48 protein-coding genes and 1 pseudogene (2 of these 49 cut by a window edge) are annotated in these 57671 nt (G+C 70.2%); 25 read left to right on the top strand and 24 right to left on the bottom strand.

Annotated features, from left to right (window positions below; genetic code table 11):
* Together ACQPWU_RS43285 and ACQPWU_RS43280 are read left to right on the top strand one after the other, a co-directional pair.
* A protein-coding gene (locus ACQPWU_RS43285) for an amino acid adenylation domain-containing protein (protein WP_433431465.1) crosses the window boundary here: on the top strand, positions 1-2804 show its 3' portion. 6655 nt of this gene lie to the left of the window's left edge; the window shows 2804 of its 9459 coding nt (coding positions 6656-9459); its start codon lies beyond the left edge, outside the window; its stop codon occupies positions 2802-2804.
* A gap of 172 nt (positions 2805-2976) precedes the next feature.
* Complete coding sequence (locus tag ACQPWU_RS43280; protein ID WP_433431464.1) at positions 2977-3795, top strand: glycerophosphodiester phosphodiesterase; 819 nt, start codon at positions 2977-2979, stop codon at positions 3793-3795.
* Here ACQPWU_RS43280 and ACQPWU_RS43275 read toward each other — a convergent pair.
* Both ACQPWU_RS43275 and ACQPWU_RS43270 read right to left on the bottom strand, forming a co-directional pair.
* Positions 3781-4428 carry a response regulator gene (locus ACQPWU_RS43275; RefSeq protein ID WP_433431463.1) on the bottom strand — a complete coding sequence of 216 codons (648 nt, stop codon included), beginning with the start codon at positions 4426-4428 and terminating at the stop codon, positions 3781-3783. The genes ACQPWU_RS43280 and ACQPWU_RS43275 overlap by 15 nt on opposite strands.
* Positions 4425-5645 carry a sensor histidine kinase gene (locus tag ACQPWU_RS43270; protein WP_433431462.1) on the bottom strand — a complete coding sequence of 407 codons (1221 nt, stop codon included), beginning with the start codon at positions 5643-5645 and terminating at the stop codon, positions 4425-4427. Before ACQPWU_RS43270 ends, ACQPWU_RS43275 begins: the two co-directional genes overlap by 4 nt.
* Positions 5646-5805: 160 nt before the next feature.
* On the opposite strand from ACQPWU_RS43270, the gene ACQPWU_RS43265 reads away from it, so the two are divergent.
* Positions 5806-7959 (top strand): MMPL family transporter, encoded by a 2154-nt coding sequence (locus ACQPWU_RS43265; protein ID WP_433431461.1) that lies wholly within the window; start codon positions 5806-5808, stop codon positions 7957-7959.
* Between the two features lie 68 nt (positions 7960-8027).
* Positions 8028-9437, top strand: coding sequence for an MFS transporter (locus ACQPWU_RS43260; protein WP_433431460.1), 1410 nt, complete (start codon positions 8028-8030; stop codon positions 9435-9437).
* On the opposite strand, the gene ACQPWU_RS43255 is transcribed toward ACQPWU_RS43260, so the two are convergent.
* Positions 9385-9852 carry a PPOX class F420-dependent oxidoreductase gene (locus ACQPWU_RS43255; protein WP_433431459.1) on the bottom strand — a complete coding sequence of 156 codons (468 nt, stop codon included), beginning with the start codon at positions 9850-9852 and terminating at the stop codon, positions 9385-9387. The two genes, ACQPWU_RS43260 and ACQPWU_RS43255, sit on opposite strands and share 53 nt — an antisense overlap.
* A gap of 200 nt (positions 9853-10052) precedes the next feature.
* Between ACQPWU_RS43255 and ACQPWU_RS43250 the strand changes: the two genes are divergently transcribed.
* The 3 genes from ACQPWU_RS43250 to ACQPWU_RS43240 all read left to right on the top strand — a co-directional run bounded on the left by ACQPWU_RS43250 (position 10053) and on the right by ACQPWU_RS43240 (position 13257).
* Positions 10053-11264: an amidohydrolase gene (locus ACQPWU_RS43250; protein WP_433431458.1), complete on the top strand. Its 1212-nt coding sequence runs from the start codon at positions 10053-10055 to the stop codon at positions 11262-11264.
* Positions 11265-11344: 80 nt separating this feature from the next.
* Positions 11345-12397 (top strand): PrsW family intramembrane metalloprotease, encoded by a 1053-nt coding sequence (locus ACQPWU_RS43245; RefSeq protein WP_433431457.1) that lies wholly within the window; start codon positions 11345-11347, stop codon positions 12395-12397.
* Between the two features lie 239 nt (positions 12398-12636).
* Complete coding sequence (locus ACQPWU_RS43240; protein WP_433431456.1) at positions 12637-13257, top strand: pyridoxamine 5'-phosphate oxidase family protein; 621 nt, start codon at positions 12637-12639, stop codon at positions 13255-13257.
* 396 nt (positions 13258-13653) lie between these two features.
* On the opposite strand, the gene ACQPWU_RS43235 is transcribed toward ACQPWU_RS43240, so the two are convergent.
* A complete protein-coding gene (locus tag ACQPWU_RS43235) occupies positions 13654-14322 on the bottom strand; it encodes a GntR family transcriptional regulator (RefSeq protein WP_433431455.1) in 669 nt (222 codons plus the stop codon).
* Positions 14323-14446: 124 nt separating this feature from the next.
* Here ACQPWU_RS43235 and ACQPWU_RS43230 point away from each other — a divergent pair, with 124 nt between their 5' ends.
* The 5 genes from ACQPWU_RS43230 to ACQPWU_RS43210 are packed head-to-tail and all read left to right on the top strand — an operon-like array spanning position 14447 to position 20199.
* The gene (locus ACQPWU_RS43230; RefSeq protein WP_433431454.1) at positions 14447-15505 is read left to right on the top strand and encodes a sugar ABC transporter substrate-binding protein; all 1059 of its coding nucleotides are present in this window, start codon (positions 14447-14449) and stop codon (positions 15503-15505) included.
* A 26-nt stretch (positions 15506-15531) separates the two neighbouring features.
* Complete coding sequence (locus ACQPWU_RS43225; RefSeq protein ID WP_433431453.1) at positions 15532-16617, top strand: mandelate racemase/muconate lactonizing enzyme family protein; 1086 nt, start codon at positions 15532-15534, stop codon at positions 16615-16617.
* Positions 16618-16676: 59 nt separating this feature from the next.
* On the top strand, positions 16677-17675 hold the full coding sequence (locus ACQPWU_RS43220) for an ABC transporter permease (protein WP_433431452.1): 999 nt from the start codon (positions 16677-16679) through the stop codon (positions 17673-17675).
* Positions 17672-18670, top strand: a complete 999-nt coding sequence (locus ACQPWU_RS43215) for an ABC transporter permease (protein WP_433431451.1) — start codon at positions 17672-17674, stop codon at positions 18668-18670. The genes ACQPWU_RS43220 and ACQPWU_RS43215 overlap by 4 nt, the downstream gene beginning before the upstream one ends.
* Entirely contained in the window at positions 18667-20199 is a 1533-nt protein-coding gene (locus ACQPWU_RS43210; RefSeq protein WP_433431450.1) for a sugar ABC transporter ATP-binding protein, read from the top strand. The genes ACQPWU_RS43215 and ACQPWU_RS43210 overlap by 4 nt, the downstream gene beginning before the upstream one ends.
* A 36-nt stretch (positions 20200-20235) precedes the next feature.
* Here ACQPWU_RS43210 and ACQPWU_RS43205 read toward each other — a convergent pair whose 3' ends face one another.
* Both ACQPWU_RS43205 and ACQPWU_RS43200 read right to left on the bottom strand, forming a co-directional pair.
* Complete coding sequence (locus ACQPWU_RS43205; protein WP_433431449.1) at positions 20236-20403, bottom strand: hypothetical protein; 168 nt, start codon at positions 20401-20403, stop codon at positions 20236-20238.
* Between the two features lie 325 nt (positions 20404-20728).
* On the bottom strand, positions 20729-21172 hold the full coding sequence (locus ACQPWU_RS43200) for a carboxymuconolactone decarboxylase family protein (protein WP_433431448.1): 444 nt from the start codon (positions 21170-21172) through the stop codon (positions 20729-20731).
* Positions 21173-21342: 170 nt separating this feature from the next.
* Between ACQPWU_RS43200 and ACQPWU_RS43195 the strand changes: the two are divergent.
* A pseudogene (locus tag ACQPWU_RS43195) lies at positions 21343-21606 on the top strand (protein kinase domain-containing protein); the annotation flags it as partial.
* A gap of 73 nt (positions 21607-21679) precedes the next feature.
* On the opposite strand, the gene ACQPWU_RS43190 reads toward ACQPWU_RS43195, so the two are convergent.
* Complete coding sequence (locus ACQPWU_RS43190) at positions 21680-22129, bottom strand: hypothetical protein (protein WP_433431447.1); 450 nt, start codon at positions 22127-22129, stop codon at positions 21680-21682.
* Positions 22130-22210: 81 nt separating this feature from the next.
* On the opposite strand from ACQPWU_RS43190, the gene ACQPWU_RS43185 reads away from it, so the two are divergent.
* Together ACQPWU_RS43185 and ACQPWU_RS43180 are read left to right on the top strand one after the other, a co-directional pair.
* Positions 22211-23305, top strand: a complete 1095-nt coding sequence (locus ACQPWU_RS43185) for a hypothetical protein (protein ID WP_433431446.1) — start codon at positions 22211-22213, stop codon at positions 23303-23305.
* 102 nt (positions 23306-23407) lie between these two features.
* Positions 23408-23653 (top strand): hypothetical protein, encoded by a 246-nt coding sequence (locus tag ACQPWU_RS43180; RefSeq protein WP_433431445.1) that lies wholly within the window; start codon positions 23408-23410, stop codon positions 23651-23653.
* A 152-nt stretch (positions 23654-23805) separates the two neighbouring features.
* On the opposite strand, the gene ACQPWU_RS43175 is transcribed toward ACQPWU_RS43180, so the two are convergent.
* The 8 genes from ACQPWU_RS43175 to ACQPWU_RS43140 all read right to left on the bottom strand — a co-directional run bounded on the left by ACQPWU_RS43175 (position 23806) and on the right by ACQPWU_RS43140 (position 35978).
* Positions 23806-25017: a DNA glycosylase AlkZ-like family protein gene (locus ACQPWU_RS43175; protein ID WP_433431444.1), complete on the bottom strand. Its 1212-nt coding sequence runs from the start codon at positions 25015-25017 to the stop codon at positions 23806-23808.
* A gap of 41 nt (positions 25018-25058) precedes the next feature.
* Positions 25059-26753, bottom strand: a complete 1695-nt coding sequence (locus ACQPWU_RS43170; RefSeq protein WP_433431443.1) for an ABC transporter family substrate-binding protein — start codon at positions 26751-26753, stop codon at positions 25059-25061.
* Between the two features lie 29 nt (positions 26754-26782).
* Positions 26783-28795 carry a dipeptide ABC transporter ATP-binding protein gene (locus ACQPWU_RS43165; RefSeq protein ID WP_433431442.1) on the bottom strand — a complete coding sequence of 671 codons (2013 nt, stop codon included), beginning with the start codon at positions 28793-28795 and terminating at the stop codon, positions 26783-26785.
* Entirely contained in the window at positions 28792-29709 is a 918-nt protein-coding gene (locus tag ACQPWU_RS43160; protein WP_433431441.1) for an ABC transporter permease, read from the bottom strand. Before ACQPWU_RS43160 ends, ACQPWU_RS43165 begins: the two co-directional genes overlap by 4 nt.
* Entirely contained in the window at positions 29709-30692 is a 984-nt protein-coding gene (locus tag ACQPWU_RS43155) for an ABC transporter permease (protein WP_433431440.1), read from the bottom strand. Before ACQPWU_RS43155 ends, ACQPWU_RS43160 begins: the two co-directional genes overlap by 1 nt.
* A 167-nt stretch (positions 30693-30859) precedes the next feature.
* Positions 30860-33211 (bottom strand): AAA family ATPase, encoded by a 2352-nt coding sequence (locus ACQPWU_RS43150; protein ID WP_433431439.1) that lies wholly within the window; start codon positions 33209-33211, stop codon positions 30860-30862.
* Between the two features lie 64 nt (positions 33212-33275).
* Entirely contained in the window at positions 33276-34172 is an 897-nt protein-coding gene (locus ACQPWU_RS43145) for a haloalkane dehalogenase (RefSeq protein WP_433431438.1), read from the bottom strand.
* A 15-nt stretch (positions 34173-34187) separates the two neighbouring features.
* On the bottom strand, positions 34188-35978 hold the full coding sequence (locus ACQPWU_RS43140) for a hypothetical protein (protein ID WP_433431437.1): 1791 nt from the start codon (positions 35976-35978) through the stop codon (positions 34188-34190).
* A gap of 261 nt (positions 35979-36239) precedes the next feature.
* On the opposite strand from ACQPWU_RS43140, the gene ACQPWU_RS43135 reads away from it, so the two are divergent.
* The 4 genes from ACQPWU_RS43135 to ACQPWU_RS43120 all read left to right on the top strand — a co-directional run bounded on the left by ACQPWU_RS43135 (position 36240) and on the right by ACQPWU_RS43120 (position 41547).
* Positions 36240-37769 (top strand): MFS transporter, encoded by a 1530-nt coding sequence (locus ACQPWU_RS43135; RefSeq protein WP_433431436.1) that lies wholly within the window; start codon positions 36240-36242, stop codon positions 37767-37769.
* A gap of 35 nt (positions 37770-37804) precedes the next feature.
* Positions 37805-38467 carry a DoxX family protein gene (locus ACQPWU_RS43130; protein WP_433431435.1) on the top strand — a complete coding sequence of 221 codons (663 nt, stop codon included), beginning with the start codon at positions 37805-37807 and terminating at the stop codon, positions 38465-38467.
* An 84-nt stretch (positions 38468-38551) separates the two neighbouring features.
* Positions 38552-39574, top strand: a complete 1023-nt coding sequence (locus tag ACQPWU_RS43125) for a LacI family DNA-binding transcriptional regulator (RefSeq protein WP_433431434.1) — start codon at positions 38552-38554, stop codon at positions 39572-39574.
* Positions 39575-39705: 131 nt separating this feature from the next.
* On the top strand, positions 39706-41547 hold the full coding sequence (locus tag ACQPWU_RS43120; protein WP_433431433.1) for a ricin-type beta-trefoil lectin domain protein: 1842 nt from the start codon (positions 39706-39708) through the stop codon (positions 41545-41547).
* A gap of 4 nt (positions 41548-41551) precedes the next feature.
* Here ACQPWU_RS43120 and sthA read toward each other — a convergent pair whose 3' ends face one another.
* The gene (gene sthA / locus ACQPWU_RS43115) at positions 41552-42967 is read right to left on the bottom strand and encodes a Si-specific NAD(P)(+) transhydrogenase (RefSeq protein WP_433431432.1); all 1416 of its coding nucleotides are present in this window, start codon (positions 42965-42967) and stop codon (positions 41552-41554) included.
* 60 nt (positions 42968-43027) lie between these two features.
* Here sthA and ACQPWU_RS43110 point away from each other — a divergent pair, with 60 nt between their 5' ends.
* Complete coding sequence (locus ACQPWU_RS43110) at positions 43028-43858, top strand: PhzF family phenazine biosynthesis protein (RefSeq protein ID WP_433431431.1); 831 nt, start codon at positions 43028-43030, stop codon at positions 43856-43858.
* Here the strand turns inward: ACQPWU_RS43110 and ACQPWU_RS43105 are convergent.
* From ACQPWU_RS43105 to ACQPWU_RS43085, 5 genes are all read right to left on the bottom strand, one after another.
* Complete coding sequence (locus ACQPWU_RS43105) at positions 43836-44678, bottom strand: biotin-dependent carboxyltransferase family protein (RefSeq protein WP_433431430.1); 843 nt, start codon at positions 44676-44678, stop codon at positions 43836-43838. The two genes, ACQPWU_RS43110 and ACQPWU_RS43105, sit on opposite strands and share 23 nt — an antisense overlap.
* Entirely contained in the window at positions 44675-45391 is a 717-nt protein-coding gene (locus ACQPWU_RS43100) for a 5-oxoprolinase subunit B family protein (RefSeq protein ID WP_433431429.1), read from the bottom strand. Before ACQPWU_RS43100 ends, ACQPWU_RS43105 begins: the two co-directional genes overlap by 4 nt.
* A complete protein-coding gene (locus tag ACQPWU_RS43095; protein WP_433431428.1) occupies positions 45388-46143 on the bottom strand; it encodes a LamB/YcsF family protein in 756 nt (251 codons plus the stop codon). Before ACQPWU_RS43095 ends, ACQPWU_RS43100 begins: the two co-directional genes overlap by 4 nt.
* 100 nt (positions 46144-46243) lie before the next feature.
* On the bottom strand, positions 46244-47734 hold the full coding sequence (locus ACQPWU_RS43090) for a hypothetical protein (RefSeq protein ID WP_433445429.1): 1491 nt from the start codon (positions 47732-47734) through the stop codon (positions 46244-46246).
* Positions 47735-47909: 175 nt separating this feature from the next.
* Complete coding sequence (locus tag ACQPWU_RS43085) at positions 47910-48134, bottom strand: hypothetical protein (RefSeq protein WP_185078019.1); 225 nt, start codon at positions 48132-48134, stop codon at positions 47910-47912.
* A 154-nt stretch (positions 48135-48288) separates the two neighbouring features.
* On the opposite strand from ACQPWU_RS43085, the gene ACQPWU_RS43080 reads away from it, so the two are divergent.
* The 3 genes from ACQPWU_RS43080 (at position 48289) to ACQPWU_RS43070 (ending at position 53088) form a co-directional block, all read left to right on the top strand.
* Positions 48289-48852: an HhH-GPD-type base excision DNA repair protein gene (locus tag ACQPWU_RS43080; RefSeq protein WP_360709880.1), complete on the top strand. Its 564-nt coding sequence runs from the start codon at positions 48289-48291 to the stop codon at positions 48850-48852.
* Positions 48853-49098: 246 nt separating this feature from the next.
* Positions 49099-51192, top strand: a complete 2094-nt coding sequence (locus ACQPWU_RS43075) for a SpoIIE family protein phosphatase (RefSeq protein ID WP_433431427.1) — start codon at positions 49099-49101, stop codon at positions 51190-51192.
* A gap of 240 nt (positions 51193-51432) precedes the next feature.
* Entirely contained in the window at positions 51433-53088 is a 1656-nt protein-coding gene (locus ACQPWU_RS43070; protein WP_360697218.1) for an RNA polymerase sigma factor, read from the top strand.
* A gap of 526 nt (positions 53089-53614) precedes the next feature.
* Here the strand turns inward: ACQPWU_RS43070 and ACQPWU_RS43065 are convergent.
* Entirely contained in the window at positions 53615-54361 is a 747-nt protein-coding gene (locus tag ACQPWU_RS43065) for a YaaA family protein (RefSeq protein ID WP_433431426.1), read from the bottom strand.
* A gap of 475 nt (positions 54362-54836) precedes the next feature.
* Positions 54837-55172 (bottom strand): rhodanese-like domain-containing protein, encoded by a 336-nt coding sequence (locus tag ACQPWU_RS43060; protein WP_433431425.1) that lies wholly within the window; start codon positions 55170-55172, stop codon positions 54837-54839.
* A gap of 340 nt (positions 55173-55512) precedes the next feature.
* Here ACQPWU_RS43060 and ACQPWU_RS43055 point away from each other — a divergent pair, with 340 nt between their 5' ends.
* On the top strand, positions 55513-56271 hold the full coding sequence (locus ACQPWU_RS43055) for a GNAT family N-acetyltransferase (protein WP_433431424.1): 759 nt from the start codon (positions 55513-55515) through the stop codon (positions 56269-56271).
* Between the two features lie 324 nt (positions 56272-56595).
* Here ACQPWU_RS43055 and ACQPWU_RS43050 read toward each other — a convergent pair whose 3' ends face one another.
* Entirely contained in the window at positions 56596-56826 is a 231-nt protein-coding gene (locus ACQPWU_RS43050; protein ID WP_360697233.1) for a DUF7455 domain-containing protein, read from the bottom strand.
* Between the two features lie 247 nt (positions 56827-57073).
* Here ACQPWU_RS43050 and ACQPWU_RS43045 point away from each other — a divergent pair, with 247 nt between their 5' ends.
* Positions 57074-57671, top strand: the start of a protein-coding gene (locus ACQPWU_RS43045; RefSeq protein ID WP_433431423.1) for a DNA gyrase/topoisomerase IV subunit B. It continues 1469 nt past the right edge of the window; 598 of the gene's 2067 nt are visible here — the first part of the coding sequence; the start codon lies at positions 57074-57076; its stop codon lies beyond the right edge, outside the window.

Here is a 57671-nt window from a genome sequence, read left to right as displayed (position 1 = left end):
TTCCCACCGGCGTGGTCGGCGAGCTCTACATAGGCGGTGCGGGCCTGGCCCGCGACTACCTCGGGCAGCCCGAGCTGACGGCGGAACGCTTCATCACCTGGCGGGACGGCGCCAGGCTGTACCGGACCGGTGACCTGGCGCGGCGCCGGGCCGACGGCTCGATCGAGTTCCTCGGCCGGGCCGACGGGCAGGTGAAGGTCCGCGGTTACCGGATCGAACTGGGCGAGATCGAGTCGCTCCTGCTGGCGCATCCCGCGGTCCGCGAGGCGGCCGTGGTGGTGCGCGGCTCGGAGGAGGACAAGAGCATCGCGGCCTACCTGACCGCCCCCGGCGAGCACGACTGGCGCGAGTACCTGCGGCGCAAGCTGCCCGACTACATGATCCCCTCGGCGTTCGTGCTGCTGGACAAGCTGCCACTCACCCCCAACGGCAAGGTGGACCGCAAGGCGCTGCCCGAGCCGGTGAGTCAGGTGCACGCTGAGGGCACCGCGCCGCGGACACCGGCCGAGGCCAAGCTGGTCGACCTCTGGTCGGCGATCCTGGGCGTGAAGGGGGTCGGCATCGACGACGACTTCTTCGCGCTGGGCGGCGACTCCTTCAAGGCCGTGCGTGCGGTACGGGACTCGGGGATCCAGGCAACCGTGCTGGACCTCTTCAAGAACCCCACGATCCGCGCATTCGCCACACTCGACGGCTCATCCCGAAATATCGGCCTATTGCATGAGCTGACCCCTCCGCGCTCAGCGGCCTCGCTGACCCTGGTCTGCGTGCCGTTCGCGGGCGGCGGCGCGATCACCTACCAGCCGCTGGCCGCGGCCGTGCCCGAGCACATCTCCATGCTCGCGCTGGAGCCGCCGGGCCACGACACCGGCAACCCCGGCGAGCCCGTGCTGCCCTTCCACGAGCTCGTCGAGGGCTGCGTCAAGGAGATCAAGGAGAAGGTCGACGGGCCCCTCGCGCTCTACGGCCACTGCATGGGCGGCGCGCTCACCGTCCAGCTGGCGCGCAGGCTGGAGGAGGAAGGCATCGACCTGGTGAAGGTGGTCATCGGCGGGCACTTTCCCGCGCCCCGCCTGCCGGGAAAGGCCTTCGCCTGGATCCGCAAGATCTTCCCGATGGAGCGGTGGACCTCCAAGCGGCAGGCGCTCGAGTTCCTGCGGGCCATGGGCTTCTTCACCGAAGCGCTGGACCGTCGCGAGCGCGACTTTCTCATGGGCGTCTTCCTCCACGACACCCAGGAGGGCGAGGACTACTACACCGACCTCTACCAGGCGCCCGTCAAGAAGTTGTCGGCGCCGCTGGTATGCGTGGTCGGCGAGAACGACCGTGCCACCGAGCTGTACGAGGAGCGCTTCCGCGAGTGGGAGACCTTCTCCGACACGGTGTCGCTGGAGGTCATCCCCAAGGCCGGTCACTACTTCCAGAAGCACCAGGCGCCCGAGCTGGCCCAGATCCTCGGTGGTGGTGACCGGTCCCCGGCGCCGCCGCCGCCCAGCTACCAGCAGGCCAGCCTGAAGACGTTCTTCCTGGTGGCCTTCGGACAGCTGGTGTCGCTGATCGGCACCGGACTGACCACGTTCGGCCTGGGCCTGTGGGTCTACCAGCAGACACAGTCGATCTCGATGTTCGCCATCGTCTCGGTCATGGCGCTGCTGCCCGCCGTCGTGCTGGCGCCGATCGCCGGAGCGGTGGCGGATCGCTGGAACCGCAGAGTCATCATGATCACCGCCGACTCGGCGGCCGGTTGCGCCTCCGCCTCGCTGGCCGCCCTGCTCTGGACGGGCGGGCTCCAGCTCTGGCACATCTACGTCATCGTCGCCATCGGCGCGGTTTCCACAGCCTTCCACCAGCCCGCCTACATCGCGGCCGTGGCCCAGCTGGTGCCCAAACGCTACTATGGCAGAGCCAACGGCCTGGCCCAGCTGGGAGAGGCGGCGGGGACCGTACTGGCGCCGCTGCTGGGCGGCGCGTTCATGGCCGCCGTCGGGCTGCACGGCATCATCGTGATCGACCTGTCCACCTTCGCTTTCGCGGCGATCGTCACCTTGGCGGTCCGCTTCCCGGACACGCTCTTCAAGAAGCGGGAGGAGTCGTTCTGGCGGGAGGTGACAGGCGGCTGGCGCTACATCTCCCGCAGGCACGGACTGCTGGCGATCATCCTGTTCACGTCGTTCCTGAACCTGCCCTTCGCCATGGTCGAGGTCCTGTCCACGCCGCTGCTGCTCAGCCTCACCGACACCCGCGGCCTGGGCGTGGCGCTCTCGATGACCGGCATCGGACTCCTGGTGGGCAGCGCGATCATGACGGTGACCGGCGGCCTGGCACGCCGCACCCACGGCATCCTCGCCTGCTTCACGGTGCTGGGCGTCGCCTTCGCCGTCATCGGGATCGCGCCCCACCCGGCGCTGCCCGCGATCGGGCTCTTCCTCATCGGGCTGCTCACCGCGCTCCTGAACGCACACTGGTTCTCCATCGTGCAGCAGAAGGTCGGGCTCGACCTGCAGGGCCGGGTCATCGCCACCAACCTGATGCTCAGCTGGGCCATGGTCCCGGCCGGGTTCCTGCTGGCCGGACCGCTGGTCGAGCACGTCTTCAACCCCATCGCCGGCTCCGCACACGGCCGGGGGATCGCGCTGCTCACCCTCGTCGCGGGCGCGGTAACCGTGCTGATGGGCCTGGCGGCCTTCCGCTACCGGCCGGTCCGGTATCTGGAGGACGACCTGCCCGACGCGATCCCCGACGCGGTGGTCATCACCGACAAGGACCTGATCCAGCGGGAGGCCGACAAGCAGCTCGTCGCCTGATCCCTGGCCAGTCCGTGGAGGCGAGCCGAATCGGCTCGCCTCCACGGCTTTCCGCGTCCCGCGTGTCGAATGCTCATCGCGCGGGCACCGCTCCGTTACTCTTCCCTCAACTCGTAGTCACGAGGCCTCGTCATCGTCGAGTCGTATATCTCCCCACACCCCGAGGAGACCCATGATCAGGCGACTCGCCGTCATCCTCGCGATCTCGACCACCGTCCTGACCACCCCCGCCCACGCGGCCACCGCCGTCACCGCCGTCGCCCACCGCGGCGCCTCCGCGTACGCTCCCGAGAACACCATCGCCGCCTTCGAGCTGGCGGGCAAGCAGCGCGCCGACATGTTCGAGCTCGACGTCCAGGAGACCAAGGACCACCAGCTGGTCCTGATGCACGACGCGACCCTGGCCCGCACCACGGACGCCGAACGGGTCTTCCCCGACCTGTCCCCGTGGAAGGTCGGCGACCTCACGCTCGCCCAGATCCGCAAGCTCGACGCGGGCTCGTGGCTCTCCGGCGAGTACAAGGACGAGAAGGTGCCGACGCTCGGCGAGACGCTGAGCGAGATGAGCGGCTCGGGCATGGGGCTCCTGCTGGAGATCAAGGAGCCGGCGCTCTACCCGGGCATCGAGGCCCGCGTCGCCGCCGAGCTGCGCCGCCATTCAGGTTGGCTCGCGCCCGGGCGGCTGGTGGTGCAGTCCTTCAGCTGGGCGTCGATGCGGACCTTCCACCGGCTGCTGCCCGACGTCCCGATCGGGCTGCTCGGCACGCCGTCCACGGCCGAGCTGCCGGGGCTGGCCAAGTTCGCCGACCAGATCAACCCGCCGTACACCACGCTGACCTCCTCGTACGTACGGCGCGTGCACGCCCTCGGCATGAAGGTGCTCGCCTGGACGGTGGACGACCCGGACGTCATGCGCCGGATGCTGGCCTACAAGGTAGATGGGATCATCACCAACAAACCCGACGTCCTGCACGACCTACTGAGCGCCTGACGATCGCGCGGCGAGCACGGCCAGCCGGATCCGGTTCGGCGTGCCCGTCTTGCGCATCAGGCTCGTCACGTACGTCTTGACCGTCGAAACCCCCAGATGCAGGCGCTCGGCGATCTCCCGGTTCGACAGCCCGGCGCCCACCATGGCCAGCACGTCCCGCTCGCGCGGGCTCAGCTCGGGGACCTCCGGCGTCGCCTCGGGCCTGGGCTCGCGCGCTCGTACGGCCTGCTCGACCAGCCGTGCCAGCACGGCCTGGCTGAACGGCGGCTCGCCGGCCACCGCCCTGCGCAGCGCGGTGAGCAGATCGCCCGGCGGCGAGTCCTTCACCAGGAACCCGAACGCGCCGGCGGCCAGCGCCGGGTAGAGGTGGTCATCGTCGTCGAACGTGGTCAGCACGACCACCCGGCTGGACGGGCGGGCCGCCATGATGCGCTCGGTCGCGGTGATGCCGTCCACGCCGGGCATCCGCAGGTCCATGAGGATCACGTCGGGTAGCGACTCGCCGGCCAGCCGCACCGCCTCACGCCCGTCTCCGGCCTCGCCGACCACCTCGATCACGGGGTCCGACTCGCAGAGCATGCGCAGGCCGACGCGGACGAGCTTCTGATCGTCGGCGAGTAGCACCCTGATCATGCGGGCACCACCCGAGCCGCCGCCTCGTCGGCAGCGGGGACGTCCTGCGCGGGCAGCTCCGCGTACAGCCGCCATCCGCGTCCCGCCGGCCCTGCCTCCAACCGGCCGCCGAGCAGCTCCACCCGCTCGGCCATCCCGATCAACCCATGCCCCTGTCCCTGCCCCTGCCCCTGCCCCTGCCCGGTCCGATCCGCGGAGCCTCCGTCGTCCACGATCTCCAGCAGGACCGTTCCCTCCACCACCCGCACCTGCATCCGTACCTCTGCCCTCTCTCCCGCGTGCTTGGCCGTGTTCGCCAGCCCCTCCTGCACCAGCCGCAGCACCGTCAGCCCGCGTACGGAGTCGAGCCCGGCCACCGCCTGGTCGATCTCCGTCAGCACCGTGAGCCCCGACTGCCGGACCCGTGCCGCGGCCTCCTCCAGCGCGCCAACCAGACCCGCCGGATCGACCAGGGAGAAGAACGGCTCGCCGCCCACCTGCCCGGGATCGCGCAGCACCGCCACCAGGCGGCGCAGGTCCACCAGGGCCGCGCTGCCTGAGGAGTGCAGGTCGTCGAGCACCTGCGTCACCCGGGGATCGGCGGCAGGCAGCACGTGACGGGCGACCCCGACCCTGAGCACCATGGACGACACGTGATGCGCCACCAGGTCGTGCAGCTCGCGGGCGATGGCGGTGCGCTCGGCGGCCCGTGCGGCCAGCGTCTCCGACCGGCGGCGCCGCACCTCGGCGTCGGCGCGTTCCCTGGCCTGGCGGGCGTTCTCGCGCGTGAGCCGCACGTACGCCCCGAACAGCAGCGGCACCCCCGCCAGGATGGCCAGCCGGTAGACGGTCGGCAGCACTTCGGCTGACGGCGCCGACATGGCGTGCAGAGTCAGGAAGAACGCCGCCACCCCGGCACCGACGGCGATCCGCCGCCCGCGTCCCCGCAGCGCCAGCTCGAACAGCGCCACCGCCACCATCGCCTTGATCGGTATGCCCACGTGGGTGCCGATCGCGTCGCCCGCGACGAGCAGTCCGGACACTGTGGCGGTGGCGGCCATCGGCGCGCGGACGCCCGCCAGGCACGCGGCCAGCCCCGCGAGCGCCAGCGCCCAGTCGACCACCCCTTCGGGGCGGTGCAGCAGGCTCAGATCACCCAGGGCCAGCAGCGACAGCACCACCAGGCGCACGGTGGCCACCTGGTCGTCGAAAACGCGTTCCGTCCAGCCGCTGAGCACGTCCCGATGCTAGGAGGGCGGTGGTCGGCGGCGGCTCCCCCAAGTGGCCGGACCTGCTCCGCCAAGTGGCCGCAGGGCCGAGACGAGGGACGGAAGCGCCCCTGCCGACCCGGTGACCACAGTGGGCCTGGGTCTGAGCCCGCTTCAGAGAGGATTTGAGATGTTCGCAGCGATAGGCCGGTTCGCCGTCCGCCGGAGATGGTGGATCGTGGCCGCGGCGCTGGCCGTCGCGGTTGCCGGCGGGCTGTTCGGCAGCACGGCGATGGGCCTGTTCACGGGCGGCGCCGGTTTCGTCGACCCGCGCAGCGAGAGCAACCGCGCCGACCGGCTGCTGGAGAGCACATTCCCCCACGACGGCGTGGACGTGATCGTCGTGTACGAGAGCAGGACGCTCACGGTCGACGACCCCGCGTTCGCGAGCGCCATCGGGACAGTCGTGGGCCGGCTGCCGGTCGGCCAGGTCGGCGCCGCGCACACGTACTGGACGGCGAACTCCCCGCGGTACGTCTCCAAAGACCGCCACGCGACCTACGTGACGCTCACGATGGCGGGCGAGGATCGCGCGGCGAGCTACAACGCGATCAAGGACAGCCTGGAGGCGCCGGGCCTGACGGTGACCCGCGGCGGCCCCCTGGTCTTCCCGATGGAGATCAATCGGCTCAGCCTCGGAGACGTCGTCCGCGCGGAGGTCATCTCGCTGCCGATCCTCATGATCCTGCTGGTGCTGGTGTTCAGGGGCGCGGTCGCGGCGGGGCTGCCACTGGCGATCGGGTTGCTCACCATGTTCGGGTCGCTGACGGTCCTGCGCCTGCTCACCTCGCTGGTGGACGTCTCCACGTACGCCTTCCAGATCGTCACCGTCCTGGGCCTCGGCCTGGCCATCGACTACGCCCTGCTCCTGGTCACCCGCTTCCGCGAGGAGCTGGACACGGGTAGGGACGTCGAGGACGCGGTGGCCCGCACGATGGCCACCGCCGGGCGGGCGGTGGTCTTCTCCGGGCTGACGCTGGCCACCTGCTTCCTCGGTCTGCTGATCTTCCCGCAGCTCATCTACCGCTCGATCGGGTACGCGGGCGCCGCCGTGGTGCTGTTCGCCGTCGGGGCCACGCTCACGGTGCTGCCCGCGCTGCTCGGCATCGCCGGGCACCGGGTCGACTCCCTGCGCATCCCGCTCCCTCGCCGCTCCGAGCGCGGCTGGTGGTACCGGCTCGCGCACGGGGCCATGAGCCGCCCGGTCGTGACCACGGTGACCGTCGGGGGCCTGCTCATCGCGCTCGGCGTGCCGTTCCTCGGCGTGCGGTGGGGCATCCCCGACCCGGCGCTGCTGCCCTCGGATGCGACCAGCCGGATCGTCGCCGAGCAGCTCCGCGACCGCTTCGACCACGCGCCCGATCGCGTCATGACGGCCGTCGTCACCCCCGTCTCGCCCCGGCAGGCCCAGGAGTACGCCGCGCGCCTCGGCCAGGTCGGAGGCGTGGACGGCGTGACCGTGACCGGGCAGCAGGGTGACGTGGCCCGGCTGACGATGGCGTACCGCGCGGAGCCCACCAGCGACGCCGCCGCCCGGATGGCCCGAGAGCTGCGCGCGGTCCCGGCCCCTTCCGGCGCCACGGCCCTGGTGACCGGCCGCCCGGCGACCCTCCTCGACGTGCGCGAGGCGGTCGCGGACCGGATGCCGTGGTTCGCCCTGTTCGTGGTGGTGGTCTGCGGGGTGCTGCTGTTCTGGGCCTTCGGCTCGCTCGTGCTGCCGCTGAAGTCGATCGTCCTGAACATGTTGTCGCTGTCGGCCTCGTTCGGCGCGATCACGCTGATCTTCCAGAACGGGTTCCTGTCCGGCCTCCTGGGCTTCGACCCCGCCGGATGGCTGGACGTGGTGTTCCCGGTCATCATCCTGGTGATGGCGTTCGGGCTGGCGCTGGACTACGAGGTGTTCCTGGTCTCCAGGATCCGGGAGGAATGGGACAGAACGCATGACAGTGCGGAGTCGGTGGCGGTGGGCGCCCAGCGCTCGTCCGGCGTGATCTCCAGCGCGGCCCTGCTGCTGCTCGTGGTGGTCGGCGGCTTCGCCTTGGGGCAGGTCACGCTGATGAAGATGATCGGCGTGGGCCTGGTGATCGCGATCGGCGTGGACGCGACGATCGTCCGAGGCCTGCTGGTGCCCGCCACGATGCGCTTGCTCGGCCGCTGGGCCTGGTGGGCTCCGGCCCCGCTGTCCCGCTGGTGGTCGCGCCACGGCCTGCGGGAGACCTCACCGGCTCTGGAGCCTGCGATCACTGAGGGGAGCGTCACGCGGCTTCCCTCATCAACCCGTTGAGGGGAGCCGTACCCGGCCGCAGAACCCCGGTGGAGGCCAGTTGTTCTTGAAGTCCTAGCCTGAATGTCGTGAAACATGGCGCTGCGTTGGCTGTATTGCTCTCGGCCTGGTTCATGGCCCAGTTCGACTTCTTCGTGGTCAACGTGGCCGCCCCCTCCATCGAACACGACCTGAACGCAGGTCCGGCCGCCCTCGAGCTGATCGTGGGCGGCTACGCGTTCACCTACGCGGCAGGCATGATCACCGGAGGGCGGCTCGGCGACCGCTACGGCTACCGGCGGCTGTTCATCTGGGGCGTGGTGGCGTTCACGGTCGCGTCGGTCTTGTGCGGGATCGCCGTGAACCCGGCGCAGCTGGTGGCGGCCCGTCTGCTCCAGGGCCTGACGGGCGCGATGATGGTGCCGCAGGTGCTGGCCACCATCTCGGCGGTGTACCCGCCGGACGAGCGGGCGCGCGCCCTCGGCTGGTACGGCGTCGCGGGCGGTCTGGGCTCGATCGCCGGGCAGGTGCTGGGCGGCCTGCTGCTCACCACCGACGTGCTGGCGCTCGGCTGGCGGATCATCTTCCTGGTCAACCTGCCCGTCGGCCTGATCGTGGCGCCGCTGGCCGTCTGGCTGCTGCCCGAGGTCGAGACCGCCCGGCGCGCCAAACTCGACCTGCCGGGCGCGGCGGGCCTGGCCGTAGGGCTGGCCCTGGTTCTGGTCCCGCTCGGCCTCGGCAACAGCCTGCGCTGGCCCGCCTGGACCTGGGTCAGCATGGCTGCGGCCGTTCCCGTGTTCGCGCTGACCTGGCGCTGGCAGCGGGTGCTCGGGGCGCGCGGCGGCCGGCCGGTGCTCGACCTGGCGCTGCTCAAGGTCCACTCCTACCTGGCGGGCGTGGGGTCGATCGTCGCGTTCATGGCGTACTTCGCGTCGTTCATGTTCACGCTGACGCTGCTCCTCCAGGGCGGGCTCGGGCTGACGGCCTTCCAGGCGGGGCTGGCGTTCGCGCCGATGGGGGTGCTGTTCTCGGTGACCTCGATCCTGGGGACGCGGCTGGTCAGGAGGTACGGCCTCGTCGTCGTCATGATCGGCGGCACGGTCACCGGGCTCGGCCTCATATTGCTGGTTTTCACGGCCGGTCTCGGCCTGCCGTACGTCATGGTCGCGCTCATGCTCGTCGGCTCGGGCAACGGGCTGGTCCTGCCGCAGCTCATCGGGGCGGCGCTGGTCGAGGTCGCGCCGCACCAGGCCGGCATCGGGTCCGGCATCCTCAGCACGGCGCAGCAGTTCGCGGGCGCGGGCGGCGTGGCGGTGATCGGCGCGGTCTTCTTCGCGGCCGCCGAGGGAGGTCACCACGTCCACGCCATGCGCTGGTCGGCGGGCATCGACCTGGGGCTCGTGCTGGTCGTGATCGCGTCGGTGGCCTACAACAGACACCGTGCCATCAGGAGGGTACGGACAGAGCTGTCCCGTACAGCCGCGCCGCCCGGATCCTGATCACCAGCCGCCGGTCCTCGACCATCTGGCGCAGGAAGGTGTACGGGTCCTCGATGCCCACCTGCATGGCGAGCAGCTCCATGCCCACCTCGTCGCCCGGCTCCGTGCTGACCGGCGACAGCTCCGCCTCGCCCTCGGCCACGGCGTAGGACCAGAAGTCGTTGCTGGCCACGTACAGGGCGCAGCGCGGGTCCTTGTGGAGCTGCCGGACCTTGAGCCGGTCGGCGATGGTGGAGATGCGCGCCACGCGCTGGTGCGGGTCCCAGGTGTAGATGACGGTGGACAGGTGGGGGTCGCCGGCGCCCTTGTTCGTGGCCAGCGAGCCGAACCGCTGGCCAGAGAGCAGGCTCGAGAGCTCCTCGTCGCTGAGCGACCGGGGGGCTGGGCCCGTGCCTAGCCCGTACTCCTGCGACATTCGCCGTTCTCCCTGAACAACCCGTGCAAATGCGGATATGTCAGCCTATCCCCAGCTCTGAACGTCCACCTCGCCGCAACGTGGTCGCCGTCCACGATCGGCCCCACGTCCAGGCTGACCTCGACGTCGTCGAACGGCGGCTTCTGTGCAGGTTTGAGGCCATCCGAGGCTGCTACCCGCTTACCGATAAGTTACAAGTCATGAATTTTGCCATTACCAGCGGATATGTCGTGCCGATCGACGGCGACCCCATCGACGGCGGCACCGTGCTCGTACAGAACGGGAAGATCGCCGCGGTCGGCCGGGACATTGCCGTGCCCGAGGGGACCCCCGTCGTGGACGCCGCGGGCGGCTGGGTGCTGCCAGGCTTCGTCGAGGCCCACGGCCACCTCGGCGTGCACGAGGAGGCCGAGGGCTGGGCCGGCCAGGACACCAACGAGATGACCGACCCGAACGGCGCACGCCTGCGCGCCCTCGACGCCATCAACCCCGCCGACCTGGCCTTCGCCGACGCGTTGTCAGGCGGCGTGACGACCGCGGTGATCAAGCCCGGCTCCGGCAACCCGATCGGCGGGCAGACCGTCGCGATCAAGTGCTGGGGCAGGACCGTGGACGACATGCTGGTCAAGGAGCCGGCGAGCGTCAAGAGCGCCCTCGGCGAGAACCCCAAGCGCGTGTACGGCGACCAGAAGAAGCTGCCCTCCACCCGCCAGGGCGTGGCCGCGGTGATCCGGGACGCGTTCATGAAGGCGCAGGACTACAAGGCCAGGCGGGCGGCTGCCGCGTCGGAGGGCAAGCCGTTCGACCGTGACGGCACGCTGGAGATCCTGGTCCGCGTGCTGGACGGCGAGCTGCCGTGGTGCCAGCACACGCACCGGGCCGACGACATCGCCACCGCGCTCAGGCTGGCCGACGAGTTCGGCCACCGTCTGATCATCAACCACGGCACCGAGGGTCACCTGCTGGCCGACACCCTGGCCGCCAGGAACATCCCCGTCATCATCGGCCCGCTGTTCACCACCCGTTCGAAGGTCGAGCTGCGCCAGCGCTCTCTGCGCAACCCGGGCATCCTCGCACGGGCCGGGGTGAAGCTGGCCATCACCACCGACCATCCCGTGGTGCCGATCCACTTCCTCGTCCACCAGGCCACGCTGGCGGTCAAGGAGGGCCTGGACCCGGCCGAGGCGCTGCGCTCGATCACTTTGAACCCGGCCCGGATCATGGGCATCGACGACCGGGTGGGTGCGCTGAGGCCCGGCCTCGACGCCGACGTGGTCATCTGGTCGGGGGACCCGCTGGACGTCATGAGCCGGGCGGTGCGGGTGTTCGTCTCCGGTCAGGAGGTGTACACGTACGCCGACGGTGAGCCCGTCGTGGCAGATCCGTATTACCGCGAATCAAGTGACCGTTAAGCACCTGTAGATCGGCGTCACGCATAGTTGGCGCACCGGCGGAGAAGAAAGGCATCACGATGACAGCGCAGCGTCCCAGTGTGGCCCTCCTGATCGGCCTGGTCGTCTCCAGCGCCCTGGCGCTGCTCGCGCTGGCCGCCATGTTGCTGTCGGGCGGGCCCATCGGGTTCGCCCTGTCGGCGCTGCTGGCCGTGGCGCCGCTGCCGGTGCTGCTCGCGGCCGTGCTCTCGCTCGACCGGCTGGAGCCCGAGCCCAAGCTGAACCTGGCGTTCGCGTTCGCGTGGGGCGCGGGCGTGGCGATCGTGCTGGGCGTCGCGCTGACCATGGTGGGGCAGGCGCTGTTCGCCAAGGCGGGGCTCGGCGCCGCGGTCGTCAACGACGTGGGCACGGTGCTGCTGGCCCCCGTGGTCGAGGAGGCGCTCAAGGGCTCGGCGCTGCTGCTGCTCCTGCGCAGGCGGCAGGAGATCGACGGGCTGACCGACGGCATCGTGTACGCGTCCATGGCCGGCCTGGGCTTCGCCGCCGTGGAGAACATCGGCTACTACCTGCTCGCGTACGGCGCGGACGGCGCGGGCGGGGCGGTCCAGCTGTTCGTGATGCGCGGGCTCATCGACCCGCTGGGCCACCCCATCTACACGTCCATGATCGGCCTCGGCGTCGCGTACGCGCTCACCCGGCGCACCCCGGCCAGGTTCGCCGCGATCCCGCTCGGCTACCTGGCCGCGGTCTTCCTGCACGGCCTCTGGAACGGCGCCGCCACCACCAATTCGCTGGCCTGGCTGGGTGTGGCGTACCTCGTGATCATGGCCGCGCTCGTGCTGCTGATCGTCGTGACCGTCGTCGAGCGCCGCCAGCTCGTCGCCAGGATGGGCGTCTACCTGCCCGGCTACGAGCAGACCGGGCTGGTCACCCCGGCCGACGTCCGGATGCTGAGCACCCTGCCGGGCCGCAAGGCGGCCCGCAAGTGGGCCAGGGGAGCGGGGCTCGGCCGGGCTATGAGCGACTACCAGCACGCGGCGACCGAGCTGACGATGCTGCACTTGCGGGCCGAGCGCCAGGGCATGGATCCGGCCCGCTTCACGGCGGAACGCGACGCGCACCTGACCGCGATGTTCCACGCCCGCCGCTGGTAACTTCCGCCTCTCCCCGCCACGCTCTGCCCGCGCCACACCGCCGCCCCGCGCGCGGCTGCTTTGAGTGCGCGCAATCCGGTCGAGCCTGTCCCGAGCAGGCACGGTAGCCCGCGCTGGCGGCCTGTGGCTCGAGCATGGGCGCACGCTGGGCGGGAGTGGGCAGTCTCGCTGTGCGAAACGTCACGGATTTCGAGCCGCGCTCCCTGACAAAATGGTGATAACCCCCGAAGGGAGAGCAGATGAGCTGGACGGAGATCGAGTCCGAGGCGGAGTTGCGCGAGTTGCTCGGTGAGGTCATGCCGAGGGCGGCGACCAAGGAGCGCGTACGGCTGCACGAGCGCGACCGGCAGTGGCTGGCGGCCTCCCCGTTCTGCCTGATCGCCACGTCCGACGACGCCGGAAACTGCGACGTCTCGCCCAAGGGCGACCCGGCCGGGTTCGTCCACGTCATCGACGACACGACCATCGCCGTGCCGGACCGCCCAGGCAACCGCAGAGCGGACGGATTCACGAATATCCTGAAAAATCCGCACGTAGGGTTGATCTTCCTGATCCCCGGCCGCAACGAGACCCTGCGCGTCAACGGCCGGGCCAGGCTCGTCCGCGAGGCCCCGTTCTTCGACGAGATGATCGTCAAGGGCCACCGCCCGCACCTCGCGCTCGTGGTCGAGATCGAGCAGATCTTCTTCCACTGCGCCAAGTCGTTCCTGCGCTCGTCCCTCTGGAAGCCGGACAGCTGGAACCCTGCCGCCCTGCCGTCCCACGCCAAACTCGTCAAAGACGTGCAGACAGTGGCGGAGAGCCTCGAAGAGCTGGAGACGTACTACGGCGAGGCCTACACCAAGCGCCTCTACGGCTGACCTCGAAAACCCACCGCTCGGCCTCGGCCGGGCGGTGCCTGGAGGGGCCCCGCCGGCCGTGAGCCGGCCGCGCGGTCGAACACCTGGCCAGGCCGGCGCCGTGGACGCGGGTCCGTGGCAGGCCGTTGTCCAGTACGAAGCCGTCCGTTCCGGCCGTGACGTGAGCGGGCGCCTCGGAGTCGAATGCGTCGGCGCCGAGCGCGGGGCGGAGACGGCCACCGCGTGCCGCCAGGCCGGCCCGTCTCATCGGCCTGAGACCATCAGCACCGACATGCCGTGCCCGGCCGGTCCGCCGCCGTCCGAAGATCGATGCGCCGAGGGACGTCCTGACCCGGCGACCGCCGGGCCGATGGAAGGTGCCGCTCGGGCACCGGCGACCGGGCCGGCCCGGAGGCGTCAGTCGAACGCCGTCAGCTGGCGCTCGCGTGCCTCGGTCAGGTGCCCCCGCATCGCTGCCTCGGCCGCGTCCGGGTCTCCGGCCTCGATGGCCGCGGCGATCCGATGATGCTCCTCGATCGTCGTGCCGGCGTGGGCGTAGGGGAAGTATCTCCGGTGCAGGTGGAGGTGGACATGCAAACGATCGAGGCCGTCGCGCAGCAGGGGATTGCCCGACGCCTCGGCGATGAGGTCGTGGAACCGGGCGTCATGGGTGGTGAAGGCCGCGTGCCAGCCGCTGGGGTCGTCCGGCTCCAGCTCTATCGATGTGGCGGCCTCCGCGGCGATCGCCTCGCGCTGCTCTGAGGTGGCCCGCTCGGCGGCCCATCGCGCGGTGGCGCACTCCAGCAGCAGCCGCATCTCGAACATGTGGGTGTACTCGGCGCGGGTGAGCAGCGGGCTGACCGTGTACCCAACGAGGGGGCGCTTGCGGACCAGCCCGTCGGACTCGAGGCGGGCCAGGGCTTCGCGAATGGGCGTCTGGGACACGTCGAGCTCGCGGGCCAGCGCGTCGATGTTGACGCGGTCGCCGGGCTGCATGCTGTGCTCGAGGATCCGCGCTCTGAGCGTGTCGTAGACGTCATCGCCGAGCGTCGACCGCCTGAGCCGGATCGGTTCGGTGGGTGCCATCGGGCCAGATCCTCCCACGAAGTCCGCGCATTACCCGAATGTTAAGTCTTGACGTCCTGACAAGGGACGGACTATACCTCCAGGAAACATCCTATAGGATCCACGATCCTTGAGAGGCGTGGTCATGAATCGACGACCCCTGGTCCGGCTCGGCGGGCTGGCTGCCGCTCTGGCGCTCGCCGCCACCGCTACCGCCGGTTGCACGAGGAAGAGCGACGACACAGCGACGGCAGGTGCGCTCACCCGGACGTCTGACCAGGTCAAAATCGCCCTGGTCCCCGGCGGGGCACACCCCTACTTCCAGCCGTGGAAGGACGCGGCCGTCAAGGCGAAGAGCGATCTGGGCGTCGGTGACGTCACCTTCAACGAGACCTCGGACTGGGACCAGACCAAGCAGAACGATGTGCTGAAGTCCCTCGCCGCGCAGGGTTACAACGCCTTCGGCGTCTTCGGCGTCTCCCCGGAGAACATCAACGCCACCTTCGAGGACCTCAAGCGGCAGGGCTTCCCGGTCGCCTCGCTGGCGTCCTGCCCGGCGGGCGACGTCGACAAGGCGGACTTCTGCCTGTCCACCGACGTCCAGCTGGCCGCCTACAAGGCGGCGCAGGCCGCGATCGAAGCCATGGGCGGCCAGGGTGACCTCGTGCACCTGACGGGCAACAAGGTGGATTCCAACACCCAACGTCGCATCGCGGGGGTGCAGAAGGCGGTCGACGAGACCGGCGGGAAGGTCAAGCTCCTGCAGACCGTGACCGACGTGGACAAGGACCTGCAGACGGCGCAGAAGTCGGTCGCCGACCTCCTCGCCGCCAAAGGTGACCAGATCCAGGGCATCGTCAACACCGCCTACAACCCCGCGGTGGCCTCCGCGGAGGGCGTCAAGCAGTCCAAGCTGCCGATCAAGGTCGTCGCGATCGACGACGACAAGGCCATCCTCGCCGGCATCAAGGACGGCTCGGTCGCCGCGACCGTGCTGCAGAACCCGGTCGGCCAGGCGTCCGTCGGGTCGTACGCGCTGACGAAGCTCGCGGGCGGCTGCACGATGACGCAGCCGGGAGTGATCATCGACTCCGGCTCCTTCGTCGTCACCAAGGACAACATCGCCACCTACGACACGGACCGGCAGGCGAAGACGGACGGGCTGAAGAAGGCGTTCGACAGCCAGTACCTGTCCTGCAAGTAGCCCCACAAGCCCAGAAGGAGCCTCCTTTGCCCGCGATAACTCACGCCGAGGCGTACCTCGTCGACCTCGAGGTCGAGACCGTACGCACGGACGCCGTCCAGTCGTTCGTCAAGCAGGAAACCGTCTTCGTCGAGATCCACACCGACGACGGCGGCACCGGCACCGGCTACACGTACACGATCGGCACCGGCGGCACGGCCGTGCTCGCCCTGCTTCGCGACAACCTGCTGCCCAGGCTGGCGGGCGCGGACGCCCGCCGGGTCGAGGCCGTGTGGCATGACCTGTTCGCCGCGACCCGGGCGACCACGGTCGGGGCGATCACCTCCCTGGCTCTCGCCGCCGTCGACACGGCCCTGTGGGACTGGCGGTGCAAGGACGCGGGCCAGCCGCTGTGGGTCCTCGCGGGAGGCGCGAAGGACCGCATCCCGCTGTACGACACCGAAGGCGGCTGGCTGCACCTCACGACCGAGGAACTCATCGCCGGCGCGAAAGCCGGCCAGGCCGCGGGCTGGCCCGGGGCCAAGCTCAAGATCGGCCGCTCTCCCGTGGAGGACGCGGAGAGGCTGGCCGCCGTCCGCGCGGCGGTCGGGCCCGACTTCGACCTGATGCTCGACGCCAATCAGTCGCTCACTCCTGCCGAGGCGATCAGGCGTGCCCGGCTCCTCGAACCGTCCGACCCGTACTGGTTCGAGGAGCCGTTGCCGGGCGATGACGTCGCCGGGCACCAGGCACTGGCCGCGGCATCCTCGATCCCCATCGCGGTCGGTGAGTCGCTCTACTCCGTGGCGCAGTTCCGCGAGTACCTGCACCGGCAGGCGGCCGGCATCGTGCAGGTGGACGTGGCGCGTATCGGAGGCATCACGCCCTGGCTCAAGGTCGCCCACCTGGCCGAGGCGTACAACGTGCCGGTCTGCCCGCATTTCCTCATGGAGCTGCATGTGAGCCTCTGCTGCGCGGTGCCGAACAGCCGCTACCTGGAGCACATCCCCCAGCTCAGGGCGATCACGCGGCGGGAGATCGAGATCGTCGACGGGCACGCCCTGCCGCCGACCTCTCCTGGGCTCGGCATCGAGTGGGACCGCGACGCGATCGACGACCGGAGAGTCCGGTGACTACGCGGACGACGACGCCGCCGGAGACTCCCGCAGCGGGTGCGCGCAGGCCGTCGAGGATGCCGCTTTGGGCGAACCCGCGTCTCGGGCTGCTCGTCCTGCTGATCGCCCTGGCTGCTCTCTTCACCGCGCTGCGGCCGGCGTTCATGGACACCACGCTCACGCTCGTGCCGCTGCAGTCGGACATCAGCGTGTACGCGGTGGTCGGCCTCTCTCAGCTGGCGGTGCTGTCGCTGGGGCACATGAACATGGCCGTCGGCCGGATGGCGGCGATGAGCGCGTTCGCCATGGGGCTGGCCTACGATCGCCTCGGCGTGCCGCTGGTGGCCGGCCTGGTGATCGGGCTGATCGTGGGCATGTTGCTCGGTGCGCTGGCCGGGCTGATCATCTCGCGTACGGGAGTCAACTCGTTCGTGGTCACGCTGGCGATGGACTTCGGCCTGGTGGGTCTCATCACGATCCTCTACACCAGGTTCACCGACGGCGTCGCCTTCAGCGTCCGGCCCGCCGGTATGGACGCGCTGCGCAACGACACCTTCGCCGACTACTGCATGGGCGACCTGTGCGGCCCGTACATCCCCCTCGTCGTACCGCTCGCCCTCGTCGCGGTGCTGGCGGTCGGGCTGCTGTTCCGCTTCAGCAGGCTGGGCCGGGAGATCCTGATGACCGGCGCCAACGAGAAGGCGGCCGAGCTGTCAGGCATCCCCGTACGGAGCCGGGTGGTGCAGGCGCACGCGCTCAGCGGGCTGCTCGCCGGGCTGGCCGGCTTCCTGCTCGCCGCGAACAACGGTGCGTTCTCGGCACGCATCGGCGACGCGTTCCTGCTGCCGTCGTTCCTCGGCCCGGTGCTCGGCGGCACGCTGCTGGCCGGCGGCGCCGTCAGCGTGCTCGGCACGGTGCTGGGCGCGACGCTCACACAGGTCATCTACAAGGGCCTGAACCTGCTGCAGTTCCAGCTCGACCAGCTCAATCTCTACATCGGCCTGGTGCTGCTCGCCGCGCTGTCGCTCGACCGGGTGCGCCACGTCGTCGCGGAACGAAGGGGGGCCCGGGCATGAGCGCCGGCACCACGACGGCCGGCCGCAGCGGCCTCGGCTGGAGGCTCAAGGGTGTCACCGCCCGGCCTGAGTTCACCCTCGCCGTGCTCGCCGCCGTCGGCTTCGTCGCGCTCGCCATCGCCACGGACGGCAACTTGCTCTCACGCGGCACGCTGGACGCGTTCTTCCGCTTTCTCGCCGTCCCGATCGTCATCGGGCTCTCCCAGATGGTGGTGCTGGCCATCGGCCAGATGAACCTGTCGGTCGGCACACTCACAGGCTTGTGCGCGATGGTCGCGGCGTGGCTCATGCTCGAAGGCGGCCTGCCCGCCCCGCTGGCCGTGCTGGGCGCGCTCGGGGTCGGCTTCGCCGCCGGTCTCGTCAACGGGCTGCTCGTCGTGTTCACCCGGATCAACGGCTTCATCGTGACTCTCGCCACCATGACGATCATCGAAGGGCTACGGTACGGGGTCAACGGCCCGGACACCTTCCAGGGATACTCGCAAGGGCTGCGCGACATCGGCACCGCCTCGGTGCTCGGCCTGCCGGTCGTCCTCATCCTCGCTCTGGTGGTGGCCGCCCTGGTGGCCCTGTTCTTCGGCCGCGCGGTCGTGGGCCGGCAGCTGCTGGCGACCGGCGGCAGCCCGTTCGCCGCACGGCTGTCCGGCGTCTCCAACGACCGGTCGATCGTCATCGCGCACGGGCTCAGCGGCCTGCTCGCCGGGGTCGCCGCCGTCATCACGGTCGCCGCTTCCGGCTCCGTCAACTCCAGCATCGGCGACGATCTGCTGCTGCCGAGCTTCGCCGCGCCGATCATCGGAGGGGTCGCGCTCACCGGCGGGGTGGTCAGCGTCGCCGGCACCTGCCTCGCGGCGTTCCTGGTCCGGCTGGTGGACGTCATGCAGGCGCAGTTCGACATCAACCCGCGCTGGATCGACCTGATCGTCGGCGCGGTCGTCCTCGGTGCGGTGCTGCTCGGCACCGTACGCCAGAAGCTGTCGAAGGGGTCGTCATGATGCTCACCGCCGAGAACCTGGTGAAGACGTTCCCGGGAGTCCGCGCGCTGGACGGGGCCACCCTGCGGCTCACCGCCGGCAGCGTGCACGCCCTCCTGGGCGAGAACGGCGCGGGCAAGAGCACGCTCATCAAGATCCTGACCGGCGTGCACCGGCCGGACGGCGGACGGGTCCGGCTCGGCGACACCGACCTGCACATGAACGGCCCTCTCGACGCCCAGCGGGCCGGCATCGGCGTGGTGCACCAGGAGCGCAACCTGATCCCCGAGTTCTCCATCGCTGAGAACATCATGCTGCACCACCTGCCGCGGCACTTCGGCCTCGTCGACCGGGCGCGGATGCGCGCCGAGGCTCGCCGCTGCCTCGACCTGCTCGATCTGGACCTCGACCCGGACACCCCGGTCTCCCGGTTGTCCGTGGCGCAGGCGCAGCTGGTCGAGATCGCCAAGGCGCTGAGCGTCGACAGCAAGGTGCTGCTCCTCGACGAGCCGACCGCGTCGCTCACCGGCGACGAGGCCGACCGGCTCTATGGGATCGTGCGCAAGCTGCGCGGGAGCGGACACGCCGTCGTGCTGGTGAGCCACAAGCTGGAGGAGGTCTTCGCGGTCGCGGACACGGTCACCGTGCTGCGCGACGGGCGCAGCGTGGCCGAGGCCGAGCCGCTCGCCGGCTACACGCAGGACCAGATCGTCGACCTCATGGTCGGGCGGGCGTACTCCTCGGTCCGTCTCGCCGAGCGGCACGTCGACCCGGCGGCGGTGCCGGCCCTGAGGCTGGACAAGGTGTGCACCACGCGAGGCCACCGCGACATCTCCCTGTCCGTGCGCCCGGGGGAGATCCTCGGACTGTACGGCCTGGTCGGGGCCGGCCGCAGCGAACTGGCCAAGGCGCTGCTCGGGCTCGACCGGATCACGTCGGGAACGGTGGAGGTGCAGGGCCGTCCGGTACGCATCCGCGATGTCGGCGATGCGCTCCGCGGCTACCGCATCGGCTACGTGACCGAGAACCGCAAGGAAGAGGGCCTCTTCCTCGACCAGCCGATCGCCCGCAACGTCGGCGTCACGGTGTGGCGGCGCCTGGCAAGGGCCGGGCTGGTGACCGATCGGGTGGAGCGTCGCCTGGTGGCCCGGTACGTCGACCGGCTGGGCATCAGGATCTCTTCGCCGTCCCAGCTCGCCGGCCAGCTCTCCGGCGGCAACCAGCAGAAGGTCAGCCTGGCGAAGTGGCTCGCCGCCGAATGCGAGATCCTCATCGTGGACGAGCCGACGGTCGGCATCGACGTACGCACCAAGGCGGCGTTCCACGAACTGATCGCCGAGCTGGCGGGATCCGGGCTGGCGCTGCTGCTGATCTCCTCAGACCTGCCGGAGATCGTCACCCTCGCCGACCGGATCGCGGTGATGAACGACTTCCGCCTCTGCGGCGAGCTGGTCAACGACCACGACTACGCCCGGATGAGCCAGGCGATCATCCGGTTGATCCACACGGGGCCTGCGCGGCCACCCACGGGCGAGAACGAGGCGGCATGAAACCCGCCTCGTAGTGACGGCTCGCCCCACTCAGCGTCAGGCGGCGGGGGTGGGGCCGCCAGGGAAGCGGATGACATTGCGGCCGGTGTAGGCCCGCAGGTCGATCACCTTGGGGTCGGCGGGCGGCCTGCGGCGGTATCCGGAATGGATGTCGCGGACCTTGTGCCTGGCAATGTGTGGCGGCACCACCACAAGCCTCTTCATCGTGAGCCCCCCGTGATGACTTTGTTACCTCTTTTATCTACAGAACCCCCGATAAATTGGGTGTAAGGAGCAAGTCAGTAGGGAAGGGTGCGACCCGTCGGCGTCCGCAGGTCCAGCTCCATGGTCAGTCGCGTGCGCCGCTTGGCCGCCGACTTCGAGACTTTGACCCGTCTCATGGTCTCCCCCTTCCGAAGCGTGTCCCGTCTCTCCTGCTCCAGGCTGTGCGCCGCGCCACTTGGCGGCGGCATGGCGGGCGCTTGCCGCCCGCTATGCGCGCCAACCTAACCGGCTACGGCCGGGTCTCTCAATGCATTTCCACGAATGGTCAGGTTCCGGGTGTGAGCCGGGCCGCGACCCCGATCCGGTTCCAGGCGTTGATCATCGCGAGGGCCACGATGAGCAGCCCCAGTTGCTTCTCGCTGTAGTGCTGGGCGGCCTCCTCCCACACCGCGTCCGGCACCGCCTCGCGGTCGGCCAGCCTGGTCGCCTCCTCCGTCAGCGCCAGTGCGGCCCGCTCGGCCGGGGTGTACACGGTGGCCTCCCGCCAGGCGACCAGAGACCAGATCCGCTCATCGCTCTCACCGGCTTTCTTCAGGTCGCGGCTGTGCATGTCCACGCAGTAGCCGCAGCCGTTGATCTGGCTGGCGCGCAGTTTGACCAGTTCGATGGTGGTGGTCGGCAGTTCGCTGTCGTGGAGCAGCTTCTCCACGGCGATGAAGTGGTGGTACGCCTCGGGGACGTTCTTCGCGACGTTGATCCGCTGGGTCATATGAGCCTCCTCGTGTTCTTACAAGAGGAGGACAGGACAGGCCCCCTGTCTGTGACAACTTCCGCGAAATAGGCGACATCTAACCCGCCAGGGAGGCGCTGAGCGCGGGGGATCCCCAGCGCATCGGGAATTGCCGGCTCGCCGGGCGGCTCGGGTCAGGCGGGCAGGGCGTGGTGTACGACGCCTACGGCAACCGGGTCGCCGTCAAGGTGCTGCACGCGGCCGGCGATCGTCCGCGGTCCGCGACAGGTTCGCCAGGAAACGACGGCCGCGAGGCGGGTGTCGTGCACCGCGACCTCAAACCGGACAACGTGCTGCTCGGTCCCGACGGCCCGCGGGTGATCGACTTCGGCATCGCGCGCACGCTCGACATGTCGCTCACCAGGACCGGCGAGGTGTCGGGCACTCCGGCGTACACGGCGCCCGAGGTGTTCACGGGGGAGCGGGCGGGCGCGGGACGCTCCGCCCTCAGTCCTCCCGTCCGGACGGCCGGGACACCCCGGCTGTTCAGCCCTTGCAGTTGCTCCAGCCCTTGCGGCCGCCCCAGGCCTCCACGCGGCCGCTGGGGTCGCGGGTCCATCCCGCGTACCGCACACACTTCCAGGCGCCGTCGATGTGGCCGGTCTCGGCGTAGTACTGGTACTTCTGCTCGTCCTCCGACCGGCCGCCGCCCTTCACCTCCAGGTAGGCGCCGGTGACCGTGCGGGTGCCGGTGTACGCGGTCTTGATCGCGGCCACGCAGTTCTTGCCACTGCGCTTGTTGTACATCAGGTAGACGTGCCCGAACACCGCGCCCTCGTGGGTCTTCATCGTCCGGTGGCCGTCCTTGACGCGGTGGAAGCCGGGGCCGCAGACGCGCTCGGGGGTGTAGGAGGCGGTGGCGGCGTACGCGGAGGAGGGGATGGCGGCGACACCGGCCGCGACCAGGGCGGTCGCAATGGCGGTTCGGATCAGCACGATTTTCCCTTCAATGGGGTAAATAAGGACGGTCTTGATCTTTGCCGTGACATTACCGAAATTTTCAAGGAGCCGCGGTAAATGCCGCTTATCGCAGTGTCTGCAGCGTGGGCCGTCTTCTGGGGGTCCTGGTCGGCCCTCCTGCCCGCCATCAAGCTGGAGCTGGGCATCTCGGCGGGCGATCTGGGGCTGGCGCTGAGCGCCGTACCCGTGGGGGCCCTGCCCGCGATGGCGCTGGCCGGACGGCTGGTGCGGGGCCGCGAACGGGCGGCGCTGACGGCGACGGCGGCCATGTTCGCGGTGAGCGTGGCCGGGATCGGGCTGGTGAACGCACCGTGGCAGCTCCCGCCGGCGTTGCTGGTGGTGGGCGCCGCCAGCGGGGCGCTCGACATCGCCCTGAACCTGGCCACAGGGCGGGCCGAGCGCGAGACCGGCCGCCGCCTCTTCCAGCCGGTGCACGCGGCCTTTCCGGTCACTGTCATAGCGGCGGCCCCCGCCACCGGCCTGGCCCGATCCCTCGGCCTGAACGTCGGCACCGTCCTCCTGCTCATCGCCCTCATCGTGATCGTCGCGTCCTTGTCGGCGCTGGCCCTGCCTGCGGGCCAAGGCGCGCCCGCGACCTCCTCGGACACCGGCAGGCGCGGACTGTGGGGGGCCGCGATCGCGGTGGGGGCGCTGGCCGCATGCGTGCTGATCATCGAGAACTCGGTCGAGCAGTGGTCTGTGCTGCTGCTGGAGGAGCATCGGGGCGCCACGCCCCTGGTGTCGAGTGCCGCGCCCTCCATCTACATGGCGGCGCTGACGGCCGGGCGGCTCGTCGCGCAGGCGCTGCCCCGCATGCCGTTGAAGGTGTTGTACCTGGTGGCGGGGCTGGGCGGTGGGGCGGGGATCGCCCTGGCGGGGCTCGGCGGGACCGTGCTGATCTCCATGGCGGGCTTCGCGCTGACCGGCCTGGCGCTGGGCCCCCTGGTGCCCGCCCTCCTCAGCCGGGCCGCCGCCGACGATCCGAGCGGGACGCTGGTGTGGGGGGTGTCGACGATCTCGTACACGGGGTTCGTGATCAGCCCGCTCCTCGTGGCCGGTCTCAGCAGCCGGCTCGGCCTGCCCACGGCCCTGGCCGCCCTCGGGCTCCTGGGCCTGCCCCTTCTGACCCGCTTCGCGGTGGATCGGTCCTGAGTTGAGTACATTGGGCCGTTTGGGGAAATTGGTGGTTCTTTGGGGAAAAGAGACCACGTAACCGGGTATCCCCCCGGCGGATCGACTACAAAGGGGATCACCATGGCTGTCTGCGAGACGTGCGGAAACGACTACGACATGGCGTTCGAGGTGCATGCGCAGGGAGCGGTGCACACCTTCGACTGCTTCCAGTGCGCGATCGAGGGGATGGCGCCCGTCTGCGAGCACTGCGGCACCAAGGTCATCGGACATGGGGTGCAGTCGGGCGAGCACTGGTACTGCTGCGCGCATTGTGCGCGTGAGGAAGGCACCAAGGGCATCGTCGACCGCGTAATGGCCACCACCTGACGTCGCCGACCGGGTGATCGCCGCAAGCGGCACTTGACGTCGCTGCGGGCCGTCGCGGTCGCGGGCTGGGTGCCGCGGCGTTCGAGACGCGCTCGTCAGGTCGTGGCCGGGCCGGAACCGGGCCACGACCGCGGCGCCCGGCGGTCAGCGGGTTACGGCAGCAGGGAGCGGACGCGGGCGATGGCCTCGTCGAGGGGCTGCTGGGGGACCGGGGCCGCCAGGTCGACGGTGATGCGGCCGTTCTTGGCCTCCCAGACGCCGGCCACCCGCCCCTCGTGGACGACCACGGGGGAGATCCACCCTGCCTGGCGGCTCACCTTGGGCTTGAGCGGTGGTGGGATGAGCGGCGCGAGGGCGCGTGGGGCGGCCAGGATGTACTGGTCGAAGCCCGGCAGCAGGTGGACCTCGGTCGAGGGCCCGGTGCCGGCCAGGTCGTCGAGGTGCTCGGTCAACGCCGGCAGCGTCTGCCCGTCATCCGTCTCGACCTCGGTCAGCTCGGGCGCGAGGTCACGGAACCACCCCTTCAGCACCGTCTTCTTCGCCACGCCGCCGAACAGCCACGTGTCGAACATCTCTGGCGTCGCCGGCCCGTGCGCGCCCAGGAACGCCCGGGCCACCCGCACACCGGCCTCCTCGTACGGCGGGAGCGCGGCAGGCCATCCCGGGAGCCAGGCGCGCGGGGCGGTGAAGGTCACCCTGCCGTCGCGGGGCGGGCCGTAGCAGAGCTCGCCCAGGCGGCTCAACGGCTTGAGCAGGGCGCCCCAGCCGGACGTGAGCGCCTCCCTGAGGTGAACGTCTCCCGTCACCGCCACCACGGCATCCACGAGCTCTTCCCTGGTCAGCGCCCGCCCGCCGAGCATCCGGCCACCAGGCACTCCCTGGCCGGGCGTCCCCTCACCGGGCGCCGCCCCGCCGGACGGCCGCTCTCCGAGCATCCGTGCGCCGGCCGTCCCCTCGGCGGGCGTCCCGTCGCTCAGGGCGCGGGGGACGGCGCCGATGATCGCCGCGATCTCGTCGGCCGTGACGCCGTGCCCGCGCTGCCACGAGCCCTTCTCCCAGAAGCGCAACGTGCTCAGGGCCGCGCAGTAGTCGGCCAGCGTGTCGGAGGGGACGAGGTGGAGGGTGCCCCGCATGATCCACGTCTTGACCAGCGTGCGGTCACTCCACAGGGCCCTGTCGATCTCGTCGTGGTCGGGCCTGCCGCGCCTGACCGCCGCCGCGAGCTGGGCCGACGAGGCGACCTGCGTCTGGATGCCGCACAACCGCCGGGCGACCGCCACGGCATCCGGCGCGTCGTGATCGCTCACGAACTGTCTGCGCAGGCGCCACGCGAGGATCTGGGGCCAGGTCACCTTCGTTGCCACGCGTCCACTTCTACACCTCGCCACCGACAGACCCCCATGGGTCAGCCGGTGAAGCCGATGTCCTCGTAACGAATGTCGTAGAAGCCGCGCGCCCCCACGTTGGCCAGCGTCTGCCGGGTCGCGACGTTCTGCGGGCGCTGGTAGAGCGGCAGCACATTGACCACCGGCCAGATCAACGCATCCGCCCGATTCGTCAACGTACGGGCCCGCGCCGGATCCAGGGTCTGGGCGGCGCGGCTCATGGCCTGGTCGATGGCGGGCGAGCCGATGCGGCCGAAGTTGGCGTTCCACGTCTTGCCGTCGGGAGAATTCGCGTAGATCCCGTAACTGCTGGAAACGGGGAACGGCGTCCCGATGTACGCGAAGGGCGTGATGTCGAAGTTGCCGGGGATGACGTACTTGGTGAAGAAGTCGTCGCTGGGCACGGCCTTGATCGTCAGCTTCACGCCGATCGCGGCCAGCATGGTCTGCGCCAGCTCGCCCTCCTGCTTGCTCACCTGAACCCCCGACGGCACCACGAACCGCAGATCGAGCACCTTGCCGTTCTTCTGCCGGACCGTGCCGTTCAGCTTCCACCCGGCGGCGTCCAGCATCTGCCGCGCGCGGGCGGGGTCGTACACGCCGAGCTTCCCGGCGTTGTCCTGGTAGCCCTCCTGGGTGTTCATGAAGAAGTGGTTGTTCAGCAGGGCGATCGGCCAGTCCAGGCCCTGGAGGTCCGACTGCGCGATGGCCTGGCGGTTGATGCCGAGCTGGATGGCCTGGCGCACGTTCTGATCCTTGAGCAGCTCGCTGCCCCCGTTAAAGGTGAAATGCCGGAAATCGGGTCCGGCTGCCTGCCGGACCTGCGCCCCCGGCGTGTTCTTGGCCCGCGCGTAGTCGGGAGCCGACGGGCCCACGTCGGTGATGTCGAGCTCCCCGTTGCTGAACGCCCCGATCAGCGAGTCCTGCTCCGACGCCCGATAGATGATCTTGTCGAGCTTGGCCCGGTTGCCCCACCAGGAGTCGTCCCGCACGAGCGTGATCGTCTTGGCAGTCTGGTCGAACCCCCCGAACTTGAACGGCCCCGCCGTGACCGGGATCTTGTTCAGCCAGGCGTGGTCGAAGGCCTCGGGCGTCTGGTTGGTCGAGGCCGGCAGCAGCGGCCCGAACAGCGACTGCCAGTCCCCGAACGGCTTGTCGAACGTCACCGCCACCTCGAAGTCGTCCTTGCCCCGCGCCACCTTCTCGATGTCCTGGTAGCCGGTGGACGAGGCGATGTGGAACGCGGGGTTCCGCCCGTTCAGCGCGTGCCACTGCGCCTGGTAGTCGGCCCACGTGATCGGCTTCCCGTCGGACCACTTCGCCTTGGGGTTCAGCCGGTACGTGATCACCTGCTTGGGCTGCTGCTCGGTGACCTCGGCGTCGAGCACGTAGTCCCGGTTGACCGAGATCTCCGCCTTCTCGTTGGACACGAACGGCGAGGGCAGCAGCGCGTTGCTGACCGAGGCGGCCACGGCCAGGTTGCCGTCCACGTGGTTCCTGTTCCACTGCGTGGGGAACTCGTTGATCCCCCACCGCAGCGTCCCGCCGTCCTTGACCTTGTCACGCGGCTGCAGGTTGATGTCGAAGGCCTTGATCGTACGCTCGTCCCCGCCGCCCGCCCGGCCCTTGGAGCCGCCCCCCGGGCCCCCGCCGCAGCCCGCCAGGCACAGCGCGCCCGTCACAGCGACGGCCACGACAAGACGTGATGCTTTCATCGAGCGAATTCCTCCTGGTATGGCGAGGTCTATACGACTTCGCGCCTTTCGGCGTAATGGCAGGCCGCCCCCTGGTCCTCGCCCAGCGGGCGTACCTCGGGCTCGACGTCCACGCAGAGCCTCCGCTCCTCGTCGGTGAGCTCGGCGCGGAACTTCGGGCACCTGGTGCGGAATCTGCAGCCCGTCGGAGGGTTGGCCGGGCTGGGCAGGTCGCCCTCGAGCAGGATCCGCTCCCGCGCGCGCTCGCGTACCGGATCGGGCAGCGGGATCGCCGACAACAGAGCCTGCGTGTACGGATGCGCCGGGGCGCCGAACACGGCGTCCACCTGGCCGATCTCGGCGATCCTGCCCAGGTACATCACCGCCACCCGGTCGGCGATGTAGCGCACCACGGCCAGGTCGTGCGCCACGAACAAATAGGACAGCCCCAGCCGGGCCTTGAGCGAGCCGAGCAGATTGATCACCCCGGCCTGGATCGACACGTCCAGTGCCGAGACCGGCTCGTCGAGGACCAGCAGCTGGGGCTCCAGGGCCAGCGCCCTGGCGATGCCGATGCGCTGCCGCTGGCCGCCGGAGAAGTCCTGCGGGTAGCGGGCGGCGTGTGAGGCGTCCATCCCGACCAGGGCGAGCAGCTCGCCGATCCGCCGCCCCGGTCGCCGCTGCCCGTGCGTACGCAGTGGCTCGGACAGGATATCGTGCACCGTCATGCGCGGGTCGAGCGAGGCCAGCGGATCCTGGAAGACCACCTGCATGTCGCGCCTGATCGCCCTGCGCTCGGAGCCGCCGAGCCGCGCGGTGTCGTGCCCGAGCACGACGATGCGGCCGCTCTGGGGCGAGGCCAGCTCCAGGATCTGCGTCAGCGTGGTCGTCTTGCCGCTGCCCGACTCGCCGACCAGCCCCAGCGTCTCACCCTGCCGGAGGTCGAAGCTGACCCCCGCCACCGCGTGCACCGTGCCCACCCTGCGCTTGAACACCGCCCCTTTGAGCAGCGGATATTCCTTGACCAGGTCGCGGACCTCCAGCACCGGGCGCTGCCCGCGGGCCTGCGCCCCCGGCTCGGCGTGCACGGGCGCGGGCACGCGTGGCCGTACCTCGGACCAGCGGATGCAGGCCGCCCGATGCCCCGCCCCCACCTCGAACAGCGGCGGCTCCCGCTCGTCGCACGCGTCGATCTTCATCGGGCAGCGCGGCGCGAACGGGCACCCCGGCGGCAGCGCCTGCGGAGAGGGCGGGTTGCCCTCGATGGGGGTCAGTGGCTGCCGCCCGCCCCTGTCCACGCGCGGGATGGAGCCCAGCAACCCCAGCGTGTACGGCATCCGCGTCCCGTAGAAGATGTCGTCCACGTCGCCCACCTCGACGGGCCGCCCCGCGTACATGACCAGCACCCGGTCGGCGAACCCGGCCACCACCCCGAGATCGTGAGTGATCATGATGATCGCGGCGCCGGTCTTGCGCTGCGCCTTCTTCAGCACCTCCAGCACCTGCGCCTGGATGGTCACATCGAGCGCCGTGGTCGGCTCGTCACAGATGATCACGTCGGGGTCGTTGGCGATGGCCATCGCGATCACCACGCGCTGCCGCATGCCGCCGGAGAACTCGTGCGGGAAGGCCAGCGCCCGCTCGGCCGGGTGCGGGATGCCCACGAGTTCGAGCAGCTCGACGGCCTTGACCATGGCCGTCTCCTTGCTCACGCGCTGGTGCACGCGCACCGCCTCGGCGATCTGGTCGCCCACCCGGTAGACGGGGGTCAGCGCGGACAGTGGGTCCTGGAACACCATCGAGATGGACTTGCCGCGGAAGGATGTCAGCTCCCGGTCCGAGGCCCCGATCAGCTCCCTGCCGTGCAGCCGTACGGACCCGGTGACGCGCGCCCCCGGCGGCAGCAGGCCCATGATGGCCGCCGAGGTGACCGACTTGCCCGAGCCCGACTCGCCGACGATGCCGAGGACCTCGCCGGGCCGTACGTCAAGGCTCACCCCGCGCACGGCCGGCACGCCGTCGAACGACACGTTCAGATCGCTGACCTCGAGAACCGGGCTCACCGTTGCGCCTTCCGCCGCGAAGCCGAGGGGTCGAACGCGTCACGCAGCGCGTCGCCGACGAGGTTGACCGCGAGCACCGTGATCACCAGCAGTCCCGCCACGAACCAGAACGTCCACGGTGCGTAGACGGCCGTCCTGGACCCGTCGGCGATGAGCGTCCCGAACGACACGTCGGGCGGCTGGATGCCGAACCCGAAGTAGGAGAGCGAGGTCTCGGTGAGGATGGCGCTGCTGACGTTGAGCGTGGCGTCCACGATCAGCAGCGACGACAGGTTGGGGATCACGTGGCGGAAGATGATCCGTACGGGGGAGACGCCCATGTAGCGGGCGGCCTGGATGAACTCCCGCTCCTTCACCGAGATCGTCATCCCCCTGACGATCTTCGAGGTGACCATCCACAGGAACAGCGCCAGCATGATCACGAACAGCCACCACTGCCCGGCCCCGAACAGCGGCGACATGATCGCCAGGATCAGAAAGCCCGGAAGCACCAGCAGCAGATCCGTCACCCAGCTGAGCGTCCGGTCCGTCCAGCCCAGGAAGTAGCCGCTGAACGACCCGACCACGGCTGCCAGCGCCGTGGAGATCAGGGCCGCGAGCAGCCCCACGACCAGGGACTTCTGCATGCCGCGCAGCGTCACCGCGTACACGTCTGACCCGGTTTGGAGCGTTCCGAACCAGTGTGTGACTGACGGCGGCTGCATGAACGCCGTGAAGTCTTTGTCGGTGTACGTCCACCTGCTGAACAGCGGCCCCGCGAAGGCCAGCAGGAACATCAGCGCCAGCACCGCGAACCCGGCCCGCCCCTGCCTGGAGCGGAAGAAGCGCCTGGAGACCACCCGCACCCTGGACGGCGCCCGGCCCAGAGCGCCGCCGGACAGCTCCTCGGCCAGCTCCTCGTCGGAAAGCGTCATCACGCCCGCACCCTCGGGTCGAGCGCGGCCTGCAGCAGGTCGGAGGCGAGCGAGGAGCACAGCACGGCGACGGCCGCCAGCATGGAGATGGCCGCGACGGTGTTGACGTCGTTGCTGAAGATGGAGTTGATCAGCTGCTCGCCGAGCCCGTGCCAGCCGAAGATCTTCTCGGTGAACGTGGCCCCCATCAGCAGCGCCCCGAACGTGAACGCGAAATAGGTCGCCACCGGGATGAGCGCCGTCCGCAGCGCGTGCTTGATGAGCGCCTGGCGCCTGCTCAGCCCCTTGGCCCTGGCCGTGCGGACGAAGTCGGCGCCGAGCACGTCGAGCATCATGTTGCGCTGGTAGCGGCTGAAGACCGCGATGAGGCCCAGCGACAGCGAGATCGTCGGCAGGATCAGGTGCTGCAGCCGGTCGAGCAGCTGCCCCCAGAAGCCGGAGGTGAGTCCCACGCTGTATTCGCCGCTCACCAGGAACACCGAGCGGCCGAAGACGTTCGAGTTGGCCCAGGCGGCGGCCAGGATCAGCGTGTTGGCCAGCACCACGACCGGCACGGCGAGCACCACGAAGGACAGGCCGGTCGAGAGACGGTCGAACCACCCGTACTGCCTGACGGCGGCGAAGGCGCCCATCAGCACCCCGAACAGGCTCCCGAACAGCATCCCCAGCACCACCAGCCGGAACGTCACACCCATGCGCCGCTTGAGATCGTCGTTGACCGGAGCGCCCCCGACGGACTTGCCGAAGTCGCCGCGCAGCACCCCGCCCGCCCACGTGGCGTAACGCAGCAGCAGCGGCGTCTTGTCGTTGAGGTTGAGCGCCGTGAGCTGCGCGTCCACGACGGCTGGCGGAGGCTTGGGGGTGCGTTGCGCGTAGTTCGAACGAGGATCGAGCGCCGTGGCCGCCAGAAGGTAGGCGAGGCTGGCAGCCACAACGACAAGCACGGCGTAGTTGAGCAGCCTGCGGGCCAAGAACCCCGCCATCGCTCCCCCTCCGCCGCGCACCGCACATCGGCTCGGTCGCCGCTGACGCGCTCACTCTACGACATCGTCTCGTCACTATGAGACAACATGACACGGCCTGGGACTCCGCCTTACTCCCTGCGGGAGGAGACAGTGACGGCCGTCGCGCAGGCAACCGCCGAAGACGGTCAACGTCCGGAAAGCTCGTCGACCGCGGTGCGCACGTCTTCACTGGTGATCGTCGTCAGGTCGGCCGAGCTGGCGGACCCGCCGCGCGAGGCGTGGGCGGCCAGCCGCACGTCGCGGCGCATGGCGGCGCGCTCGAACAGCGACCTGGCGAAGCGGCCGTTGCCGAGTCCGTCGATCAGCCGCTCCTCGCACACCCAGGCGAACACCTCGTCGAGGTCGCGCAGCGCCTCGTCGTCGAAGGTGTCGCCGGCCTTCTCCGCCAGGAGCACCGCGATCTCGGACAGCTCGCGCGGCGAGTAGCTGGGGAAGGCCACGCGCTGGCTGAACCGGCTGGCCAGGCCCGGGTTGGTGGTCAGGAACGAGTCCATCTCGCGCTCGTAGCCGGCCAGCACGATCACGAGCCGGTCGCGGTCGTCCTCGGCCCGCTTGAGCAGCGTCTGCACGGCCTCGGCGCCGAACGCGTCGCCGCCCTGGTAGCCGGGATTGACCAGGCTGTAGGCCTCGTCGATGAAGAGCACGCCGCCGAGCGCCCTGTCGACCAGCTCGTTCGTCTTGATCGCCGTGGCGCCGAGGTGCTGGCCGACCAGGTCGGCCCGGTGCGCCTCGACCACGTCGGGCCTGGCCAGCAGGCCGAGCGCGGCGAAGATGCGCCCCACGACCCTGGCGACCGTGGTCTTGCCGGTGCCGGGCGGGCCGACGAACACGAAATGCCGCATCTGCGGCGGCGTGGGCAGCCCGCGCTCCTGCCGCATCCGCGCCATCTGGAGCTGGGCCGCGATGGCGTGCACCTGCCGCTTGACCGGCGCCAGGCCCGCCATCCCGTCGAGGTCGGCCAGCGCCTCCTCCAGCGTGGGCGTGGCGACGTAGCCGCGGAAGCGCGCGGTCAGCTCGTCGAACGCCTTGGTCACGTCGGGCGCCGTGGTGGTGACCAGGTCTTGGGTGGTGGGGGTGCCCCCGGCGCCCACCACACGCACGTCGCGGGCCTGCGCGGCGGCCTCGACCAGGCTGCGCGCGAACCTGGCGTTGCCCAGCTCGTCGACCAGGCCGCGCCGGTGCACGTCCTCGAACAGGCCGAGCAGCACCCGCCTGGTCTCGCCGTCCATCGTGTCGCCCCTGCGCCGCTGGAGCAGCTCGGTGACCTCGACCAGCTCGGCGGGGGAGTAGCCGGGAAAGCGCACCCTGGTGGCGAACCTGCTGGCCAGACCGGGATTGCTGGACAGGAACGAGGCCATCTCCTGCTCGTAGCCGGCCAGGATGATGATCAGCCGCTCGCGGTCGTCCTCCGCCCGCTTGAGCAGCGTCTGCACGGCCTCGGCGCCGAACCTGTCGGGCTGCCCGTCGGAGGAGTTGACCAGTCCGTACGCCTCGTCGATGAAGAGCACGCCGCCGAGCGCCCTGTCGACCAGCTCGTTGGTCTTGATCGCGGTCGCGCCCAGGAACTCGCCCACCAGGTCGGCCCGCTGCGCCTCGACCACGTAAGGGGTCTCCAGCAGGCCGAAAGCGTAGAAGATCTTGGCCAGCGCGCGGGCCACGCTGGTCTTGCCGGTGCCGGGCGGCCCGGCGAAGACGAAGTGCCTGGTGGGCCGCCCGGTGGTGTAGCCCGCCTCGGCCCGCAGCCTGGACGCCTCGATGGAGGCGGCGATCGAGCGCACCTGCTCCTTGACCGGGGCCAGGCCGACCATGCTCTCCAGCTCGCCGAGCGCCTCCTCGACGGAGATCTGCGGCGGGCCGCCCGACTTGTCCTGTGGCGGCTCGAGCCTGCCCTCGCGCACCCTGACCCGTACCTGCTGCTCCTCGGCCGCGGCGCTCTCCGCCCTGACCTTGCGGGCCAGCAGGAACCGGTAGACCAGCACCACGGCGGCCACGGCGTACGCCACCCAGACCGCCACGCTCGCGGCGACAAAGGAGAGCGGCACGGCGAGCACGCCGGCGGGCGCGAGCGCCAGCAGCGTGGTGACCCACGGCGCCACCCAGCGGATGAGGTGGGCGGCCGCGGCGACGGGCAGAGCCAGTGCGACCATCAGGTGCACCGCGTCGGAGCCCGCGGGGAACAGCCCGGAGAAGATGTAGAGCGCCAGCGGGACCCAGCCCGCGACCACCAGGACGGTCGCCGCGGCGCGGGGGAAGCGCATGGTCAGCGCGACGAACGCGAGCAGCAGCAGGACGACGGGGAAGGTCGTGAGCAGGTTCCACCCGAGCGCCGCACCCATGCCCATGGTGGCGATCAGTACGACCACGTACAGGACCCGGCGCACGGCCGGGGGAATCTGGTAATAACGCAGCCGAACCTTCTCGAACAGATCCCGCGCCACGGCCCGCCCCGCGGCCTGGGCCCTGCCGGACTCCTGCATCACGCCTCCCCGGTCCGCCCCCGGTTATACCGCACCGGACCGACGATTGGGCGCCCCTGACACGCTAGGTGGAGGTCACGAAAGTGGCTATCTGACGCCCGAGTTCCACGCCTGCGTCCTCCTGGAGGAAATGCCCCGCGCCGCTGATCACGGGATGCCGCAGGCCGGACGCGCCCGAGATCGATGCCCGCAGGATGGGCGCCATGCCTCCGGTGATCGGGTCTCCGTCGGAGAACGCCACCAGGAACGGCCGGTCGAGCGTCGTGAGGACATGCCAGGCAGCGCGGTTGGCGGGCGCGGCCGGGTCGTCGGGCGTGATCGGGACGAGGCTCGGCATGACGCGGGGGCCCGCTTTGTACGACTCATCGGGGAAGGGCGCGTCATAGGCCGCGCGGATCTCCTTGGACAGCTCCGTCTTGCAGCCCGCCTGGACGAGCCTGGCGATGTCCAGCACCGGGGCCTTGAGCACGGCGTTCTTGAACCGGTGCCACACCTCGGGCATGGGAATGTCACCCGTGGGCAAGCCCGTGTTGGCCGCCACGATCCTGGCGATGCTCCCGGGATGCTCGGCGGCGATCCGCAGCCCGATCAGGCCGCCCCAGTCCTGGCCCACCATGGTGATGCGGCGCAGGCCGAGCGCCTCCAACAACAGCGCGCGGGTCCACTCGACGTGCCTGGCGTAGGTGTGCTCGCCTTGATCGACCGGCTTGTCCGAGCGGCCGAACCCGACCAGGTCCACCGCTATCGCGCGCAGCCCGGCCGCGGCCAGCTCGCCCATGACGTGGCGGTAGAGGAACGACCAGGTCGGCTCGCCGTGCAGGAGCACGACGGGCTCGCCGTCGGCGGGGCCCGCCTCGACGTACGCCATGCGCAGGCCGTCGCCGACCTCGGCGTAGCGGGGCTCGTACGGGAAGCCGGGCAGGTCCGCGAAGCGCTCTTCCGGGGTGCGCAAGGTACGCATAGAACAAGATTCTAGCTACCGTCGCTGGTGCCGCCCAGGGAATTCGCCAACGAGCACTTGCTTGGGGGTGACGCGCAGGACGTCCGAGTCGGCCATGGCGATCCCGCGTACCTCGACCCAGAACCGCCGCTGCAGCGGGTCGGCCGCGAACACCGCCACCCGGGGATCGGCCTCGATGGCCTCCCACGCCTCCGTCTCCGGGATCACCCGCAGCTCGCCCGACGACGTGACGGACGCGACCGCGCCCGCGACCCTGGGGCCGAGGGAGTCGCCGAAGGACAGGACGATGCCGCGGGCGTACGAGAAGGTCTGGCGCACCTCCGGGTCCAGTGCGACGGAGGGCTCGGCGCCCACGGGCAGGTCGCACATGATCAGGGACGCCCGCCAAGGGCCCGGCCCGCCCCGCCACCAGGCCCGCGCGGCCCTCGCGGCGAACACGACCATCGCCGCGGCCATCGCCCCCAGCCCGGCCCGCCACGCCCATGCCGCGGCCGGCTCAACCCGCCACGCTCCCAGCAGGCCGCCCGCCGCGCAGGCGGCGGCGGACAGGACGACGAGTGCGATGGCGACCGGCAGCCACCGGTCGTCGCGGTGGCGGGTGCGCAGATAGCCCCGGATCATCGGGTACGGCACCGCGACCGCCGCGACGGCCGCCCTCGGCTCCACAGCCAGGGCCCCGCCGACCAGTGGGACCAGCACGGACCAGGTGCGGCCGAGGACGATCCAGAGCATCACGCCGATGTTCCTCCGGGCGACGCGCTCGACCTGTACCCACGCCGCCCCGGCCTGCTGTGCCTGGTTCGTGCGGGCGCGGGCGGTTTCGGCCAGCGCCAGGAGGGGATGCCCGCGCCACGCTTCGGCCAGTGCCCGCACCGCCGCCAGCGCCGGCCAGCCCAGCACCACGATGCCCGCCAGCCCCGCCCATACCGGATCGAACGCCGACGGCACGGACGGCATCGCCCCCAGCAGCAGCCAGGCGGCGAACGCGACCACCGACACCACCGTCGAGACGAGCGCCGTGCCGAGCCAGGGGTCCCCGCAGAGCATCGCGGGCACGTACGACCAGACGCCCACCCGCCGCGCCTGCCTGACCGTCAGCGGCGCCAGCAGCGCGAGCACCGCGAACCCGCCGAGCACGGCCTGAGCGCCCCAGTCGAGGAAGAGCGCCGCCCCGGCGATCGCGAGCGTGGCGACGGCGACCAGGAGGCGGGCCTGGCGGGACCAGACCTCCAGCGCCCGCCTTGCCCTGCCCGAGTCGCGCGGGTCGATCGGCCAGGCGGGATCGTGGTGCGAGCGTGGCCGGTCCCAGCGCAGCAGGGAAAGGCCCAGGTTCACGCGGGCCTGGGGATGCCCGGGGTCGATGGTGAGCGCCGCCAGGTACGCCTGCTCGGCGCGGATGTGGTCGCCGCGCAGCAGCGCCAGGTCGCCCCGCATGACCTCGGGTCCGGGCTCCTCGGGCGCGAACTTCCCGGCGAGCGTGGCGTGCTCCACCGCCTCCTGCCAGCGGCCGGGGACGCGGCGCAGGATCGCGGCCAGGCGCAGGCGGGCCGGCCAGGAGCCGCGGGCCAGCTCCACGGCCCGCTCGGCGGCGGGCGCCGCGTCGGCGTCGCGGCCCAGCCGTTCGTGGGCGAGGCTGATGAGCCGGTACGCCCATTCCGCGCCTGGATCCAGGTCGGCCGCGCGGCGGGCGGCGTCGAGCGCGGACTCGGGACGGCCGGCGTTCAGCCTGGCCAGAGCCTCGTCACACCATTCACGTGAGGACCTGTCGGAAAAATTGCCATTTCTGTCACTTGCATTTGTCCCCACGGGTCCATGATCGGTTGGTGGGCCAATGTTGGATAGATACCGACATATGGCTGTATCTCTCTAGAGAGGTTCCCGGGCAGGGGTGGATCGTCCGATACCGCTATGACCAGTGCCTGACATGCCCTAAGCTGCGACGCAAGCCGGAGCGGTGGGAGTCGAGGCTGAAGAGCTCGGGAGGAGCGAGTGACGAGCCGGGCTTCCCGCGCCACCGACCAAGAGCACGTGCGGGCCCTGTCAACGGATCGGCCTGCAAGGAGGCCCATGACCGTCACACAGGCCGCACCCCTCGTACGGACTGCCGATCAGGACCACCGGGACCGCCGCTGGTCCATTCTCGTTCTGCTGTGCGTGAGTCTGCTGCTGATCACCGTCGACGCCACGGTGCTGCACATCGCGGTGCCCGCGCTCACGGCCGCGCTCGAGCCCTCCGCGGTGCAGCTGCTGTGGATCATCGACATCTATTCCCTGGTGGTCGCGCCGCTGCTGATCGTGTTCGGCACGCTCGGCGACCGGTACGGGCGAAAACGGCTGGTCCTGTGCGGCTACGTGCTGTTCGGCCTGGCCTCGGCCGCGTCCGCGCTCGCCCCGACGCCGACGACGCTGATCACGGCCAGGGCGCTGCTCGGTATCGGCGGCGCGATGATCATGCCGGCCACGCTCTCGCTGATCCGCCAGGTGTTCACCGACAGGCGCGAACGCGCCATCGCGCTGGGCGTCTGGAGCGCGGTCGCGGCGGCCGGGGCGGCGGTCGGCCCGCTCATCGGCGGCGTGCTCGTCGGCATCTGGTGGGGCGCCGTCTTCCTGATCAACGTGCCGATCCTGCTGGCGCTGCTGCCCGCCGCCGTACGCCTGCTCCCGGACTCACCCGTCCGCAAGGATCGCCCGTGGGATGCCACGAGCGCGGTGCTGTCGGTGTTCGGCATCCTGGCGCTGGCGTTCGGACTGAAGGAGGCGGGCGCGGGCACCCTGATGCCGCTGTGGGCGTCGGTGCTGGTGTTCCTGACCGGGCTCGCCCTGCTGGGCCTGTTCATCCGCCGGCAGGCGCGGTTGCGCGCGCCGCTGCTGGAGGTCGGGCTGTTCAGGCGGCGCGAGTTCGCGACCGGCGTGGTCGGCGTGCTGCTCGGCGTGTTCTCGCTGGTGGGCCTGCAGCTCATGCTCGCCCAGTACCTTCAGCTCGTGCTCGGCGACAGTCCGTTGCGCGCGGCGGTCCGGATGTTGCCGCTGGTGATCTCGGCCATCTCCGGCGGGCTCGCCGCCGCCCACATCCTGCCGAGGATCGGCATGCGGGCCACGATGAGCGGCGGGCTCGGGCTCGTCGCCCTCTCCTTGACCCCCACCCTGAGCTGGGGGGTCGAGGGCCATCCCGTGATGCTGGCGCTCTGCTTCGTGGGCATCGGGTTCGGGGTGCAGGTGGCGCTGCTCGCGGCCTCCGACACGATCATGTCGTCGGCGGCGGAGTCCCAGGCGGGCGGGGCCGCGGCCATCGAGGAGACCGCGTACGAGCTGGGCGCCGGGCTGGGCGTGGCCGTGCTCGGCACCATCACCACCATCGTGTACGCCCCCGGCCTGCCCTCCGTGCCCGGGGTGTCCGCGAGCGGCATGTACCAGGCCAGGCAGTCGCTCGCGGGGGCCGCGCACGTCGCCCACGAGGTCGGCGGCAGCGCGGGCGGCGCCCTCATGGACGCCGCGCGGTGGGCCTTCGTGAACGCTCTGCACACGACCGTGGTCGTCAGCGTCGTCCTGCTCAGCCTGACCGCCGTCGCGGTGGCCATGCTGCTCAGCCGTGATTGAGGTGTGCCATGTCCCGATTAGGGCAGACAACTACCGTGAAACAGGCCCTCCGTGATCTTGCTGCTTTAGTCGCCCGCGTCGGCGTGGGCGGCATCTTCTTCGCCAACGGCTGGACCAAGCTGGAAGACGGGCTCAAGGCCACCGGAGCGAAGTTTCTCCAGCAGGGTGCCCCCGCACCCGGCGCCTGGGCCACGATCACCATGCTCACCGAGCTCATCGGCGGCGCGCTCCTGATCGCCGGCCTGGCCGTCTCCGCCACCGGGCTGATCCTGTTCGCCGAGGCGCTGGCGGTCTTCCTGGTGGCCCCGCCGCTCAATCCGATCAGCATGAACGAGCTCATCCTGCTCGGCGCCGCCTCCCTCCTGCTCGCCGTGGTGGGCGCGGGACGGGTGTCGGTGGACCACATGGTGGTGATCCGGCGGAGGGAGTCGGAGGCGGCGAACGAGTTCGCGGCCGACACGGAGGCGGACCGCGTCATCGCCTCACTCCGAGATCCGGACACGCCCGACGAACCGCCCGTCCCGAAGCCGGAGGAATCCGCCGCGTCGGCCACAGAAGACACGGCCCCACACCCGCGGCCGCGCGCCAAGGGCGGGGACGCCACACGGGCGGAGAGTTCTGCTCCCGTGCCGGGCGACACGCTCGTGGCGGGCCGCAAGAAGCCCCCACCCCGCACCCGCCGCCCCGCCGCCGACTGACCTCGGCTCGCAGCGCGCGCTTCCGCCCTGGCGCGCCCCCACGCGGTGGCTATCCTGGCGGCAGGGCGGAGGCAGGGGGCGTGGATGGCGACCGGGGCCGGTAGGGCGCGCGCGACGGTGCGTGACATCGCGGCCGAGACAGGTCTGTCCATCGCCACCGTCTCCCGCGTACTGAACGGCCAGGCCAACGTCGCCCCGCACACCCGCGAGCTCGTGCTGCGCGCCGTAGGCCGGCTCGGCGACCAGGCGCCCAGGCCGCGCACGATCCAGGAGCCGTCGCCCGGCGCCGTCTACGTGCGCTGCCCGTACGTGCTGACGGACTATTTCGGGCTCATCGTCTCCTCGGTGGGGGAGACCATCGAGCTGCACGGCAGGCAGATGATCCTCGGCGCGGGCGAGGCCGCCCAGGACGCCCCGGTGCTCGCCGGTCTCCCCGGCAGGCAGGGCATCGCGGGCGCGATCCTGATCCTGCCCCCGGAGCCGGGCGACGAGCTGGTACGCCTGCGTGACCGCGGATTCCCGTTCGTGGTGATCGACCCCAGGACGCCCCCGCCCAAGGACATCGCCGCGGTGTCGGCCGCTCACTTCGCGGGCGGTCGCAAGCTGATGGCGCATGTGGTCGGGCTCGGCCACCGCAGGGTCGGGATCATCGGCGGGCCCGTGGCGTGGCTGCCGAGTGAGGCCAGGCTGGCGGGCTACACGGCCTCGCTGGCCGACGCCGGGGTGCTGCTCGCGCCCGAATTGGTACGGAACGTGCCTGAGCCCAGCACCGAGCACGGCTACCTCGCGGCGTGCGAGCTGCTCGACCTGCCGGATCGGCCGACGGCGCTGGTGGCGTTCAACGACAAGATGGCCGTCGGGGCGCTGTGGGCGGCGGCGGAGCGCGGGCTGAGCGTTCCCGGCGACCTCTCGGTGGCGGGCTTCGACGACATCGACGTGAGCAGGGCCACCTCGCCCGCCCTCACCACCGTGCGCCAGCCCTTGCAGGAGATGGGCAGGATGGCGGTCACCCTGCTGATGCGGCTGCTCAGCCGCCACGCGGTGGAGGCGTTGCACGTCTCGCTCGAAACCGAGCTGATCGTCCGGGGCTCCACCGGGCCTGCCTGATTGTTTCATTTGTTTCATTCGCAAAGCAGGCCTTGACGCTGCGGCTTGCCCATGTTGACGTAAAAGAAAGTTTCTTTCTTGTTTCATTTGTTACATGGGCGTCACCCCCCGCCCGGAAGGGAAACCACGCCGTGTCCCGCATTCTCACCCTGGCCTGCGCGATCCTGTTAGCGCTGGCCGTGCCCGTACCGGCGCACGCCGCCAACGAGCCGGTGAACGTCTGGCTCACCACCACATCCGACTCCGGAGGCCGGGTCGTCACCCGCGGCCTGCAGCAGCAGACCCCGATCGCCTTCGGCCCGGCGGGCGGTACCGCCAACCAGACGATCAGCGTCAACGAGGGCGCCACGTACCAGCAGTTCGAGGGCGGCGGCGCGTCGATCACCGACACGACCGCGTACCTGCTGCGCGGCGGCCCCGTCACCGCGGCCACGCGCGACGCGGTGATGCGCAAGCTGTTCTCGCCCACGGACGGGATCGGCCTGTCGTTCGTCCGCAACCCGATCGGAGCGTCCGACCTGTCGCGCCCCGGCATGGTCTCGCTCGACGACACCTGCTGCGACCTCAACGACTTCGGAGCCAACGGCTACGACACCAACGTCCGCCTGCTGACCGTCCAGGCCAGGCAGCTCAACCCGGCGCTGCGGATCATGGCCGTGCCGTGGAGCGCCCCAGGCTGGATGAAGGACAACGGCCGGATGGACCAGATGGGCTGGCTGAAGTGGGAGTACTACAGCATGTACGCCCAGTACTTCGTCAAGTACCTCCAGAGCTACCAGGCCGCCGGGGTCCCGGTTGATTACCTCTCGGTCCAGAACGAGCCCAACTGCTGCCAGGCGTCCAACCCGACCGCGATGAACTACCCCGGCATGAGCTGGAACGCCTCCGGCCTGATCGAGCTGACCAAGAACTTCGTCTACCCGGCCTTCCGCGCCGCCGGGATCAACACGAAGGTCCTCGTACACGACTGGAACTACGGCGACTACGGCCAGATCGGCGGCCCCATCCTGGCCGACTCGGCGCTGCGCGGCGACCCGCTGTTCGGCGGCATCGCCTGGCACGGCTACTTCGGCGACCCGGCGGTCGGCACGCAGGTGCACGGCCAGTACCCGTCGGTGCCCCAGTTCAGCACCGAGCACTCCGGCGGTACCTGGATCACCAACCAGCACAACGAGGACATGGCCGACATCGTCAATTACACCCGCAACTGGAGCCGCAGCGTGGTCAAGTGGAGTCTTGGGGTCAACCAGGGCATGGGCCCGCACAACGGCGGTTGCGGCACCTGCACCGGCCTGATCACGGTCCAGGAGGGCGGCTCGCGCGCCGGCCAGGTGGACTACACGATCGAGTACTACACGACCGGCCACCTCACCAAGTTCGTCAAGCCCGGGGCGTACCGGATCGACTCGACCGCCAACGGCACCGTGCAGAACGTCGCCTGGCGCAACCCCGACGGCTCCAAGGCCCTGATCGCCCACAACGGTGGCACCTCGGCCCAGTCGGTCAGGGTCAACTGGGGCAACCAGTCGTTCGTGTACACGCTGCCCGCCCGTACCACCGCGACCTTCACCTGGTCGGGCACGCCCGGCAGCAGCCCGGGCGGCACCGTCACGGGCCTGGCGGGCAAGTGCGTGGACGTGGCCGGCGGCAGCGCCGCCGACGGCGCCGCCGTGCAGCTCTACACCTGCAACGGCAGCGCTGCCCAGCAGTGGACCCGCCCGGGCGACGGCACGCTGCGCGCGCTCGGCAAGTGCCTGGACGTGGTCGACCGCGGCACCGCCGACGGCAGCAAGCTCCAGCTCTGGAGCTGTACGGGCGGCGCCAACCAGCAGTGGACCTACACCGCGGGCAGGGACCTGGTGAACCCCACTGCGAACAAGTGCCTCGACGTCACGGGCAACTCCAGCGCGGACGGCACCCGCCTGCAGATCTGGACCTGCACGGGCGCCGCCAACCAGAAGTGGACCCTGTAGGTGATCACATGCCGGCGGTGAGCCGGGCGACCACCCGCATCTTGTTCATCGCGTCCAGCGCGGCCACCTTGTACGACTCGGCCAGCGTCGGATAGTTGAACACGGCGTTGACCAGGTAGTCGACCGTCCCGCCGCACCCCATGACCGTCTGCCCGATGTGCACGAGCTCCGTCGCCCCCGTCCCGAACACGTGGACGCCCAGCAACCGCCGGTCCTCGGGGGAGACGAGCAGCTTGAGCATCCCGTACGAGTCGCCGATGATCTGGCCCCTGGCCAGCTCCCGGTACCGCGAGATGCCCACCTCGAACGGCACCTTGTCCCGGGTCAGCTCGTCCTCCGACTTCCCGACGAAGCTGATCTCGGGAATGGTGTAGATCCCGATGGGCGGCAGCTCGTGCATGTCGACGACCGGTTCCCCGCACGCGTGCTGCGCGGCCAGCCTGCCCTGCTCCATGGAGGTGGCCGCCAGCGCGGGGAAGCCGATCACGTCGCCCACGGCGTAGATGTGCGGCACCTCGGTGGCGTAGTTGGCGTCCACCGAGATCCGCCCGCGGTCGTCGGCGGCCAGGCCGGCGGCCTCCAGGCACAGCTCGGCGGTCTTGCCCTGCCGCCCGGCCGAGTACATGACGCAGTCGGCGGGGATCTTCTTGCCGCTCTCCAGCAGGGTCAGCGCCCCGCCCGGGCGGCGCTCGACCGCGGCCACGTTCTCTCCGAAGCGGAACGTCACGGCCAGGTCGCGCAGGTGGTACTTCAGCGCCTCCACGATCTCCAGGTCGCAGAACTCCAGCATGCGCTCACGCCGCTCCACCACCGTCACCTTGGTGCCGAGCGCGGCGAACATGGAGGCGTACTCGATGCCGATGACCCCGGCCCCCACCACGACGAGTGTCTCGGGGATCCGGTCGAGATGCAGGATCGCGTCGGAGTCGATGATCGTCTTGTCGTCGAACTCGACGCTGCCGGGACGGGCGGGCGACGTGCCGGTGGCGATCACGATCTTCTCGGCGGAGATCTTCGTCTCCTCTGTCGTGCCTTCCTCGTGGGTGATCCCGATCGTGTGCGGGTCCAGGAAGCGGCCGGTGCCCTGTAACACGGTCACGTGGTTGCGGGCGAGCTGGCTGCGGATCACCTGGATCTCCCGGCCGATCACGTGCTGCGTGCGCATCCCGAGGTCGGTGACCGTGATCTCGTCCTTGACGCGGTAGCTGGCGCCGTACAGCTCCCGCTGGTTGAGCCCTGTGAGGTAGAGGACGGCCTCGCGCAGGGTCTTCGACGGGATCGTCCCCGTGTTGATGCACACGCCGCCGAGCATGTGCCGTTTCTCGATCACCGCGACACGCTTGCCGAGTTTCGCCGCCGCGATCGCGGCCTTCTGCCCGCCAGGCCCGGAACCCAGGACCACAACATCAAAGTCCGCCACACCGTCCAGTCTGGGGGCGCTGTGTCCACGGGGAAAGACCCTGTCTGCGAGACTCCTGTTATGTTGCGCCCATTTACCGAGGTGGACGTCTTCACGGCCACCCCGTACCACGGAAACGCGCTCGCGGTCGTGCTCGACGGCGAGGGCTTGACAGCCGAGGAGATGCAGCGGTTCGCCGCGTGGACGAACCTGGCCGAGACCACCTTCCTCCTTCCCCCGAGCTCGCCCGAGGCCGACTACCGGGTGCGGATCTTCACCGCGAGCGAGGAACTGCCGTTCGCGGGGCACCCGACCTTGGGCACCTGCCATGCCTGGCTGGAGGCCGGGGGAGTGCCGCGGCAGGAGGGCGAGATCGTCCAGGAGTGCGGGGCCGGGCTCGTCCGGGTGGGCCGGACCGGCGACGGGCTGGCGTTCCAGGCGCCGCCCCTGGTGAAGTCCGGGCCCGTGGAGGAGCCGCTCGTCGAGAAGATCGCCGAGGCCTTCGGCATCGAGCGCGCCGGCATCGTGGACGCGGAGTGGGCGGACAACGGCCCAGGCTGGGTGGCGGTGCTGCTGGCGGACGCCGGCTCGGTGCTCGCGCTGCGCCCCGGCCTCGTCCCGTGCTTCGTGGGCGTGGCGGGCGCCTACCCCGAGGGGTCGCCGTACGACTTCGAGGTGCGGGCGTTCACGCACGCGCACGGCTCCACCATCGAGGATCCCGTGACGGGCAGCTTCAACGCCTCCCTGGCGCAGTGGCTGCTGCGTACGGGCCGCGCCAAGGCCCCGTACGTGGCGAGCCAGGGCACGCTGCTCGGCCGTTCGGGACGCGTGCACATCTCCACCGATGAGAAGGGGAGCGTGTGGGTGGGCGGCTCCGTCGTGACCTGCGTCACCGGCCGGGTCGACCTGTGAACCGCACCACGTCGCCCGGCCTGAGCTGGGCGGCGACCGGCAGGTCGGCCTCGCGCACGACGCCGATCACCGGATAGCCGCCGGTCGGCGGGTGGTCGGCGAGGAAGACGATCGGCTGCCCGCTCGGCGGCACCTGTATCGCCCCGGTGACCATGCCCTCGCTCGGCAGCTCGCCCTTCCTGGCCCTGACCAGCTCGGCGCCGCTCAGGCGTACCCCGACGCGGTTGCTGTCCTGGCTCACGGTGTACGGCCGCGCGCACAGCACGTCCAGCGCGTCCGGGGCGAACCAGTCGTCACGCGGCCCGGGCGTCACCCGCAGCACGGCGGGCCGGGGCTCGGGCGGCGGCGCCAGATCGACGCGGATCTCGCCTTCCGGCGGGCCGACGGGCAGCAGCGTGCCCGCCCGCAGCGGCTCGGGCCCGAGCCCGGACAGCGAGTCGGTGGAGCGGCTGCCCAGCACCGGCTCGACCGCGATCCCGCCGCGGACGGCCAGATAGGTACGCAACCCCCAGGCGGGCATGCCCAGCCGCAGCTCCGCTCCTGACGGCACCCAGAACGGCGCCCCCATCCCCGCCGCGGAGTCCACGGACGCGCCCGTCAGCGCCACCCACGCGCCGTCATGGAACAGCAGCCGCGCCATGCCCAGCGTCAGCTCGATCCCCGCCAGCCCCTCCGTGTTGCCCACGAGCCTGTTGGCCAGCCGCAGACTCGTCGCGTCGGCTGCTCCCGAGCGGGGCACCCCCAGATGGGCGAAACCGGGCCGCCCCAGGTCCTGGACGGTCGCGTACGGGCCCGGCGCCAGCACCTCGATCATGCTCATGGCCTTCCTTCGGAAGGCGGGTTCGGTCGCCCTTGATGCCGCCGTCTTCCCCCGCTCTGGTCGCTTCGCTCCCGCCGCTCCTCCAGACGGCGGCGCTCCCTCACCGGTATGAACCGCACGCGCATGCCCGGCCTGAACAGCGAGGGCGGGTCGGCCGCCACGTCCCACACCCGCACGGACGTGCGCCCGAGCAGCCGCCACCCGCCCGGCGAGGCGGTCGGATAGACGGCGGAGTACGGCCCCGCCACCGCCACCGACCCGGCCGGCACCGACGTGCGCGGCGTGTCCAGCCTGGGCATCTCCAGCACCGGATCGAGCCCGGTCAGATAGGCGAACCCCGGCGCGAACCCCAGCCACCCCACCACCAGCTCACGCCCCGAATGCCGGGAGATCACCTCGTCCACCGTGATCCCCGCCAGCGCCGCGACGGAATCGAGGTCCGCGCCGTCATAGACGACGGGAATCGTCACGACCGCCCCCTCGGCCGCCTTCGCGCCGTCCTTGCCGCGCTCCCGGGCGACGACCTCGGCCAGACGCGCCCGCAACCGCCCCTGATCCGCCCCGGGAGCCACCACGAGCACGGTCTCGGGCCCGGGCACGATCTCGGCCACCCCCGCGGGCCGATCCGCCCGCAGCGCCGCGTCAAGCCGGTGCGACAGCTCCAGCGAGCCGGTCTCCACGAGCAGCCCGTGCTCGCCGGCCGTACGGATCACGCGAACGCCTGCAGGACCACTCCGGCCGCCAGCAACGCGTCCCGCACGCCCTGCGCCAGCCGGACGGCGTCAGGTGTGTCTCCGTGAACGCAGATGGAACGGGCGGAAATCGGTACGGAGCTTCCGTCAACGGCCGTCACAGAGCCTTCCACGGCCATCTGGCGGGCACGGGCGGCCACCGCGGCGGGGTCGTGGATGACCGCGCCCGGCTCCCTGCGCGACACCAGCATGCCCTTGGGGGTGTACGCCCGGTCGGCGAACGCCTCGTTCACCGTCGGAACGCCCTCGGCCGCCGCCACCGCGTGCACCGCCGAGCCGGGCAGCGTGAGCACCGGCAGCGAGGGGTCATAGTCCGTCACCGCGTCGATCAGCGCCGCCGCCTGCACCTCGTCGCGGCAGATCCGGTTGTAGAGCGCGCCGTGCGGCTTGACGTAGGAGACCCGGCCGCCCATCGCCTTGGCGATGCCGTCGACCGCCGCGATCTGGTAGAGCACCTCGGCGCACAGCTCCTCCGGCTCGACGTCCATCTCCCTGCGCCCGAAGTGCGCAAGGTCGCGATAGGACACCTGCGCCCCGATCGTCACCCCGCGGTCGACGGCCGCCGCGCACGTGCGCCTGATCGTCACGGGGTCGCCCGCGTGGAAGCCGCAGGCCACATTGGCGCTCGTGACGATGTCGAGCAGCGCGAGGTCGTCGCCGAGCCGCCAGATCCCGAAGCCCTCGCCCAGGTCCGCGTTGAGGTCGATCACCATGGCAGTAGAGGCTATCCCGGCGCCTGTCCCGGCGTGGCGAACAATGGCTGAGTCGCCGTGCCCACCTGGCCTGTCTTGCTGTACGAGGCTGATCGCGTACCTAGATTTCGTCGGGAATGTCGGCGATGTCGTCGAGCGCGGCCGCCAGCTCGTCCGGGTCGTCGCCGATCCGCTCGGCGATCTCGATCAGCACGTGGAGCACGTCGTGACGGTCGTGGCCGAGGTCCAGCAGGCGCTGCGCGGCCTCCCAGAGCTGCGGCGGGTCGCCCTCCCACAGCCGGGTGGCGATCTCCTCGTGCCAGGCCAGGTGCTCCTGGTCGATCGTGCCGCCGTGGTCGATCTCGAGCAACGTGCGCCGGTCGGCCTCGTCGGCCGGGTTGAGCTTGTCGAGCTCGATCCCGTTGTGCGTGCCCTGCAGGAACGGGAACGCGAAGGCCCGCCTGGCCAGCGCCGACAGGTCGCCGTCCGGCAGCAGCCGCTCCAGCAGCGGCCGGTCGAGCCCGAACGACGTCGGGTCGCGGTAGGCCTCGGGGAACTTGCCGATCGCCTCCCACACCGCGTCCAGCGTGGCCTTGAGCCCCTGCTCGGGCAGGCCCGTGCGGGCGGCGGCGAAGCGCACCCACGCCGACAACGCATGCGGCATCGCCTCCTGCTCGGCCACGCTCAGCATCACCTTGCGCGGCAGCCAGTCGAGCAGGAACGTTTCACACTTGGTCGGGCTGACCCGCAGCGGCCGGTTGAAGTCCTGGTCGCAGCCGTAGTCGATGATGTGGTCGGCGCAGCGCGAGGCCGCCGAGGGGTCGGACAGGTGCTCGGCCGCGTCGGACGCCAGGAACTCCGCCGCCAGCATGGCCCGCCGCTCCCTGCTGTACGGGGCCTCGGTGTGCAGCGGCGCCGGCCTCTTGCGCCCCGGCGGCAGCGCCTTGAGCCTGGCCCGGGCGAAGGCGTGGTAGGCGCTGTAGCTGTCGCTGACGGGCGGCGGCGTCTTCGGCTCCCGCGTGGCCTTCATGGCCGACTCCAGCAGCGCCCTGGCCTGGTCGGGCTCGATCTCCTCGAACAGCAGCAGCGGATTGCCCGCCGCCTCGGCCCTGGCCTGCTCCAGCAGCTTGTCGACCTGCGAGGACACCCAGGCGTCGCGGGCCATGCCGCTCATGTTGTAGTCGACGACCATGACCAGCGCGTGGCGGTCCGCGGGGAGCGAGTTCTCGTTCCAGCGGTAGGCGAAGGTGCAGATCACCGTGTCCTGGTCGCCGTACGCGTCGCGGGAGACGTAGCACCCGGCCGGCTTCACCGCGCCCACCCGGTCGGCCCAGCCCGGCCTGGCCACCCCCGACTCCATCATCGCCAGCGCCGCGCCCTCGGCCTTGGCGCCCTGGCGGGCCGTGCCGAGGTAGGCCAGGCAGATCAGCAACGTCAGCGAGGCCGGCGTGCCGGCCTTGGCGGCGTAGTCGACCAGCCCCTCCCCGAGCACCTGCTCCACGTCACCGCCCCTGACCCGCCTGCCCCACCAGGCACCGATCATGTCGGAGACCATCAGTTCCGCGTCCAGTGGGGTGCGCACGGCCAGCAGCTCACGAGCCGCCTGCACCATCTCCTTGAACACGTCGTCTGGCGGGGTGCTCTCCCGGGGATCTCGTCGGTGTCGGCGCACACCCTCACTCTCTCGTATTCCAGGCGCAAACGGTGCTTAGAACTCGGCCTGGTGACCCCGATGTTATCGGGGACTTCCGGATGGGACTTAACTGGACTTCCGGGCCTTCTTTGTCTTACCGGGAACTTCTGGGCGGAGGCGCTGAGTTGACGATCGCGAGCAGGTGCTCGCGAGCGATGCGCTCCACGATCTCCGGCGTCGCCGAGACGCCGAGATGCTGCGCACACGCGCACACGTCGGCCACACAGCGGTCGATCGTGTCCACGGGCACGGTCAGGAACTCTTCGGCCAGCCTGAGACTGACCGGCTCCCGCAGGAACCGTGTGGCCAGAGCGAGCATAGGTGTGAGATTCCTCTGGAGACCTAGGGGCAAACCCCCAGGAATGTCTGCAGGGCGACTTGCGCTCTCATTTCACCTTTTCTCGGGCGCGTGTCAAGGCTCCGCGATGGTTGTGTTCACTTCACCCGGTGGCCATTCATGCGAAGCTGTCTCCATGCGCATCCAGCTCGCCCAGCGGAGTGAGGCAGACGAGCTCCTCGGCCGCAGTCCTCTCGCCCTGCTCGTCGGCATGCTTCTCGACCAGCAGATCCCTATGGAGTGGGCGTTCACGGGGCCGTATACGATTTCCCAGCGGCTGGGGCACGACCTCACCGCCGGGGAGATCGCCTCGTACGATCCGGAGGCGTTCGCCGCGCTGCTGGCGGAGAAGCCGGCCGTGCACCGCTACCCCAAGTCCATGGCGGCCAGGATCCAGCAGCTCGCGGCCTATCTCGTCGAGCACTACGACGGTCAGCCGGAGAAGATGTGGGCCGGCGCGGCTGACGGCAAAGAGTTGTTGAAACGACTGATGGCCCTTCCGGGATACGGCAAGCAGAAGGCCCAGATTTTTCTGGCATTGCTGGGGAAGCAGCTGGGGGTCCAACCGTCAGGCTGGCGTGAGGCGGCCGGACTCTATGGCGAGGAGGGGTCACACCGGTCGGTCGCCGACGTGCTCGACGCCGACAGCCTGGCCCGCGTGCGGGCCGCCAAGCAGGAGGCGAAGCGCGCGGCCAAGTAGTTGGGGCCGGGACTCGGCTCCCGGCAATCTGGCGCTGTAACCTGATCTTGCTGCGCAACGTGGAGCGACTTTGACAGGATGCGTAGACCCTAAAGGCGACCGGGCCGCGACGGGGGCTTCCGTCCACACCTACCCATCGCCGATGATGTACTGCAGAATCCGGTCGCCCGGAGCTGCGCTACGCCGATACACAGTTATGGAGATGTGCCGCGTGGGAGACCCTGGCACGCGACGGAGGTGCCGACCATGAGCGCCGAGACCTCCGTTCCCCGTCCCCGGGAGTCGGATGTGGACATCTCAGACTCCGCCCTCTTCCAGGGCATGCTGTCGGAGGCCGAGTTCGCCTTCGCGTTCTTCGACGGCGATGGCCGCATCCAGCGGGTCAACGACGTGTTCAGCGATGTCGTCAACGTGCCCGCCGAGCGGATGGCCGGCAGGCAGCCCGCCGAGGTGCTCGCCGCCGACCTCAGCCAGATCATCACCCACGCCGTGCAGGCCGTCATCGAGAGCGACGCGCCGGTCACCGAGAGCCGCGTACGCGTGCGGTCGGCGGAGGGCGACACCAGGCACTGGTCGCTGTCGTTCTCGCCGGTCCACAACGAGGCGGGCGAGCTGCGCGCGATCACCCTGATCGGGCAGGACGTCACCGAGAGCCGCCAGACCGAGGAGGCGCTGCGCCGCAGCGAGGAGCGCTACCGCTCGCTGGTCGAGGCCCAGTCGCAGCTGGTCTGGATCACCTCGCCCACCGGCGCCGTCGTCGAGGACGCGCCCCAGTGGCGCGCCATAACCGGCCAGGGCCTGGAGGAATACCTCGCCAGCGGCTGGCTGGAGGTCGTCCACCCCGAGGAGCGCCAGCAGACCGAGGAGGCCTGGAAGGAGGCTCTGCGCGGGCGCACCATGTTCGAGTGGAACTACCGCGTGCGCACGCGCGCCAGCGGTTATCGCCACTTCGAGGTGCGGGCCGTGCCGATCATCAGGCACGGCAGGGTCGTCGAATGGGTCGGCGCCAACACCGACGTCACGCCGCAGCGCGAGGCCGAGGAGATGCGCGGCAGGCTGACCGACCAGCTCGGCGCCGCCGCCCTGCGCACGGCCCGGCTCCAGGGCGCCACCGCCCAGCTGGCCGAAGCCCTGACGGTCGAGCAGGTCGTGCAGGTCATCATCGACGTCGGCCGCACCGCGCTGGCCGCCGACCGCTCGGCCGTGGCGCTGCTCGACCCCGATCGCGCGGCGCTCAAGCTGATCAACGGCGAGGGCATCCTGGAGGCCTCCGGGGTCACCGGCGACGAGATCCCGCTGTCCCACTCCAACGTGATGACCATGGCGGTCAACAGCCGCAGGCCGGTCTTCGCCGAGTCGCCCGAGTCGCTGAAGGCTCAGCTGCTCGAGGCGGGCGACGACGAGGAGGTCCTGGCAAACTTCCTCACCCACGGCGATGAGCGGGCCTGGGTCGGCCTACCGCTGCTGGCGGCAGGCAGGGCACTGGGAGCGCTCCGGTTCTCCTTCACGAGGCCACAGAAGATCTCCCAGGAGGACGGCGTCTTCCTGGAGGCACTGGCCGGCCAGTGCGCGCTGGCGGTCGAGCGGGCCACGTTGTTCGAGCGCGAGCACCGCACCGCCGAGACGCTCCAGCGCAGCCTGCTGCCCGACCGCCTGCCCGTGGTCAAGGGCCTGGTGCTGGCTCAGCGCTTCCGCTCGGGCAGCCGCCACGTCCAGGTCGGCGGCGACTGGTACGACGCGTTCGTGCTGCAGGACGGGCGTGTCGCGGCGGTCGTCGGAGACGTCATGGGCAAGGGCGTCAAGGCCGCGGCGGGCATGGGCCGCATCCGCAACGCCATGCGGGCGCTGGCGCTGACCAACCCGCCGCCCGCGGCCGTGCTCACCGGCCTCGATCGGGTCTTCGAGGCCACAGAGGAAGAAGAGCAGGTCACGACTCTGGCGTACATGGTCGTCGAGCCGGGCACCGGCGAGGGCACGCTGGCCCTGGCCGGACACCCGCCACCCGTCCTGGTTTCGCCTCAGGGCACGGCGATCCTGAGCGACGGGGAGCCCGGCACTCCGCTAGGCTGGCCGACCAGCCGAAGGCAGTTCCGGTTCGTGGTGCCGCCCGGCCATACCGCTGTGCTCTACTCCGACGGCCTCGTGGAGAACAGGAAGCGCGGATTGGACGCGGGTTTGGCAGAGCTTTGCAGTGTTGTGACCGAAGCGCCGCCTGAGGTCGTGAGTAGTCCGCATATGTTGCTGGACTTCCTGGTTGACCGGATGCTGTCTGGATATGAACAGGATGATGACGTTACCGCGCTAGCAATTCACGTCCCGCCAGTCACGAAGAGTGACTGAATGAAACAGTCATAACGGTTGCTTTCGGGTATCAGTGCCCCGCTTCCGTACGCACTACTGTCTCGGTCGGCCTAGGGTGGAGGACAACCGCCGGGAGGTGGCCGTATGAAGCGCGAGGTCGTGCCACAATGCTGTGCAGGTCCGTCGCGGTCCGCACGGCCTCCGATCTCCGAGAGAGGCAACAGCCCCCCAGCGGGCATCTGGGTCCATTGTCGCCACGCGTTCGTTCGAGAGGTGTTCGTGTCGCCTGCAAGTTCGACTCGCTCGAAGCCACAAGAGCTGAACGAGCCCGTCATTCAGCGACTGCTCGAGCGTGGGCGCTCGCAGGGTTTCCTCGAGTCTGAGGATGTTCGTCAGGCCTTCGAGGAGGCGGACATCCCCATGTCGCACGCCGCCGCGTTCTTGCGGAACCTCAGCAAAGAGGGCGTGACCGTGGTGGTGACCGCCGCGGATTCGGCTGCGCCGAAGAAGTCTCGTGGTCCAGCAAAGCGCCGCACTGCCGCCCCCGTCAAGACCAAGACGGCGGCGGCCGCCAAAGAGCAGCAGCCCGAGACCGTGACCGCGGTCGTGGGCACCGCTGAAGCCGAGCCGGCCGCCAAGAAGGCGGCCCCTGCCAAGAAGGCCGCTCCGGCGGCGAAGAAGGCCGCGGCTCCCGCCGCCGCCAAGAAGGCCGAGCCTAAGAGCGCTGGGCCTGCCGAGACCAAGCCGAAGGCACCCGAGTCCAAGGCCGACTCGGACGACGACGAGGACATCGAGCTCGACGGCGACGTCGAGCTGGAGGACCTCGAGGATCTCGACGTCGAGGACGAAGAGATCGTCGCCGAGGGCGACTCCGACGAGGGTGACTCCGACTCCGACGACGACTCCGAAGAGGAGCCCAAGCCCGCCGACGTCGCCGCGGTCGAAAAGAGCGAGGACGAGGTCCTCATCCTCTCCGACGACGACGATGACGCCCCGGTCGCGCAGGTCGCCGCCGCCGGCGCCACGGCCGACCCGGTCAAGGACTACCTCAAGCAGATCGGCAAGGTTCCCCTGCTCAACGCCGAGCAGGAGGTCGAGCTCGCCAAGCGCATCGAGGCGGGCCTGTTCGCCGAGGAGCAGCTCGGCGGCGGGGAGACCGAAGGGCTGCCGGTCGACGTCAAGGCCGAGCTGGAGTGGATCGCCGAAGACGGCCGCCGGGCGAAGAACCACCTGCTGGAGGCCAACCTCCGGCTCGTGGTCTCGCTGGCCAAGCGCTACACCGGGCGCGGGATGCTGTTCCTCGACCTGATCCAGGAAGGCAACCTGGGCCTGATCAGGGCCGTCGAGAAGTTCGACTACACCAAGGGCTACAAGTTCTCCACCTACGCCACGTGGTGGATCCGGCAGGCGATCACGCGTGCCATGGCCGACCAGGCGCGGACCATCCGCATCCCGGTCCACATGGTCGAAGTGATCAACAAGCTGGCCCGCGTCCAGCGGCAGATGCTGCAGGACCTCGGCCGCGAGCCGACGCCGGAAGAGCTGGCCCGCGAGCTGGACATGACGCCCGAGAAGGTCGTCGAGGTCCAGAAGTACGGCCGCGAGCCCATCTCCCTTCACACCCCGCTGGGTGAGGAGGGTGACAGCGAGTTCGGCGACCTCATCGAGGACTCCGAGGCCATCGTCCCCGCCGACGCCGTCAGCTTCACGCTGCTCCAGGAGCAGCTGCACTCCGTTCTCGACACGTTGTCGGAGCGGGAGGCGGGCGTCGTCTCGATGCGCTTCGGGCTCACCGATGGGCAGCCCAAGACGCTGGACGAGATCGGCAAGGTTTACGGGGTGACGCGCGAGCGCATCCGGCAGATCGAGTCGAAGACCATGTCCAAGCTGCGCCACCCGTCGCGCTCCCAGGTCCTCCGGGACTACTTGGACTGACCTCTGTCCCACCCGCCGCCCCGCCCGGACCTTTCCGGCGCGGGGCGGCGGCCTTTTATCCCTCACATCGCGGCTTCACCACCCAGGGCGTGCCCCCGAGGCGCCTGCACCCGGCGCCCCGCGCCTGTCGACGTCGCGTTCTGGATGCGTTCGCGCTGGTTATGGCGCCCGACACCGCGCCGCTCCCGTGCCGCCGTTCATGTTCCGCGCCTGTCGACGTCGCGTTCTGGATGCGTTCGCGCTGGTTATGGCGCCCGACACCGCGGCACTCCCGCGCCGCCGTCATATGCCGCGCCGGCCCCGCGTCTCCTATGTTCGGAACGCGACGCGCGCTCGTCGTCCGTCGTGCCCCGTGGCCGGAACACGCCCGCTTCCAACGACCGCCCGCCTCCAAGGACCAGCCACCATCGAGCAGCGTGCGTCACCGAGAAGGGCACGTCACCGAGACACCTCCGCCGCAGAGGATCGTCCGCCACCAAGAAGCGCGCCACCAAGGACCGCGTGCCGCCGAGGGGCGTTAACGACACTAGGACGGTTCGGTGACGTGGACGTCAAGGGTCCAGGGCCGGTTGGCGCGGGTGGGTTCGGCCAGGTTGACGGTGTAGCCCAGGGCGTCGAGGGTCTTGGCGAGCTCGTCAGGCGTGCCGGGAGTCGTGTCGTGCCGCAGGAGGGCTCGGGCGATTTCGCCCCGGGTCGCCTTGGCCATGTGGCTGACAACCTTGCCGTCCCGGAACACCCGTACCGTAACCGAACGCTCGCCGGCCTGCCAGGCACCCGCGTACGTGGCCGAACGGAGGTCAACCACCAGCCCAGGGGCCCGATCCAGTGCCTTGGTGATCAGCGGACGCCAGAACATGGCCAGCCCACCGAGAGGCGGCAGGTTGACGCCCATGGAGAGGCGGTACGGCGGGATGTGATCCGTGATTCGCACCACACCCCACAGGCCAGAGAAGATCAGCACCGACTCCTCCGCCCGCCTCCTCGGCTCGTCCTCGAGGGTGCTCAGGCCGAGGTTGTCGTAGAGGACGCCGGTGTAGAGGTCGGCGGCGGGGAGGGTGGGGGCGGTCTTGAGTGCCGCGTTCTTGGCCAGCTCGCCCGCCAGCCCGGGCGTGAGGCCGAGCACGTCGAGGGCGTCGCGGCGCTTGGAAGCCCGGGTGAGCGCGTTCAGCACGCGTTTGCGGGCCTTGTCGAGGGCTGGGAAGGACAGCTCGCCGACAGGCGGCCCGCTGCCGTCAGAAGCTTTCCCTTCTGACGGCGGCAACAGGATCAGCACGCCCCCTACCTTATTGCTCCTGGTCGGACGGGTTCTCGCCGCCCATCCGACCCGACATGATCTTTTACGGTGACCCCAGGGGGCACCACCCGCCGACCATGGCTGGGCTCTGTCCAGGGTGACGCTCACCGGGTGGGCGTGGCTGATCGCCGCAACGGCGCCCCCTTGAGCCTCTTCTTCGCCAAATCGTCAGCCGTGGGATATTCCTCCCCAACGATTCCCGCGTCGCTCGTCCACCATTTCCGCCCTGTCTGGTCACCAACCTGTACCTGCGTCGCGTCAGCAAGGACTGCCACTTTCGAGATCTGCCTCTGCTCGGTGCCCGCGGCCCGGGTCTTCCCCCGGCAACTGGTGGAGGTGCACGCGTCCTCGGCGGCGGTCAGCCTGCACGCCACCGTCCCGGACGAGCACTGCACCGGCTGACAGTCCCCGGCAGCGACGCCGTCAGGCCCGATCGCCCGCATGTCCTTCACGGTCACACGACGGCCGCTCCCTGCAACGGGAGGTCCGCCGCCGCCCAGTCCTCGATGCCCTCGCGGTACTTGCGGACGTTGGTGTAGCCGAGGCGCTCCAGGAGCGTGGCGACGGCCTGGCTGTTGTTGCAGGCGGGGTTGCTGCAGTAGGTGACGATCGGAGCGTTCTTGTCGGGCAGCAGCTCCGCGGCACGGTCGGCGACCTCGGCCTCCACCAGCGGGATCGCGCCGGGAAGGTGCTGCTTGGCGTAGTAGTCGCCGCCAAGGGCGTCGACGACTGTGACGGCGCCGGCGTCGATGGCGGCCTTGAGCTCTTCCCGGGTGATGAGTGCGGTCATGGATGGACTCCTTCACAATAACTGGACTATGGTCCGGATTGTGAAGTTATCGGACCACAGTCCGGTTCGTCAAGGAGGCTGTTTGAGGGGCGGCATGTCAGAAGACGCGCCGAGCCCGCGCGAGGCCAGGTGAAGGGGCTGGCGGCCGCCACCAGGCTGTTCGCCCGTCCGGCCGTGTCGTTGGACATGATCACGGTGATGGGGGCCGGGCTCCTCCGAGGTGATCGAAGACACGGGGATTCCAGTGCTCCGGCGTCAGGCAGCGGTCGTCGATTGCAGGATTCTCGGCCGAGGAACACCTTCTGCCGGGGGCGAACTGGAGGTCGGTTAGGCTGCGCTGGTGAATTTCGACCTCCTCGTCCACGAGGCCTGGCCTGCCTACGAGCAGCACACTCACGACGGATGGGTGTTTCGTTATGCCGGTGGTGTGACCAAGCGGGCGAACTCCGTTCTCGCTCTCACCGAGCCCGCTGACCTGGCCGGTGCCATCGAGGCGGCGGAGGTGTTCTATGGGGAGCGCGGGCAACGTTGCGTCTTCTCGCTGGGCCCGAACGCCACGCCCGGGCTGGACGAGGAGTTGGAACGGAGAGGCTACGAGTTGGTCGACCCGACCGTCATCATGGCTGGTTCGCCCGCTGGTCTGCCTGCGCACAAGGTGAGGATCGAGGACCGGCCGTGGCGGGGCTGGCTGGAGACGTGGTGGGCCGTGGACGGCCGGTACGGCAGCGGTTTCGAGGACGCGGAGCGAATCTGCACGGGCGTGCCGGCGTGGTATGCGGCGTACGAGGAGGACGGGGTCGCGCTCGCCGTCGGCCGCGCCGTACCGCAGGTTGACGCGCCGGACGCGCCGCGGGGTGGCGCGATCGAGGTGCCGGAGAGTGCCGCGCCGCATGGTGACATGCTCGGGATTTACTGCATGGCCACCCTGCCCCAGGCCCGCCGCCGGGGGCTGGCTCGTGCCGTCCTGCGGGCGCTGGTACGGCATGTTGGCGCTGGGTCCGCGTATCTGGTCACCACCGCCCCAAACCTGGCCGCCCAGGCGCTGTATCGCGGCGAGGGCTTCGAGATCGCGGGCCGGTACCACTACCGGGTCCGCTGACACGCCGGGCCACCGCCCGACACGGGTCCGGCTCAACCCGGAGGCGTGTTCGCGCCCGTGATATCGGCTGGGTGGCACGCTGTGCCGTTCGCATGGCGCCTTGGCGGAGGTCGAGTCGATGCTTCTGGAGCGGTTGGTGGAGAGGGCGCCATGGAGCCGTTTGGTGCAGGGGGAGCCGGTGCGATTGGGCAGGCCTCGCGCCTGGATGTGGTCTGTGAGGTGAGGCGTGCAGACTGTCCAAACGCAGAACGGCGACCCCGGTCGGGCCGGGGTCGCCGTTCTACGTCATGCAATATGTGGTTATCTCAGCACGACCAGCGCTGCTTAGCGCTCGTCGTTAGGGGCAACTGCAGGGGTTTCGCTGAGCCGAGCCGACTCGTCCAGGATGTCGGCGCCCTTTTCGCGCAACGCTGCGATGTGCTGACGCCCGTGGTGGGCGCAGAACAGCAACTCCCCACCCACGGGCAGGGTCGCGCGAATGTAGGCCTGGGCGCCGCAGCGGTCGCAGCGGTCGAGGGCCGTCAGCGGCTTAACGGGGGCGAGAGCTCCAGTCACGTATCGCCTTTCGGGTCACCCCCGCCGAAGCGAGGATCTGGCGTCAGTCACTTGGAACAACATCTAACCGGACGTGGACGTTCCCAACCGCCCGCTCTCTACGCCCAGAGCGGAATGTGTCCCAAAGTAATGACGATCAGCCGGTTGGTAACAGCAAACGTGTCGGCGTGGCAAGCTTGTACGCGCGCGTGCGGGAAGAACGGTAGGCTACGCACACGTGTTCGATGCCTAGACCAGGGGAGCTGGAGTGACGCTAGTGGAGGCGGGTTACACGGCTCGTCACCTGTCGGTGCTTGAGGGCCTGGAAGCGGTCCGCAAGCGCCCGGGCATGTATATCGGGTCCACCGACAGCCGCGGGCTCATGCATTGTCTCTGGGAGATCGTGGACAACGGCGTCGACGAAGCGCTCGCAGGCCACTGCGACCGCATCGAGGTCGAGCTCTACGCGGACGGCTCCATCGAGGTGCGAGACAACGGCCGGGGCATTCCCGTCGACATCGAGCCCAAGTCCGGCCTGGCCGGGGTCGAGCTCGTTTACACGAAGCTGCACGCGGGCGGCAAGTTCGGCGGTGGCTCCTACGGCGCCTCCGGTGGCCTCCACGGCGTCGGCGCATCCGTGGTCAACGCCCTGTCCTCGCGGGTCGACGTCGAGGTCGACCGCGACGGCCGCGTACACGAGATCAGCTTCCGGCGCGGCGTCCCCGGCATCTTCGACGGCCCTGGGCCCAACGCGAAGTTCAAGAAGAAGTCCGGGCTCCGGATCGGCGACAAGCTCCCCAAGAACGTCGCCGGCACCCGCGTGCGCTTCTGGGCGGACAAGCAGATCTTCCTGCCCGACGCCGAGG

The sequence above is a fragment of the Nonomuraea sp. CA-141351 genome, assembly GCF_050944675.1.
Classification (GTDB): Bacteria; Actinomycetota; Actinomycetes; order Streptosporangiales; family Streptosporangiaceae; genus Nonomuraea.
The sequence above is the reverse complement of the archived record's forward strand: the minus strand, read 5'-3'. Positions and strand labels throughout refer to the sequence as shown.

Excerpts from the sequence above, each read along its gene's own strand:
- ACQPWU_RS43280 (WP_433431464.1), top strand. The coding sequence starts at position 2,977 with ATGATCAGGCGACTCGCCGTCATCCTCGCGATCTCGACCACCGTCCTG.
- ACQPWU_RS43275 (WP_433431463.1), bottom strand. The coding sequence starts at position 4,428 with ATGATCAGGGTGCTACTCGCCGACGATCAGAAGCTCGTCCGCGTCGGC.
- ACQPWU_RS43265 (WP_433431461.1), top strand. The coding sequence starts at position 5,806 with ATGTTCGCAGCGATAGGCCGGTTCGCCGTCCGCCGGAGATGGTGGATC.
- ACQPWU_RS43255 (WP_433431459.1), bottom strand. The coding sequence starts at position 9,852 with ATGTCGCAGGAGTACGGGCTAGGCACGGGCCCAGCCCCCCGGTCGCTC.
- ACQPWU_RS43250 (WP_433431458.1), top strand. The coding sequence starts at position 10,053 with ATGAATTTTGCCATTACCAGCGGATATGTCGTGCCGATCGACGGCGAC.
- ACQPWU_RS43240 (WP_433431456.1), top strand. The coding sequence starts at position 12,637 with ATGAGCTGGACGGAGATCGAGTCCGAGGCGGAGTTGCGCGAGTTGCTC.
- ACQPWU_RS43235 (WP_433431455.1), bottom strand. The coding sequence starts at position 14,322 with ATGGCACCCACCGAACCGATCCGGCTCAGGCGGTCGACGCTCGGCGAT.
- ACQPWU_RS43230 (WP_433431454.1), top strand. The coding sequence starts at position 14,447 with ATGAATCGACGACCCCTGGTCCGGCTCGGCGGGCTGGCTGCCGCTCTG.
- ACQPWU_RS43220 (WP_433431452.1), top strand. The coding sequence starts at position 16,677 with ATGCCGCTTTGGGCGAACCCGCGTCTCGGGCTGCTCGTCCTGCTGATC.
- ACQPWU_RS43215 (WP_433431451.1), top strand. The coding sequence starts at position 17,672 with ATGAGCGCCGGCACCACGACGGCCGGCCGCAGCGGCCTCGGCTGGAGG.
- ACQPWU_RS43210 (WP_433431450.1), top strand. The coding sequence starts at position 18,667 with ATGATGCTCACCGCCGAGAACCTGGTGAAGACGTTCCCGGGAGTCCGC.
- ACQPWU_RS43205 (WP_433431449.1), bottom strand. The coding sequence starts at position 20,403 with ATGAAGAGGCTTGTGGTGGTGCCGCCACACATTGCCAGGCACAAGGTC.
- ACQPWU_RS43200 (WP_433431448.1), bottom strand. The coding sequence starts at position 21,172 with ATGACCCAGCGGATCAACGTCGCGAAGAACGTCCCCGAGGCGTACCAC.
- ACQPWU_RS43185 (WP_433431446.1), top strand. The coding sequence starts at position 22,211 with ATGCCGCTTATCGCAGTGTCTGCAGCGTGGGCCGTCTTCTGGGGGTCC.
- ACQPWU_RS43180 (WP_433431445.1), top strand. The coding sequence starts at position 23,408 with ATGGCTGTCTGCGAGACGTGCGGAAACGACTACGACATGGCGTTCGAG.
- ACQPWU_RS43170 (WP_433431443.1), bottom strand. The coding sequence starts at position 26,753 with ATGAAAGCATCACGTCTTGTCGTGGCCGTCGCTGTGACGGGCGCGCTG.
- ACQPWU_RS43160 (WP_433431441.1), bottom strand. The coding sequence starts at position 29,709 with ATGACGCTTTCCGACGAGGAGCTGGCCGAGGAGCTGTCCGGCGGCGCT.
- ACQPWU_RS43155 (WP_433431440.1), bottom strand. The coding sequence starts at position 30,692 with ATGGCGGGGTTCTTGGCCCGCAGGCTGCTCAACTACGCCGTGCTTGTC.
- ACQPWU_RS43150 (WP_433431439.1), bottom strand. The coding sequence starts at position 33,211 with ATGCAGGAGTCCGGCAGGGCCCAGGCCGCGGGGCGGGCCGTGGCGCGG.
- ACQPWU_RS43145 (WP_433431438.1), bottom strand. The coding sequence starts at position 34,172 with ATGCGTACCTTGCGCACCCCGGAAGAGCGCTTCGCGGACCTGCCCGGC.
- ACQPWU_RS43135 (WP_433431436.1), top strand. The coding sequence starts at position 36,240 with ATGACCGTCACACAGGCCGCACCCCTCGTACGGACTGCCGATCAGGAC.
- ACQPWU_RS43125 (WP_433431434.1), top strand. The coding sequence starts at position 38,552 with ATGGCGACCGGGGCCGGTAGGGCGCGCGCGACGGTGCGTGACATCGCG.
- ACQPWU_RS43110 (WP_433431431.1), top strand. The coding sequence starts at position 43,028 with ATGTTGCGCCCATTTACCGAGGTGGACGTCTTCACGGCCACCCCGTAC.
- ACQPWU_RS43105 (WP_433431430.1), bottom strand. The coding sequence starts at position 44,678 with ATGAGCATGATCGAGGTGCTGGCGCCGGGCCCGTACGCGACCGTCCAG.
- ACQPWU_RS43095 (WP_433431428.1), bottom strand. The coding sequence starts at position 46,143 with ATGGTGATCGACCTCAACGCGGACCTGGGCGAGGGCTTCGGGATCTGG.
- ACQPWU_RS43090 (WP_433445429.1), bottom strand. The coding sequence starts at position 47,734 with ATGGTGCAGGCGGCTCGTGAGCTGCTGGCCGTGCGCACCCCACTGGAC.
- ACQPWU_RS43085 (WP_185078019.1), bottom strand. The coding sequence starts at position 48,134 with ATGCTCGCTCTGGCCACACGGTTCCTGCGGGAGCCGGTCAGTCTCAGG.
- ACQPWU_RS43080 (WP_360709880.1), top strand. The coding sequence starts at position 48,289 with ATGCGCATCCAGCTCGCCCAGCGGAGTGAGGCAGACGAGCTCCTCGGC.
- ACQPWU_RS43075 (WP_433431427.1), top strand. The coding sequence starts at position 49,099 with ATGAGCGCCGAGACCTCCGTTCCCCGTCCCCGGGAGTCGGATGTGGAC.
- ACQPWU_RS43060 (WP_433431425.1), bottom strand. The coding sequence starts at position 55,172 with ATGACCGCACTCATCACCCGGGAAGAGCTCAAGGCCGCCATCGACGCC.